This is a genomic window from Roseburia sp. MSJ-14, assembly GCF_018918225.1.
Classification (GTDB): Bacteria; Bacillota; Clostridia; order Lachnospirales; family Lachnospiraceae; genus Petralouisia.
Genome location: NZ_JAHLQD010000005.1, coordinates 115,344 through 173,014 on the forward strand (window position 1 = coordinate 115,344; position 57,671 = coordinate 173,014).

The 57,671-nt window shown below is 37.5% G+C and carries 61 protein-coding genes, 2 tRNA genes, 1 other RNA gene and 1 pseudogene (2 of these 65 cut by a window edge); 7 read left to right on the forward strand and 58 right to left on the reverse strand.

The features are described from left to right. The 6 genes from efp to glpK all read right to left on the reverse strand — a co-directional run. Window positions 1–321: the 5' portion of an elongation factor P gene (gene efp / locus KQI83_RS00880; protein ID WP_216553972.1), read on the reverse strand. The gene continues 237 nt to the left of window position 1, outside the view; 321 of the gene's 558 nt are visible here — the first part of the coding sequence; the start codon lies at window positions 319–321; the stop codon falls past the left edge of the window. A gap of 106 nt (window positions 322–427) precedes the next feature. Beyond that, a complete protein-coding gene (gene rpiB, locus KQI83_RS00885) occupies window positions 428–877 on the reverse strand; it encodes a ribose 5-phosphate isomerase B (RefSeq protein ID WP_216553973.1) in 450 nt (149 codons plus the stop codon). A 13-nt stretch (window positions 878–890) separates the two neighbouring features. Beyond that, entirely contained in the window at window positions 891–1,400 is a 510-nt protein-coding gene (locus KQI83_RS00890; protein WP_216553974.1) for a YqeG family HAD IIIA-type phosphatase, read from the reverse strand. Window positions 1,401–1,500: 100 nt separating this feature from the next. Next, a complete protein-coding gene (gene nrdR, locus KQI83_RS00895) occupies window positions 1,501–1,953 on the reverse strand; it encodes a transcriptional regulator NrdR (RefSeq protein ID WP_216553975.1) in 453 nt (150 codons plus the stop codon). Between the two features lie 71 nt (window positions 1,954–2,024). Next, on the reverse strand, window positions 2,025–2,273 hold the full coding sequence (locus KQI83_RS00900) for a YlmC/YmxH family sporulation protein (RefSeq protein ID WP_216553976.1): 249 nt from the start codon (window positions 2,271–2,273) through the stop codon (window positions 2,025–2,027). 60 nt (window positions 2,274–2,333) lie between these two features. After that, entirely contained in the window at window positions 2,334–3,830 is a 1,497-nt protein-coding gene (gene glpK / locus KQI83_RS00905; protein ID WP_216553977.1) for a glycerol kinase GlpK, read from the reverse strand. A gap of 149 nt (window positions 3,831–3,979) precedes the next feature. Here glpK and KQI83_RS00910 point away from each other — a divergent pair, with 149 nt between their 5' ends. Then, complete coding sequence (locus KQI83_RS00910) at window positions 3,980–4,240, forward strand: hypothetical protein (protein ID WP_216553978.1); 261 nt, start codon at window positions 3,980–3,982, stop codon at window positions 4,238–4,240. Window positions 4,241–4,258: 18 nt separating this feature from the next. On the opposite strand, the gene KQI83_RS00915 is transcribed toward KQI83_RS00910, so the two are convergent. The 9 genes and pseudogenes from KQI83_RS00915 to KQI83_RS00955 all read right to left on the reverse strand — a co-directional run bounded on the left by KQI83_RS00915 (window position 4,259) and on the right by KQI83_RS00955 (window position 15,394). Beyond that, window positions 4,259–5,044: a TrmH family RNA methyltransferase gene (locus KQI83_RS00915; protein ID WP_216553979.1), complete on the reverse strand. Its 786-nt coding sequence runs from the start codon at window positions 5,042–5,044 to the stop codon at window positions 4,259–4,261. Between the two features lie 17 nt (window positions 5,045–5,061). Beyond that, window positions 5,062–6,036 (reverse strand): 6-phosphofructokinase, encoded by a 975-nt coding sequence (pfkA, locus tag KQI83_RS00920; protein WP_216553980.1) that lies wholly within the window; start codon window positions 6,034–6,036, stop codon window positions 5,062–5,064. A gap of 149 nt (window positions 6,037–6,185) precedes the next feature. Continuing rightward, on the reverse strand, window positions 6,186–9,659 hold the full coding sequence (locus KQI83_RS00925; RefSeq protein ID WP_216553981.1) for a DNA polymerase III subunit alpha: 3,474 nt from the start codon (window positions 9,657–9,659) through the stop codon (window positions 6,186–6,188). 22 nt (window positions 9,660–9,681) lie between these two features. Next, window positions 9,682–10,008 (reverse strand): annotated as a pseudogene (locus tag KQI83_RS17175) (ROK family protein); the annotation flags it as partial. 263 nt (window positions 10,009–10,271) lie between these two features. Next, a complete protein-coding gene (gene cysK, locus KQI83_RS00935) occupies window positions 10,272–11,204 on the reverse strand; it encodes a cysteine synthase A (RefSeq protein ID WP_216553982.1) in 933 nt (310 codons plus the stop codon). A 15-nt stretch (window positions 11,205–11,219) separates the two neighbouring features. After that, entirely contained in the window at window positions 11,220–12,527 is a 1,308-nt protein-coding gene (locus KQI83_RS00940) for an O-acetylhomoserine aminocarboxypropyltransferase/cysteine synthase family protein (RefSeq protein WP_216553983.1), read from the reverse strand. A 282-nt stretch (window positions 12,528–12,809) separates the two neighbouring features. Continuing rightward, the gene (locus KQI83_RS00945; RefSeq protein ID WP_216553984.1) at window positions 12,810–13,109 is read right to left on the reverse strand and encodes a YerC/YecD family TrpR-related protein; all 300 of its coding nucleotides are present in this window, start codon (window positions 13,107–13,109) and stop codon (window positions 12,810–12,812) included. A 101-nt stretch (window positions 13,110–13,210) separates the two neighbouring features. Beyond that, entirely contained in the window at window positions 13,211–13,933 is a 723-nt protein-coding gene (locus tag KQI83_RS00950) for a phosphatase (protein ID WP_216553985.1), read from the reverse strand. Window positions 13,934–14,023: 90 nt separating this feature from the next. Beyond that, window positions 14,024–15,394, reverse strand: coding sequence for an aldehyde dehydrogenase (locus KQI83_RS00955; protein WP_216553986.1), 1,371 nt, complete (start codon window positions 15,392–15,394; stop codon window positions 14,024–14,026). Window positions 15,395–15,488: 94 nt separating this feature from the next. On the opposite strand from KQI83_RS00955, the gene KQI83_RS00960 reads away from it, so the two are divergent. Then, complete coding sequence (locus tag KQI83_RS00960; protein WP_216553987.1) at window positions 15,489–16,481, forward strand: ABC transporter substrate-binding protein; 993 nt, start codon at window positions 15,489–15,491, stop codon at window positions 16,479–16,481. 1 nt (window position 16,482) lies between these two features. On the opposite strand, the gene KQI83_RS00965 is transcribed toward KQI83_RS00960, so the two are convergent. The 10 genes from KQI83_RS00965 to KQI83_RS01010 all read right to left on the reverse strand — a co-directional run bounded on the left by KQI83_RS00965 (window position 16,483) and on the right by KQI83_RS01010 (window position 26,957). Next, window positions 16,483–19,128: an InlB B-repeat-containing protein gene (locus KQI83_RS00965; RefSeq protein WP_216553988.1), complete on the reverse strand. Its 2,646-nt coding sequence runs from the start codon at window positions 19,126–19,128 to the stop codon at window positions 16,483–16,485. Window positions 19,129–19,181: 53 nt separating this feature from the next. Further along, window positions 19,182–21,188, reverse strand: coding sequence for an RNA polymerase sigma factor (locus KQI83_RS00970; protein ID WP_216553989.1), 2,007 nt, complete (start codon window positions 21,186–21,188; stop codon window positions 19,182–19,184). A 212-nt stretch (window positions 21,189–21,400) separates the two neighbouring features. Continuing rightward, window positions 21,401–21,973 (reverse strand): DUF948 domain-containing protein, encoded by a 573-nt coding sequence (locus KQI83_RS00975; protein ID WP_216553990.1) that lies wholly within the window; start codon window positions 21,971–21,973, stop codon window positions 21,401–21,403. Next, window positions 21,970–22,443, reverse strand: coding sequence for a hypothetical protein (locus KQI83_RS00980; protein ID WP_216553991.1), 474 nt, complete (start codon window positions 22,441–22,443; stop codon window positions 21,970–21,972). Before KQI83_RS00980 ends, KQI83_RS00975 begins: the two co-directional genes overlap by 4 nt. A gap of 16 nt (window positions 22,444–22,459) precedes the next feature. Next, window positions 22,460–22,603: a hypothetical protein gene (locus KQI83_RS00985; protein ID WP_216553992.1), complete on the reverse strand. Its 144-nt coding sequence runs from the start codon at window positions 22,601–22,603 to the stop codon at window positions 22,460–22,462. Window positions 22,604–22,733: 130 nt separating this feature from the next. After that, window positions 22,734–23,069 (reverse strand): hypothetical protein, encoded by a 336-nt coding sequence (locus tag KQI83_RS00990; RefSeq protein WP_216553993.1) that lies wholly within the window; start codon window positions 23,067–23,069, stop codon window positions 22,734–22,736. Between the two features lie 30 nt (window positions 23,070–23,099). Further along, window positions 23,100–24,476: a hypothetical protein gene (locus KQI83_RS00995; RefSeq protein WP_216553994.1), complete on the reverse strand. Its 1,377-nt coding sequence runs from the start codon at window positions 24,474–24,476 to the stop codon at window positions 23,100–23,102. After that, window positions 24,473–25,552: an ATPase, T2SS/T4P/T4SS family gene (locus KQI83_RS01000; protein ID WP_216553995.1), complete on the reverse strand. Its 1,080-nt coding sequence runs from the start codon at window positions 25,550–25,552 to the stop codon at window positions 24,473–24,475. The genes KQI83_RS00995 and KQI83_RS01000 overlap by 4 nt, the downstream gene beginning before the upstream one ends. Before the next feature lie 70 nt (window positions 25,553–25,622). Then, a complete protein-coding gene (locus KQI83_RS01005) occupies window positions 25,623–25,784 on the reverse strand; it encodes a hypothetical protein (protein WP_216553996.1) in 162 nt (53 codons plus the stop codon). A 327-nt stretch (window positions 25,785–26,111) separates the two neighbouring features. Then, window positions 26,112–26,957 carry an Mrp/NBP35 family ATP-binding protein gene (locus KQI83_RS01010; RefSeq protein ID WP_216553997.1) on the reverse strand — a complete coding sequence of 282 codons (846 nt, stop codon included), beginning with the start codon at window positions 26,955–26,957 and terminating at the stop codon, window positions 26,112–26,114. A gap of 109 nt (window positions 26,958–27,066) precedes the next feature. Here KQI83_RS01010 and KQI83_RS01015 point away from each other — a divergent pair, with 109 nt between their 5' ends. Further along, window positions 27,067–27,471 carry a putative ABC transporter permease gene (locus KQI83_RS01015; protein WP_216553998.1) on the forward strand — a complete coding sequence of 135 codons (405 nt, stop codon included), beginning with the start codon at window positions 27,067–27,069 and terminating at the stop codon, window positions 27,469–27,471. An 82-nt stretch (window positions 27,472–27,553) separates the two neighbouring features. On the opposite strand, the gene KQI83_RS01020 is transcribed toward KQI83_RS01015, so the two are convergent. Continuing rightward, the gene (locus tag KQI83_RS01020; RefSeq protein WP_216553999.1) at window positions 27,554–27,970 is read right to left on the reverse strand and encodes a PH domain-containing protein; all 417 of its coding nucleotides are present in this window, start codon (window positions 27,968–27,970) and stop codon (window positions 27,554–27,556) included. A gap of 197 nt (window positions 27,971–28,167) precedes the next feature. Between KQI83_RS01020 and pyrB the strand changes: the two genes are divergently transcribed. Next, window positions 28,168–29,088, forward strand: coding sequence for an aspartate carbamoyltransferase (gene pyrB, locus KQI83_RS01025; protein ID WP_216554000.1), 921 nt, complete (start codon window positions 28,168–28,170; stop codon window positions 29,086–29,088). Further along, window positions 29,082–29,522, forward strand: coding sequence for an aspartate carbamoyltransferase regulatory subunit (locus KQI83_RS01030; RefSeq protein WP_216554001.1), 441 nt, complete (start codon window positions 29,082–29,084; stop codon window positions 29,520–29,522). The genes pyrB and KQI83_RS01030 overlap by 7 nt, the downstream gene beginning before the upstream one ends. 102 nt (window positions 29,523–29,624) lie before the next feature. On the opposite strand, the gene KQI83_RS01035 is transcribed toward KQI83_RS01030, so the two are convergent. The 21 genes from KQI83_RS01035 to hemB form a co-directional block, all read right to left on the reverse strand. Then, window positions 29,625–30,020 carry a hypothetical protein gene (locus tag KQI83_RS01035; RefSeq protein ID WP_216554002.1) on the reverse strand — a complete coding sequence of 132 codons (396 nt, stop codon included), beginning with the start codon at window positions 30,018–30,020 and terminating at the stop codon, window positions 29,625–29,627. Window positions 30,021–30,197: 177 nt separating this feature from the next. Next, an RNA gene (gene rnpB, locus KQI83_RS01040) (RNase P RNA component class A) lies at window positions 30,198–30,540 on the reverse strand. Window positions 30,541–30,784: 244 nt separating this feature from the next. Beyond that, entirely contained in the window at window positions 30,785–32,461 is a 1,677-nt protein-coding gene (locus KQI83_RS01045) for a nucleoside kinase (RefSeq protein ID WP_216554003.1), read from the reverse strand. Window positions 32,462–32,476: 15 nt separating this feature from the next. Beyond that, entirely contained in the window at window positions 32,477–33,259 is a 783-nt protein-coding gene (locus KQI83_RS01050; RefSeq protein WP_216554004.1) for a Nif3-like dinuclear metal center hexameric protein, read from the reverse strand. A gap of 2 nt (window positions 33,260–33,261) precedes the next feature. Further along, window positions 33,262–33,972: a tRNA (adenine(22)-N(1))-methyltransferase gene (locus tag KQI83_RS01055; protein ID WP_216554005.1), complete on the reverse strand. Its 711-nt coding sequence runs from the start codon at window positions 33,970–33,972 to the stop codon at window positions 33,262–33,264. A 1-nt stretch (window position 33,973) separates the two neighbouring features. Further along, window positions 33,974–35,077 (reverse strand): RNA polymerase sigma factor RpoD, encoded by a 1,104-nt coding sequence (gene rpoD, locus KQI83_RS01060; protein ID WP_216554006.1) that lies wholly within the window; start codon window positions 35,075–35,077, stop codon window positions 33,974–33,976. Window positions 35,078–35,102: 25 nt separating this feature from the next. Next, entirely contained in the window at window positions 35,103–36,902 is a 1,800-nt protein-coding gene (gene dnaG / locus KQI83_RS01065) for a DNA primase (protein ID WP_216554007.1), read from the reverse strand. Window positions 36,903–36,935: 33 nt separating this feature from the next. Next, window positions 36,936–37,946, reverse strand: a complete 1,011-nt coding sequence (locus tag KQI83_RS01070; protein ID WP_216554008.1) for a deoxyguanosinetriphosphate triphosphohydrolase — start codon at window positions 37,944–37,946, stop codon at window positions 36,936–36,938. Between the two features lie 88 nt (window positions 37,947–38,034). Continuing rightward, entirely contained in the window at window positions 38,035–38,592 is a 558-nt protein-coding gene (locus KQI83_RS01075) for a GNAT family N-acetyltransferase (protein ID WP_216554009.1), read from the reverse strand. A gap of 141 nt (window positions 38,593–38,733) precedes the next feature. Then, window positions 38,734–38,817 (reverse strand) — tRNA-Leu (locus KQI83_RS01080). A gap of 87 nt (window positions 38,818–38,904) precedes the next feature. Then, window positions 38,905–39,939: a nucleoid-associated protein gene (locus KQI83_RS01085; protein WP_216554010.1), complete on the reverse strand. Its 1,035-nt coding sequence runs from the start codon at window positions 39,937–39,939 to the stop codon at window positions 38,905–38,907. Window positions 39,940–40,029: 90 nt separating this feature from the next. Then, window positions 40,030–40,788, reverse strand: coding sequence for an exodeoxyribonuclease III (locus tag KQI83_RS01090; protein ID WP_216554011.1), 759 nt, complete (start codon window positions 40,786–40,788; stop codon window positions 40,030–40,032). Window positions 40,789–41,057: 269 nt separating this feature from the next. Further along, window positions 41,058–41,555 carry an N-acetyltransferase gene (locus KQI83_RS01095; RefSeq protein WP_216554012.1) on the reverse strand — a complete coding sequence of 166 codons (498 nt, stop codon included), beginning with the start codon at window positions 41,553–41,555 and terminating at the stop codon, window positions 41,058–41,060. A 48-nt stretch (window positions 41,556–41,603) separates the two neighbouring features. Next, window positions 41,604–41,813 (reverse strand): 4-oxalocrotonate tautomerase DmpI, encoded by a 210-nt coding sequence (dmpI, locus tag KQI83_RS01100; protein ID WP_216554013.1) that lies wholly within the window; start codon window positions 41,811–41,813, stop codon window positions 41,604–41,606. 108 nt (window positions 41,814–41,921) lie between these two features. Continuing rightward, window positions 41,922–42,006: transfer RNA gene (locus KQI83_RS01105), tRNA-Leu, on the reverse strand. Window positions 42,007–42,095: 89 nt separating this feature from the next. After that, window positions 42,096–43,028, reverse strand: coding sequence for a diguanylate cyclase domain-containing protein (locus KQI83_RS01110; protein ID WP_253295446.1), 933 nt, complete (start codon window positions 43,026–43,028; stop codon window positions 42,096–42,098). A gap of 53 nt (window positions 43,029–43,081) precedes the next feature. Next, a complete protein-coding gene (locus KQI83_RS16635) occupies window positions 43,082–43,255 on the reverse strand; it encodes a hypothetical protein (RefSeq protein ID WP_253295447.1) in 174 nt (57 codons plus the stop codon). Window position 43,256: 1 nt separating this feature from the next. Then, on the reverse strand, window positions 43,257–44,744 hold the full coding sequence (locus KQI83_RS01115; protein WP_216554014.1) for a methyltransferase: 1,488 nt from the start codon (window positions 44,742–44,744) through the stop codon (window positions 43,257–43,259). A 246-nt stretch (window positions 44,745–44,990) separates the two neighbouring features. Further along, complete coding sequence (locus KQI83_RS01120; protein WP_216554015.1) at window positions 44,991–45,794, reverse strand: peptidoglycan recognition protein family protein; 804 nt, start codon at window positions 45,792–45,794, stop codon at window positions 44,991–44,993. 54 nt (window positions 45,795–45,848) lie between these two features. Beyond that, entirely contained in the window at window positions 45,849–47,126 is a 1,278-nt protein-coding gene (hemL, locus tag KQI83_RS01125; protein WP_216554016.1) for a glutamate-1-semialdehyde 2,1-aminomutase, read from the reverse strand. After that, window positions 47,123–48,106, reverse strand: a complete 984-nt coding sequence (gene hemB, locus KQI83_RS01130; protein WP_216554017.1) for a porphobilinogen synthase — start codon at window positions 48,104–48,106, stop codon at window positions 47,123–47,125. The genes hemL and hemB overlap by 4 nt, the downstream gene beginning before the upstream one ends. 180 nt (window positions 48,107–48,286) lie before the next feature. Here hemB and KQI83_RS17020 point away from each other — a divergent pair, with 180 nt between their 5' ends. Beyond that, window positions 48,287–49,150, forward strand: coding sequence for an MATE family efflux transporter (locus KQI83_RS17020; protein WP_330622256.1), 864 nt, complete (start codon window positions 48,287–48,289; stop codon window positions 49,148–49,150). Window positions 49,151–49,162: 12 nt separating this feature from the next. Next, on the forward strand, window positions 49,163–49,648 hold the full coding sequence (locus KQI83_RS17025) for an MATE family efflux transporter (RefSeq protein ID WP_330622280.1): 486 nt from the start codon (window positions 49,163–49,165) through the stop codon (window positions 49,646–49,648). On the opposite strand, the gene KQI83_RS01140 is transcribed toward KQI83_RS17025, so the two are convergent. From KQI83_RS01140 to KQI83_RS01190, 11 genes are all read right to left on the reverse strand, one after another. Continuing rightward, complete coding sequence (locus KQI83_RS01140; RefSeq protein ID WP_330622281.1) at window positions 49,645–49,797, reverse strand: CorA family divalent cation transporter; 153 nt, start codon at window positions 49,795–49,797, stop codon at window positions 49,645–49,647. The two genes, KQI83_RS17025 and KQI83_RS01140, sit on opposite strands and share 4 nt — an antisense overlap. 10 nt (window positions 49,798–49,807) lie before the next feature. Further along, window positions 49,808–51,295 (reverse strand): uroporphyrinogen-III C-methyltransferase, encoded by a 1,488-nt coding sequence (cobA, locus tag KQI83_RS01145; protein WP_216554018.1) that lies wholly within the window; start codon window positions 51,293–51,295, stop codon window positions 49,808–49,810. Between the two features lie 25 nt (window positions 51,296–51,320). Beyond that, window positions 51,321–52,208: a hydroxymethylbilane synthase gene (gene hemC / locus KQI83_RS01150; RefSeq protein ID WP_216554019.1), complete on the reverse strand. Its 888-nt coding sequence runs from the start codon at window positions 52,206–52,208 to the stop codon at window positions 51,321–51,323. 201 nt (window positions 52,209–52,409) lie between these two features. Then, window positions 52,410–52,862, reverse strand: a complete 453-nt coding sequence (locus KQI83_RS01155) for a precorrin-2 dehydrogenase/sirohydrochlorin ferrochelatase family protein (protein WP_216554020.1) — start codon at window positions 52,860–52,862, stop codon at window positions 52,410–52,412. A 34-nt stretch (window positions 52,863–52,896) separates the two neighbouring features. Further along, the gene (locus KQI83_RS01160; RefSeq protein ID WP_216554021.1) at window positions 52,897–53,403 is read right to left on the reverse strand and encodes a GNAT family N-acetyltransferase; all 507 of its coding nucleotides are present in this window, start codon (window positions 53,401–53,403) and stop codon (window positions 52,897–52,899) included. An 80-nt stretch (window positions 53,404–53,483) separates the two neighbouring features. Next, window positions 53,484–53,942 (reverse strand): GNAT family N-acetyltransferase, encoded by a 459-nt coding sequence (locus KQI83_RS01165; protein ID WP_442969769.1) that lies wholly within the window; start codon window positions 53,940–53,942, stop codon window positions 53,484–53,486. Between the two features lie 17 nt (window positions 53,943–53,959). After that, window positions 53,960–54,433 (reverse strand): GNAT family N-acetyltransferase, encoded by a 474-nt coding sequence (locus KQI83_RS01170; protein ID WP_216554022.1) that lies wholly within the window; start codon window positions 54,431–54,433, stop codon window positions 53,960–53,962. 225 nt (window positions 54,434–54,658) lie between these two features. Beyond that, window positions 54,659–55,315, reverse strand: coding sequence for a hypothetical protein (locus tag KQI83_RS01175; protein WP_216554023.1), 657 nt, complete (start codon window positions 55,313–55,315; stop codon window positions 54,659–54,661). After that, window positions 55,281–55,829 (reverse strand): GNAT family N-acetyltransferase, encoded by a 549-nt coding sequence (locus tag KQI83_RS01180; RefSeq protein WP_216554024.1) that lies wholly within the window; start codon window positions 55,827–55,829, stop codon window positions 55,281–55,283. Before KQI83_RS01180 ends, KQI83_RS01175 begins: the two co-directional genes overlap by 35 nt. A 12-nt stretch (window positions 55,830–55,841) precedes the next feature. Continuing rightward, window positions 55,842–56,330, reverse strand: a complete 489-nt coding sequence (locus KQI83_RS01185; RefSeq protein WP_216554025.1) for an NAD(+) diphosphatase — start codon at window positions 56,328–56,330, stop codon at window positions 55,842–55,844. Window positions 56,331–56,524: 194 nt separating this feature from the next. Further along, window positions 56,525–57,671 carry the 3' portion of an MFS transporter gene (locus tag KQI83_RS01190; RefSeq protein ID WP_216554026.1) on the reverse strand. Its footprint extends 35 nt past the window's final position, so the window shows 1,147 of its 1,182 coding nt (coding positions 36–1,182); its start codon lies beyond the right edge, outside the window; it ends in the stop codon at window positions 56,525–56,527.

Consider the following 57,671-nt stretch of genomic DNA (forward strand, 5'->3'; position numbering starts at 1 on the left):
TTCTTTTACGAACTTCAATGCATCACCAATAGTCTCTGCATCTAAAGCAATCTGCTCATAAGTCTCTACATCCATGAAGTGATATAAATCACCATCGGAATATAAATACTGCATGTCCGCTCTGTCAATACGAGCCTGAGGACATTTTTCTGTAGGACGGAAAGTTTTTTCTACTACACCGCCACTCTTAATATTCTTTAACTTAGTTCTAACAAAGGCTGCGCCTTTACCTGGTTTTACATGCTGGAATTCAATAATCTGGTAAATGTTATTATCTAATTCTATCGTAATACCATTTCTAAAATCTCCTGCTGAAATCATTCGAATTTCCTCCTTAACCTACTTATGGGCGCATCCCGCCCAACACTTCTTCCATTTTATACTAAATGTATATATATTTCAACCTTTTTTTATCAAGTTACAATGATTACTGATATTCTTTTTCCTCAATTTCCGTAATCATATCTATTCTTTTCTGATGTCTTCCACCTAAAAATTCTGCTTCAAGATAAGACTTTACAATATCTTTTGCCAACTCATTTCCTACAATTCTTGCACCAAATGCAATGATATTGGCATTGTTATGTTCTTTTATCAAATGTGCAGTAGTAACATCTGAACATACGCCACAACGTACTCCCTTTACCTTATTTGCTGCCATTGAAATTCCAACACCTGTACCGCAAATTAAGATTCCGCAGTCCGCTTCTCCCGATACTACAGCACGTCCTACTTTTTCACCGAATTCCGGATAATTACAGCTTTCATATCCATCTGTGCCAAAATTGATTACTTCATGTCCCAATCCCTTTACATATTCCATAATCTCCATTTTTAAATCTGTAGCCGCATGATCATTTCCTATTGCAATTTTCATTTTTAATCCCTTTCTACTTCTTTTGCTTTTTCTGATTCTTCTTATAAAAGAACAACACTATTTTCTCCAGATATCGTTTTAATACAATCTGTATTTCCTCTTTTGGATGTATCGGCTGTGTAAGTATTGTTCGGATTCCCACACGATTTGCACCATACACATCTGTAAAAATCTGATCTCCTACAAACAAGGTGTTTTCTCGGTTGGTTCCCATTATTTTCATTGCCTGCTGATATCCGGAAGCCTTAGGTTTCCCAGCTTTAAAAATATAGTTTACCTGCACCGCATCATTAAACATCTTTACGCGTGGCTCTTTGTTGTTTGATAACAGACAACACTGAAAGCCCATCTTTTTTAACGACTCAAACAATGCCTTTGCACGCTCATCTGCCGGAGCACCATGTGGAACTAATGTATTATCAATATCAAAAATAATTCCACGATAACCTTCTGCATATAATTTTGCAAAATCGATTTTATAAGCAGATTCTAAATATTCGCCTGGATAAAATCTCTTTAACATATATTTCTCCTGTACCTTGGTTTTGTCCTTTGCAAGTATAACATTCCATTCCTTTTTGTGCAAGAAAAAAGAATCCTGTCATGCAGAATTCTTCTTTTTATTATTTATCCAAAATCTTTTTTAATTCATTCATAAATGTATTTACATCCTTAAATTCTCGATACACGGATGCAAATCGAACGTATGCTACCGGATCTAATTCTTCTAACTTATCCATAACGATTTCACCAATTTCAGAACTGGAGAGCTCTTTTTCTTCTCGATTAAAAATCTCTATTTCCACTTCATCTACCAGCTTATTAATCTGATTTACAGAAACCGGTCTCTTATGGCATGCCCGCAGCACTCCTGCTTCTATCTTTGCACGGTCATACTGTTCTCTGTTATTATCTTTCTTAATGACAATCAGTGGTATTGTCTCTACTTTTTCATAAGTAGTAAAACGTTTCCCACAATCATCACACAAACGTCTTCTTCGAATAGAGCTATTATCATCCGCTGGTCTGGAATCAATTACTCTCGTATTATCACTGCTACAAAACGGACACTTCATCAAGCTTTCCTCCTACGTTCTCATATTTGGTTTTAGTATATCTTTGCTTCCAATTATTGTCAACCAATTTTTTACTTTGGTGGCTTAGGTTCTGGCAATTCTACCAATATGATGTCCGGTCCGATTTTAATAATTTTGCTCCAGGGAATAATCAAATCATTTCCTTTTCCCATAAATCCGAACATTTTACCGCAACGTGGTATAATAAGTGCCCGCACACAACCGGTACACTCATCAATATCAACGTCTACCACAAATCCAAGACATTCGCAGTTACAAATATTAATGACTTCTTTTTCTCTTAATTCACAAATACGCATAATATCCCTCACCTTACTTTATTCTATGCAAATGAGAGCTATTGGTGCATAATATTTCTCCTAATCTTCCTTTGCCCATCCATAGGAATATTTTACTGCTTTGTTCCAGCCCTTAATTTTTTTCTCTCTTACTTCGTGGGAAATCTTTGGCTGGAAGGTTTTATCAATTGCCCAATTTTTAATAACATCCTCTTTACTCTTCCAATATCCTACTGCAAGTCCTGCCAGATATGCAGCTCCCATGGCGGTTGTTTCTACGCAGGAAGGTCGATTTACCGGAGCGTTAATAATATCTGCCTGTGTCTGCATTAAGAAATCATTCGCACTTGCTCCACCATCTACCTTTAAGGAATCCAGCTCTATTCCCGAATCTGCTCGCATTGCCTGAAGTACATCATTTGTCTGATATGCCAAAGACTCCAATGTAGCGCGAATAATATGATATTTATTTACTCCTCGTGTAATTCCTACAATGGTTCCTCTTGCATATTGATCCCAGTGAGGTGCTCCCAAACCGGTAAATGCCGGAACTACATAACACCCATTGGTATCTTCTACTTTTCTCGCCATAACTTCTGTATCTGCTGCATTATCAATGATTCTCAGCTCATCACGCAGCCATTGAATTGCTGCTCCTGCTACGAATATAGACCCCTCCAAAGCATAATTTACCTTTCCGTCAATGCCCCATGCAATTGTTGTTACCAAACCATTTTTAGAAAATACCGGCTTTTCTCCTGTATTCATCAGCATAAAACATCCTGTTCCATATGTATTTTTTGCTTCACCCGGCTTGAAACAAGTCTGACCAAACAAGGCTGCCTGTTGATCCCCTGCTGCTCCTCCAACCGGAATAGAACCTCCAAAGAAAGATGAATCTGCCATCCCATAAATACAACTGGAAGGCTTTGCCTCCGGCAACATACATTCCGGAATATTTAATTCTTTTAATATATCCTTGTCCCACTCTAAGGTATTGATATTAAACAACATGGTACGAGAAGCATTGGAATAATCCGTTACATGTGCTTCACCTTTGGTTAATTTCCAGATAAGCCATGTTTCAACTGTTCCGAAAAGCAATTCTCCTTTTTCTGCTCTTTGCCTTACTCCTTCTACATTGTCCAAAATCCATTTTAATTTTGTACCGGAAAAATAAGCATCTATCACAAGGCCTGTTTTCTGTCGAAATTCATCTGTAAGTCCTTTTTCCTTTAAATAATCACAATAGTCTGATGTTCGACGACACTGCCATACAATTGCATGATATACCGGTTCTCCAGTATTCTTATCCCATACGATTGTAGTTTCCCGCTGATTCGTAATTCCAATTGCCGCAATGTCTTCTGCCGAAGCCCCAATTTTCTGCATTGCCTCAACTGCAACCCCTAATTGTGTAGACCAAATTTCATTTGCATCATGTTCTACCCAACCCGGTTTCGGAAAATACTGTGTAAATTCTTTCTGTGCTATACTGCACATTTCTCCTTTTTCATTAAAAAGAATACACCTATTACTTGTTGTTCCGGCATCTAGTGCCATAACGTATTTTCCCATTGTAAAATTCTCCTCCAACATTATTTTCTTCTAATATTTATATTGCATTTGCTTTTTCCTTGTAACTTCTACTTGTAAACGTTATAATACATTCACAGAGTAATCCATATTATTATAACAGAAATAACTTACAGAAAGGAACTAAAACTATGCGCATCTGGTTTAAACTATTCAAGGACAATCACCTTTTAAAAGATACTGTTATTACCGATGACAGTGACGATACACGAACTCATAAAATTTTTCGTGCTTTAGAAGAAGTCTGCTATGAGTTTGACTTAAGTAAACCTCTTTGGTTAGATTCTACTATATCCGAATTCAAACGTCATTCCAAAGCACGTTTCTATCAGGATAACTTTGTAGATGATATCGACTTTGATTTTCTGGAAATTCATGTAATTGAAGAGTAGGTATAGCAAATACTATACCTACTTCTTGCTTCGCTGCCGATTCACTTCATACATTAAAAGCGTGGCCGCTATTGCCGCATTTAAAGATTCTACTTTCCCTTCCATAGGAATTCGTATATATTCATCTGCATATTCTGCAATTTTATCCGACAACCCATTTCCTTCATTTCCAATTAAAAATCCACAAGGCTCGGTATAATCTGGCTCTGCGTATGATTTCTTTCCTTTTAAATGGGCTGCATACAGAGAAACTCCTTGTTTTTTCAAGTCTTGCAAAGTATCTTCTAAGGATTCTGTAACATAAAATGGTACTCGGTAAAGAGAGCCCATGGTGGAACGAATGGTTTTGGGATGGAAAACATCTACGGTGGTCTTATTCATCAAAATTCCTGTAACTCCTGCTCCCTCTCCGGTACGAATCATTGTTCCAAGATTTCCCGGGTCTTGAATACTTTCTAATATTAATAAATGGGTTGGTCTTTCCTTATTTCCCATCAAATCCTCCAAGGTATATTCCGGCATTTTTACAATTGCCAAAATCCCCTGTGGAGTCTGGGTATCACTAATCATTTTAAACACAGAATCCGCTACTACTTCATAGGAATATTCTCTTAATTTTTCCTCATGCTCTGGCACTTTTAAAAAGGATTCCGAAACATACATTGCCTGTATGTCTTCCTTTTGTGCTTCCATACACATTTTTATTCCTTCTACCACAAAAACCCGCTGTTCATAGCGGGTTTTTGCCTTTTTATTTAACTGGATAACATGCTTCATCTGCTGATTTGCTGCACTTGTTATCATGGTATATTCCTCTTTGATTATATACTTAAGTTCTTGCAGATTTCGTATTCGTATTCAGAAATCTGTTTTTCCATTGCCAATGCTTCATTGATATCATCATCAACAAATTCTCCATGACGATATCCAACGACACGGTTAGACATTCCTTTGCATAATAAGTCAACTGCGTATGCTCCCATAGTAGATGCATATACACGGTCTTTACATGTAGGGCTTCCTCCACGCTGCATATGACCTAAGATCGTAGCTCTTGTTTCCATTCCTGTAGCTGCTTCGATACGCTTTGCCATGCTTGCAGAATGTCCGATTCCTTCTGCATTTACAATGATATAATGTTTCTTTCCATGCTTACGAGCTGCAATAATATCGTCTACAATCTTCTGCTCATCATAATCATATTTTTCCGGAAGAAGAACCTTCTCAGCTCCGTTTGCAAGACCACACCATAATGCAATATATCCTGCGCCACGTCCCATAACTTCAATAATAGAACATCTCTCATGAGAAGTAGAAGTATCACGCACTTTATCAATTGCTTCCATAGCTGTATTTACAGCTGTATCGAATCCGATGGTATATTCTGTACATGCAATGTCCAAGTCAATTGTTCCCGGAAGTCCGATTGTGTTAATTCCAAGGTTTGCAAGCTTCTGAGCTCCCTGGAAAGAACCGTCACCACCAATAACAACCAATCCATCTATACCATGTTTTTTACAGATTTCAGCACCCTGCTTCTGTACTTCCGGATTTACAAATTCCGGACATCTTGCTGTCTGTAAAATAGTTCCACCACGCTGGATGATATCAGATACATCCTTTGCTTCCATGTCAATAATTTCTTCTTGTAATAATCCTGCGTATCCTCTTTTGATACCTTTTACTTTTAATCCTTTTGCAAGTCCCTGTCTTACAACTGCACGGATTGCTGCGTTCATTCCAGGTGCGTCTCCACCACTGGTAAGTACACCTATTGTCTGGATCTTGTCTGCCATGACATTTCCCTCCTGTATTTCCATATTCTATATTTTACATAGCACTCGAGCAGGCATCCGTCTGTTCGTTGTGCCAGATGCATACTGTTGCTGTTTTCTTTATGCATCTGTGTGCATAAATATCAATCTATTACATTCTAATATCTTTTTTACTGTTTTTCAATGCTCTTTTCTACAACTTTTACGTTATTTTCACCCAAAAAGTTAGTTAAATTGTTCACAATCTCTGAAGAAACCCCAATATTTTGGCTTGGCGGAAGTCTTTTTATCAATTTTGCACCAGAAATATAAATTACAACACTGTCACTTCCGTCACTATTTTTCATCATTTGAAACAATTTTTCTTCCTTATCTTCATAGTCTGTTTTGGTTTCAAACTGAAGCCACAGTTCTTTTTTGGTTTCATCAAAGGAATAGATTTTTTCACAAATCAATTTTCCGTTTTTTTCTTCTTCTGTGGACACTCTCCCTCGAATAAATACCTTATCGTCCACATTTAACAGTCGGCTGTTTTTTTCATAATCTTTGGGAAAAATGATTACTTCCAAGGTTCCCACTAAATCTTCCAGTGTGATAAATGCCATTGTTTTATTATTCTTTGTATATTTTATGGTTTTATCCACAATCATTCCGCCTACAATTGCCTTTTCTCCATCGTTGACCTTGGTCTGTCCTGTTTCTTCATCTAAAAGGAAATCTGTGGTAACTCTGGAAATATTTCTTCTCCACTTCTCCTCATATTCCTCTAGCGGATGTCCACTGATATAAACTCCCAGAACTTCTTTTTCAAAGCCAAGATACATTTCCTTGGAATACTCTCCCACATCCGGCAATTTCACTTCAAACTCCGACTTTTCTTCCTCACCTGCAAAATCAAATAGCGTCATCTGTCCTGCCATATTGTTCTTTTTATCCTGAGCAATAGAATCCATAATACCGGCATAAACCATCATACTTTGCTTTCTGGTTGCACCCAGATTATCCAACGCTCCTGCCTTGATTAAGTTTTCCACCACTCGCTTATTGATTTCCCGGTCTGCCATTCGTGTTAAAAAGTCCTTAAGACTTGTAAATTTTCCACGTTCTTGTCGTTCTTCGCAAAGTTTTTCTATTACAGTCTGGCTAACACTCTTAATTGCCGCTAAGCCATAGCGAATTGCACCTCCCGAAACGGAAAATCCGCTCTCACCTTCATTTACACTGGGCGGTAACACCTGTATTCCCATCTGGCGACAAGTGAGAATGTATTCTGAGATTTTACCGGAATTATCCATAACAGAGCTCATTAACGCCGCCATATACTCTACCGGATAATAATATTTCAAGTAGGCTGTCTGGTAGGAAACCACCGCATATGCCGCCGCATGGGATTTGTTAAATGCATACTTTGCAAAGTCTATCATTTCGTCATAAATTTTATTTGCAACTTTTTCATCAATTCCATTGCTGATACAGCCCGGCACGCCTTCTTCTTTGTTTCCGTAAACAAAGTTCTGACGCTCTTTTTCCATAACTGCTGTCTTTTTCTTAGACATGGCACGTCGCACCATGTCACTTCGTCCCATGGTATATCCTGCAAGATCTCGTACAATCTGCATAACCTGTTCCTGATATACGATACAACCGTAAGTAGGTTTTAATATTGGCTCTAGCTGTGGACAGTCATATACAATGGACTGGGGGTTGTTTTTTCCGCGAATATACGCCGGTATAAAGTCCATAGGTCCCGGACGATATAAGGAAATTCCCGCTATGATGTCTTCTAAACTCTGGGGCTTTAATTCCTTCATAAAGTTTTTCATCCCGGCACTTTCCAACTGGAAAATTCCTTCTGTATGTCCTGTCCCAAGAGAATCTAACACTCCCTTGTCATCCATATCGATATGGTCAATGTCTAATTGAATTCCCTGACTCTTTTCAATTAAACGAACTGCTTTTTGAATAACCGTTAAGTTTCTAAGACCTAAAAAGTCCATTTTTAATAAGCCCAGTTCTTCTAGAGTAGTCATTACAAACTGAGTGGTAATGGAACCATCCGATGCTCTGGATAACGGCACAAATTCATCTACTGCCTTGGAACTGATTACTACACCTGCCGCATGCATAGAGGTATGTCTTGGAAGTCCTTCCAAACGCTTTGACATATCGATAAGTCTTTTCACATTCTCATCGCTTTCGTACATACTACGCAACTCTGGATTCATTTTAAGTGCCTTTTCGATTGTAATTCCAAGTTCTGTTGGAATCTGTTTGGCAATTCCATCTACATAGGCATAAGGAAGGTCCATGACTCGTCCTACATCACGGATTACACCTCTTGCCGCCATGGTACCAAAGGTAACAATCTGAACCACCTGGTCTTTCCCATATTTTCGGCTTACATAATCAATAACTTCCTGTCTTCGTTCCACGCAAAAATCGATATCAATATCCGGCATGGTAACACGTTCCGGATTTAAGAAGCGCTCAAAAATCAAACTATACCGGTTTGGATCAATATTGGTAATCTCAAGTGTATAAGACACAATACTTCCTGCTGCACTGCCTCGCCCCGGTCCTACTGCAATTCCATTTTTTCTGGCATAGTGAATAAAATCCCATACAATAAGGAAGTAGTCCACATATCCCATCTGATGAATTACACCTAATTCATATTCTAACTGTGGCTTTAACTCTTGCTGCTTTTCCGGTGTGTATCTTCGCTCTAAGCCTTCGTAGCATAATTTTTGCAAATATTCCCAAGAACTGTAACCATCCGGGACATCATATTTTGGCAATTTCAAAACACCAAATTCTATCTCTACGTTGCAACGGTCTGCAATTTTTTGTGTATTATCAATTGCCTGCTGTGCATAAGGAAATAATGCCCGCATTTGTTCTTCGGACTTAACAAAAAACTGTCCTCCCTCATAACGCATACGATTTTCATCGGATAGCTTCTTTCCTGTCTGAATACACAGCAAAATATCATGGGAATCCACGTCTGTTTCATATGTATAATGAACGTCATTCGTGGCTACCAGTTCAATTCCTGTATCCTGACTTAAACGTAATAACTGTTGATTTACATTTTTCTGTTCCGGCAGACCATGGTCTTGTAACTCCAGATAATAATTCCCTTTTCCGAAGGTTGCTTCATGCCAAAGAGCTGCCTTTTTCGCTTCCTCGTAATTGCCTCTTGCCAAAAGCTTTTGTACTTCTCCTGCAAGGCAGGCACTCAGACAGATAATTCCTTCGTGGTAAGTCTCTAATACCTCACGGTCTACGCGTGGTTTATAGTAATAACCTTCTGTGAATCCCCGAGAGACAATTTTCATCAGATTATGATATCCCTGATCATTTTCTGCCAGCAGAATCAAGTGATAATATCGTTCTTCCCCCTCTACTTTTTCTCTGTCAAATCGAGAACCCGGTGCTACATAGACTTCGCAGCCTAAAATCGGCTTAATTCCAGCCTCTTTTGCAGCACGATAAAAATCAATGACACCATACATAACACCATGGTCTGTAATGGCGGCACTGTTCATTCCCAATTCTTTTACTCTGGCAACATATTCTTTTATTTTATTTGAGCCGTCCAACAAACTGTATTCTGTATGGACGTGTAAATGTGCAAACGACATGAATAACTCTCCTTGCTCTGTTTTACTTGTCTAGTGCAAGTAACGCTAACTGTATTGCACCCATAATTCCCTGATTATCCTCCAAGGATGGCGGCACAATATAGTTATTCAAATTTTCTAACTCTTTTGTATCAATATAACCATTTAACATCTCTTTAAATTTCTCTCGTATCAAAGGAAAGAGTTGTTCCTGATGCATAACTTCTCCACCTAAAATTATCTTTTATGGTGAAAGCATCATTACATAATCCACCAGTGCCTGGGCAATATAATATGCTTCCATCTCCCATACTTCTTTGTTTTCTACCAACTCGATTCCCGGTTTTCCCCAACGTTCTTCTAACGCCGGTAGTACAAATCCGTTTACATCCGTATCAAATCCTATTGGTACTTGAAGTTTTTCAAATGCTCCTCTATGTTTTTTTCTTCAAAATATGCCTCTAATTTTGGTAATGTAATCTCTGGTGTTTCTGTAGGAAAGAACTGTCTTTCCAATTTAACTCCTTTTTCTCATTAAACATATGTTTGATAATAGCACAAAATGCTCAAACTCACAAGTAAAAAAGACCTGATTACTCTCTTTCAAGAGTCGTCAGGTCTTTCACCTAAATTCTATTCTACAAATAAGGAAGTGGAATAATATCTATCTCCACTGTCTGGCAATAATGCCACAATAGTCTTTCCTTCATTTTCCGGTTTCTTTGCTAATTCTAATGCAGCAAACAATGCAGCCCCGGATGAAATTCCTACTAATACACCTTCTGTTTTTGCAATTTCCTTTGCAGTATCAAAAGCGGCTTCATTCGCTACAGGAAATACTTGGTCATAAACCTTTGTATTTAAGGTATCCGGTACAAATCCTGCTCCGATTCCCTGAATCTTGTGTGGTCCGCCTTTTCCTTCTGATAATACTGGTGAAGATGCAGGCTCTACTGCCACGACTTTTACTTCTGGATTCTGAGATTTTAAATATTCTCCTGTTCCGGTTATAGTTCCACCGGTTCCTACACCTGCAACAAAAATATCCACTTTTCCATCAGTATCTTTCCAGATTTCCGGTCCGGTTGTTTTTCTATGCATTTCTGGATTTGCCGGGTTTTCAAACTGTCCCGGAATGAAACTGTTCGGTATTTCTTTTGCTAACTCTTCTGCCTTAGCAATTGCACCCTTCATTCCTTTTGGTCCTTCTGTCAATACAAGTTCTGCACCATAAGCTTTTAAGATATTTCTACGTTCTACGCTCATAGTTTCAGGCATAGTAAGAATAACACGATATCCTTTTGCCGCTGCAATTGCAGCCAGACCAATTCCGGTATTTCCGGAAGTCGGCTCTATAATAACAGAGCCTTCCTTTAAAATTCCTTTTTCTTCCGCATCTTCAATCATTGCCTTTGCAATACGGTCTTTTACACTTCCAGCTGGATTAAAATACTCTAATTTTACTAACAATTTTGCTTTTAATCCATATTTTTTTTCTATGTTTGTCACCTCAACTAATGGGGTATTTCCAATTAAATCTAATGTTCCTTGATATATTCCAGCCATTTTGACTGCCTCCTTCTATTTTACAGCTTTAAATGCTTCTTCTAAATCCTCAATAATGTCATCGATATGTTCTGTTCCGATTGATAAACGAATGGTATTTTTGTAAATTCCCTGTTCATTCAACTCCTGCTCATTCAACTGTGAATGTGTCGTAGAAGCCGGATGAATTGCAAGAGATTTTACATCTGCCACATTTGCTAAAAGTGAGAATACTTCCAAGTTATCAATGAAATCTTTTGCTGTACGGTCATCACCCTTAATCTCAAAGGTAAAGATAGATCCGCCTCCCTTTGGAAAATACTTCTTATATAATTCCTGTTGTTTTGGATCCTTAGATACAGATGGGTGATGTACTCTCTCTACCTGAGGATGATTATTTAAGTATTCTACTACTTTTAATGCATTTTCCACATGACGTTCTACTCTTAAGGATAAGGTTTCTAATCCCTGTAAGAAAATAAATGCATGAAATGGAGAAATGGTTGCTCCTGTATCTCTTAGCAAAATAGCACGAATCTTTGTAACAAATGCTGCTGGTCCTACGGCTTTTGTAAAGCTTACTCCGTGGTAGCTTGGGTTTGGCTCTGTTAAAGATGGGAACTTTCCGGATGCCTCCCAATCAAATTTACCGCTATCCACGATAACACCACCGATTGCTGTTCCATGGCCTCCGATAAATTTGGTTGCAGAGTGTACTACAATATCTGCTCCGTGTTCAATTGGTCTTAGTAAATATGGAGTAGCAAAGGTGCTGTCTACTACCAATGGAATTTTGTGAGCATGTGCAATTGCTGCAATTGCTTCAATATCACTTACATCAGAATTTGGATTTCCAAGTGTTTCAATGTAAAGTGCCTTTGTATTTTCATCAATTGCTTTTTCAAAGTTGTTTGGATCAGCAGGATCCACAAATGTTGTTTTGATTCCGTAATCCGGAAGTGTATGCTCTAATAAATTGTAGCTTCCACCGTAAATATTATTTGCTGCTACGATGTTATCTCCATTGTGCGCAAGATTCTGAATTGTATAGGTAACTGCTGCTGCACCGGAAGCAACTGCAAGTGCTGCTACACCGCCCTCTAATGCTGCGATTCTCTGTTCAAAAATATCCTGTGTTGGATTGGTAAGTCTTCCGTAGATATTTCCCGGATCCTGTAATCCAAATCTTGCTGCTGCATGGTCTGAATTATGGAATACATAAGAAGATGTAGCATAAATTGGTACTGCTCTTGCATCGGTAACTGGATCTGGATTTTCCTGTCCTACATGTAACTGTAATGTTTCAAATTTTAAATTTCTATCTGCGTATGCTTTTTTACTCATATTTTTTCTCCTTGTTTATCTGTTTTCTGATTTTTAATTATTTTTACTTTTTATTGTTATTCTTAACAGCAGAAACAGCCACACATTCGGTCGTCTTTCGTTATGTACAAGGCTTTTTCTCTTACTTTTTTCATAGCTGATTCTCCTTTTCCTATATTTCCTACTTGTTTAAGTGGTTTTTAGTATAGTGATACTATATCCTACTTTTCCTACTATGTCAATAGGTTTTTTTATTTTTTTAAAAAATGTTGCTACATTTCTGCAGCAACATCTTTTCTATTCTTATTCTTTTTTGTTTAATCCAGTTCTCTCAAATACCATATCATAGCCATCATTTCCATAATTTAAAGAACGATTTACCCTGCTGATTGTAGCAGTGGAAGCACCTGTCTTTTCTGCTATATCCAAATATGTCTTCTGAGCGCGTAACATTCTGGCAACCTCAAATCGCTGTGATAAAGACAGTAGCTCATTTACCGTACACACATCCTCAAAAAACGTATAACACTCTTCTTTGTTTTCCAGACTTAAAATCGCTTCAAATAAATGGTCTACGGCTTCCGTTCTTAATTTTTTGCTCATATGCCATTTCTCCTTTTCATTGTCTCTCTTTTTGTACGCTTTGGTACGTTATCATATAGTAATTTTAACATATTAAAGTTTTGAAGTAAATAGAATAATCTTTACTTTTTCTGATAAAAATTTATGTAATGTTCTAGCATTTCCGGATGGGTATTTACTAAAAGTTTTTCTGGAAACTCTGCTTTTTCTAATACTTTCTGGGCATACTCATGATTTCCTACCGCTGTATCAATATGTGCATCTGAGTCCATCACTACCGGAACTTGATATTTTACGCACAAGCTCAGCATTTCTGCATAGACCTCTCGTGGATCACCTCGAAAGCTTCCCGGCGACAAAGACGCATTATTCACCTCTAAAATAACCCGGTATTCTTTTGCTGCCTTTACTAATTCCTCATAGTTGATTGGAAATCTTGCATCATCCGGATGGGCAATAATATTAACATAGGGATTCTTCATTACATTGATGTATGCGCGAGTATTTTCTTCTCTATTTCCCGCTGTAAAGCATGGTGTATGAATGCTTGCCAGATTCAAATCCATCTCTTTTAGAATGGATTCCGGCAAATCCACATGTCCTTCAAAATCTAAAATATTCAACTCTGCCCCATAAAGCACAGTCATATTTTCCTGTTTTCGTGGCAATGCCCGATAATTCATAAAATACATACTATGACAACTTCCCGGCATAGCAGGTGCATGCTCTGTAATGGCATACACCTCTAATCCCTTGTTTGCCGCCGCTGCTATCATTTCGCTTCGGGTACTATAAGCATGTCCGCTTGCAATGGTATGGGTATGCAAATCTATTTTATCTACCATATGGTTCCTCTTTTCTATTCTTCAAAACTTATTCTACATTTTCTCACAAGCGTATATTATACCCCATTAGTTAAAAAAGCAAGATTATTTTTATTTTAAAAACATTCGCAAAATTCTTTCTTTTGTTTTCTTATACGGTACATATCGCACAGGATTATCAAACCAATTGTATTTTTTTATCATACTTTTCCTATGGCTGAATGTTTCAAAGCTTTCTTTACCATGATAATTTCCCATCCCGCTTTCGCCTACACCGCCAAATCCCATATAGGATGTAGCAAGATGTATAATTGTATCATTTACACAACCGCCTCCATAGGAAAGCCCTTCTGTGATTTTTTTTTCAATGCTTTTATCCTGTGTAAACAAATACAATGCCAATGGCTTTGGTCGTTCTTTTACAAATTGTTCTGCCTCTTCTATCTTTGTAAATTCCAGCACAGGCAGTACTGGTCCAAATATTTCTTCCTGCATAACCGGTGCATCCCATTTTACATGATTTAGTACGGTTGGCGCAATTTGTAATGTATCTGGATTTGCCTTTCCTCCAACCAGAACTTCTTCCCCTTCAATCAAATGACATATACGTTCAAAATGCTTTTCATTAATGATTTTCGGATAATCCTGTCCATATTCTCCATCATTTCCATACATCTTCTTTATCCAATACAATACATATTGTAAAAATTCTTTTTTTACCTCTTTTTGTACCAAAAGATAGTCCGGAGCAACACAGGTTTGTCCTGCATTTAAGAATTTTCCAAATACCAATCGTTTCGCTGCAAGTTTAAGGTTTGCTGTTTTTTCTACAATACATGGGCTTTTTCCACCTAACTCTAATGTAACAGGTGTTAAGTGCTCCGCTGCCTTTGCCATAACTAATTTTCCAACTTTTATCCCACCTGTAAAAAAGATATAATCAAATTTTTGTTCCAGCAAATTTTGATTTTCTTTCCTTCCACCTTCTACAACCGCAACATACTTTTGCGGAAATACTTCTTCTATCATCGCTTTTATAACCTTTGACACATTTGGCGAATAGTTGGATGGCTTTAATACACAACAATTTCCTGCTGCCAATGCTCCTATCAATGGTTCCATACATAACATAAAAGGATAATTCCAAGGTGACATAATCAACACCACACCATATGGTTCTGATTTTACATAACTTTTTGCCGGGAACTGTGCCAATGGTGTTTTTACTCGTTTATCCCTCATCCACTGTTTTAAATTCTTTTTGGTATATCGCAGCTCTGCCAATGTCATTCCTACTTCTGTCATATATGCTTCAAATACTGACTTGTTCAAATCCCTTTTCAAGGCTTCTTCTATTCGTTTTTCCCATTTTAAAATTGCCTGTTCTAAACGGTTTAGTGCATTCATCCGATAGTTTAAGCTCTTTGTCTTCTGACTTTCATAATATGCTCTTTGCATTGTAACAATTTTTTCAATTTCCATAATTTTGCCCCTTCTATGATAATTTAATCTTTTCTAATTATATCACATTTTCTTTTCTATCCCATACTTTAATAAAAACGAATGGAATATATTTATGAAAAAGTTTGTTTGTCTTATTACAACTATATGCACTTTTTTTACTTGTTCCTGCTCTTATTCAAATCAATCACATCTTATAAAAGTTAATTTAAATGAAGTTGCACATTCCGTATTTTATACACCATTATATGTAGCTATAGAACAAGGTTATTTTAAAGAAGAAGGCATAGACCTTTCCCTCGTTACAGGTTTCGGTTCTGATAAAACTATGACTGCGCTACTTTCTGATGACGCTGATATTGCATTTATGGGACCCGAAACAACTATCTATGCCTACAATTCTGGCGCAAATGACCAAATTATCAACTTTGCTCAGCTTACGCAACGAGCTGGCAATTTTTTAATTTCCCGCTCTAATATTAATGACTTTTCCTGGGCTGATTTAAAAGGAAAAACCGTCATCGGTGGTCGTAAAGGTGGCATGCCGGAAATGGTTTTTGAATATATCTTAAAACAAAATGGTTTAGATCCTTCTACAGACCTTACAATCCTTCAAAATATTGATTTTGGTTCCACTGCTGCTGCTTTTTCTGGTGGGCAGGGTGACTTTTCTGTAGAATTTGAACCAAGTGCTACTATCTTAGAAACGCAGAACGCAGGTTACGTTGTTGCATCCTTAGGTGTTGACTCCGGCTTTATTCCTTATACTGCTTTTAGTGCAAAATCCAGTTATCTCGAAAAACATCCTGAAATAATTCAAAGTCTTACCAATGCGCTCCAAAAAGGTATGACTTATGTTAATACTCATACCGCAGAAGAAACAGCCAAACTAATTGCTCCGCAATTTAAGGAGATTGACCTTGAAACACTTACGAAAATTATCACTCGTTACTCTGAGCAAAATACCTGGAATACAGATCTTGTTTTTGAAAAGGAAAGCTATGACTTACTTTTAGACGTTTTACAAGAATCTGGTGAGCTTTCCCAACGTCCACCTTATGACACACTTATAAATACAACTTTTGCAGAAAAAGCAATGGAAGAATAATCTATTTCTTTTTTATATAGTAGGTTTCCTCCGGTGTCTCATTCTTCATATTTGACAATGCATTTTGCAATGTACTCTGGTATGTGGCATCATTTCTCCAGACAGACCTTGGATGCAGTCCTCCATTTTCATAAGATGCCTTATAATATTTTTCATTGATGAATCTGGTATATACAAAGTCTGTCTGAGCCACCGGCTGGGTATTGGTAATATACACTGTCACTGTCTTGTATACAGTATTCCCTATACTATCTACTGCCTTATAGGTCATGCTTACACTTGCACTGTCTGTCAGCTCTGTAAAGTCCGTAGCAGCATATCCGTATAGGCTCAGACTTCCATTGATACCTACCTCATCTATCTGCGCACTTGTACGATTTTCCAAGTCTCCGTCTTCACGGTCTGTTGCTGATGCGGTACTTAGAAGCTCCTCTTGTGTGATTTTTCCCTGTTGTGCAAAGCTTAAGCTGAAATAACGGTCTTGCGCCTCTATCTTTGGACAGTCATCCCAGATGGCATAAAGTGTTACTACCACCCCAGCCTCTGCTGTCAGATTTCTTACAGTTTCCTGGTCTGCAAACTCCGCATCATAAATTCCATTTTCTAAATTCCATCCGGTAAAGACACTTCCTCCTTCTTCTGTGGTTCGCACAAACTGATTTGGAGGTAATATAATATCCTGGTCATATACTGCCGAAATATCCTCCATTGCTCCGTCTGTAGCTCCGTTTCCATCAAAATGAATGGTATACGAGTTCGCTTTCCACTGGGCATAAAGTGTTACCGTTCCGTTTTGTTCCGTTGTAAGATTCTTTACCTGCTGTTGATCTTCTAGCGTTGTTCCTGTTCCGTCAGGAGCAGTGTTCCATCCAGTAAAAGTATATCCGGTGCGTTCAAACTGATTTTTCTGTAATGTCACTACTTCATCATACTTGGCTTTCTGATTTTCCATGGTTCCGGATGTAGCCCCGTTTCCGTCAAAAGCAATTTCATAATCATTAGCTACCCAGTGTGCATACAGCGTATTTCCATTGACTGTTGGCGTATAAGCTGCTCCTGCTTTTCCGATAAAGGTTCCACCTTCCGCACTGGTATACCAGCCTGCGAACTGATAGCCTGCTCTTTCTGCCTTTGGCAAAACAACACTTCCCGGTGTCCAGTCTGCGGTGAGTACCACCGTTTCATTTTGTCTGGTTGCCAGATTTGCCACCCATGCTCTGTCCGGATAAAGGTCGGAAGTTGCAGTATCAATGTTTGCCGCACCTGTTCTTCCTTCATATATTCCCACATTCATCCAGTGTGTCACATACGCCAGTCTGTTATTTCCTAATGCTGCTTTTAAATCTCCGCCGCCATACTTCATGTAATCTCCGATTTTAAAATTCTGTGCTGACTGCCTGTCCTCTACTCCCTGAGCAATGATATAGGTATACCAGTGGTGAAGTGCAGCATACTTGTTATATCCGCACCAGTTTTTCACATCCTGATATTTATTTACATAATATGGTGCATCGAATCCAAAATAATTAAAATACATGCCACGGTAATAATATATATTGTTGTCCTGCCATCCGTTAAACTTTGCATCTGCAATATCCTGATTCTTTTCACTTGTTCCACCGTTTCCGTTGTAATTGATACTGTACTGCTTTTTGAATCCGTTTGCATTCAAATATCCGCCCCGGTCAAAAGCATAACTCATATCCGGTGTGTTACCGGAAGTGGCTCCGTTTCCGTCAAAATGTACCTTGTAGTTAATCGGTTTCCACTGGGCATAGAGTGTCACTACGCCACCATCTGCTGCTGTCAGATTTGCCACAGACTGTCCCTCTGAAAAGCTCTGTCCTTTTCCATCCGGTGAAGTATTCCATCCGCAAAAAACAGCTCCGTCTTTCTTATATCCATTATTTGAAAGATTAAATGTCTGGTCATACGTTGCGGACTGGTTTGCCACATAGCCTTCTGTAGCCCCGTTTCCGTTATAGGTTACGGTATAGTTGTTTGGTACAAAGCGGTAGCGGGTTACGATATGGCTGTATCCCTTTGGATAATACTCATTATTTCCTACCGTCCCTGCGGAATCTCCCAGCCAGGAATGTCCATATGCTACAAAATACTCTTTCCCGGTATACGGGCAGTGTGAAAACTCCCCTCTGTAATAAGCATATCCCGCATATCCGTTTACCGCAGTATAAGGTCCTGCTAATACTGCATCTATCACTCCGTTGATTGCATTGTCTACGTTGTATACATGGTACGCAACCACAGTGTTTCCGATTCGTTCTGCCCCCTCTCCCACTGGTTGCGCTGTATATGATGTCAATGCATAATTAAGCCCACCACTATTTACAACGCCATTCATGACCTGTTCTGGTGTAGGAGCAAGACCTGTCATTGTGGTGTAGATAGCTCGCCCATCCCGATTAGCTTTATGGTCACATTGAAATTGACTTAATATCTCTAAGTGATACCCTGTCTTCTGTTCACTCGGATTATATGTTACCTGCGTGCTTTCCTTTGTTACAGTCGCTATTTCTTCATCTACCACATCCCCTGCAGCCTCTATTTTCACTGAACCAAAAGCGGTGCTAAGCAAACATGCTAGCACCGCAGTAACAATTCCTCTTACTATTCTATTTTTTTTCATTTTTTCACTATTTTCTCCTTTTATCTCATATTAAATTACCTAATACATTTCTATTATTTTCCATAAATAAAATATGTTCCATATATCGGATCAACCACTTTTCCTGTGACACAATATACATTCTCATCAAGACTTCTCCATAATGCTTCTGCTTCTGCACTTTGTTCTGGCGGATAATGTACTAACGTACAGGTTCTTCCGGGTAATCTAGATGTTAATTGTGCCCGTGCCTCTTCATCGGTATACACAAAATTAAACCAATCCGCACATACTTGGCTCAGTATATCTCCTTCATCCTGGCTCCATCCGTTTCCGGTTGGCTGTTCTACTGGTGTCTCCGGTGTACTTGTTCCACCATTTCCTGTGTTTCCATTTCCACCATTATTATTTCCACTTCCAGTATTTCCGTTTCCACTGTTTCCTGAACCACTGTTTCCTGAACTACTGTTCCCATTACCGTTTCCATTATTTCCGGAACCGTTTCCTGTCGTAGCACTTCCGTTTCCATTGTGTCCGTTTCCTGCACCATTTCCGCTATTGCTACTATTTCCAGCATTTCCGTTGTTGTTATTGTTTCCATTTTCTGCTGATGCATCACTGGTATCATTACTTGCTACCTCTGTTGCATTCTGTGTAAAAAATGCCATAATAGCGGTATTTACTTCTGCAAGTTTGGCATTTGCATCTTTATATTTTACTGCATCAAACAATTCCTGATACTCGGAAAGAAGTTTGTCCCATGCATCCTGGCTTTCCTGCGGAACCATTTCATTATGATAATCCATAATAGCCATTCTCTGCTCTGTCAGATACTGCTCATTCTGCTGTCTATATCCTTCCAGATTCTTTTCTAATGTTTTCATAGTCTTTTCTGTATCACTGTCTGCTGTCTTATCATCCAAAGCAGTCTTTATGGTGTTAAAATCACGATTTAAAATATTGATTACAGAATCTTCTAAAATCAAATTATCCCTTAACTCTGTTGCTTTTTCATAACGCTTGGTAAGGTCTGCAAGCAACGCTTCTTTTTCTTTCTGCTCTGCCTTTGCCTGCTCCTCTTTCCGCTGTTTTTCTTCTGCCTGTGCCTCTTTTACCACTGACTGGTGGTGAAGATACACACCTGTTGCAGTTCCTGCTCCTGCTACTGCAACTACTCCTGTTGCAATCGCTGCTATCTTTACTTTTCCTAATGCTGCTAATTTATTAACTAACTTGTTCATACCTGTTCCTTGCCCTTTCATCTGTTCTGTTAATCCGGTTTTTATTCCTTTTCCAAGTCCTGTTGTGGTATCTGCTCCCGCCATTGTAGTGGCTCCTGCCTGTGCACTTTGAAATGCCAATGCAGATGCCTTTATCCCTACCTCGGAACAAACCTGATTGTAGATTCCCTGTGCAGATACTGTGGAAAGTGTGTTTTCTTCCAGTAACATCTTTACTGCTAAAATGAGTACCGGTGCTCCAAAGCCTCTTAACTTTACACCTTCTTTTCTTTCCAGCTCTGTGATGTACTCCTGTAGATGCTTTCTTGCCAGATACAGTCGTTTTTTTATTGTTCCGGCACTGGTCTTTGTAACATCTGCTATCTGCTCTACTTTCAAACCATCGTAATAAAAAGATACTACGGCACTTTTCTGCTCTGCCGGAAGTCTTTCCAACAATCCTCTGATAATGGTTGCATCTTCTTTTCTGATTGCATCACTCTCTAACTTTACGGATTCATCCGGTAGTTCTTCGAACATTCCTTCATGCTCCTCTGTGAGCAATACATAATTTTTCTTCTTGTTTGCCATTTTGGCTCCCTGGCGCATGATAATGGTAGCAAGCCATGCATACAGACTCTCCACGTTCTTAAGGCTTTCGATATTACGATAAGCTGCAACATAAACCTCCTGTATCAGGTCCTGCACTTCCTGTTCATCGTTAATTGCAAGTTTTGCACGGGAGTATACGAAATTGTATGTCTCTCCATATATGTAATTAAACCCTTTTTCTTCTCCCTGCTTCATTTGCTCTACAGCCTGTCTTATCTGTTCTGTCTGCACGTTTCTTCCTCCATCCACTGCCATTTTCTCCTTTCCGATGGTCCTTTTATTTTTAACCCTCATATATAAGTTCCATCGGATTTCATTTTGGTTCCCTATTTTTGCAATTTTTTTAATTCTATTTTTCTGCAAGGCACATGTATGTTCCGATATTATCAGCTCACTTACCAAAAGGCAAGTATTTTTCCATTTTTTTCCATATATTCTTTTTTCAATGTACAACTTTCTTTTCATTCTAACTTTCCATAAAAAATTCTATCCGTTTCCAATTGAATTTCTTCTGGGTACACAACCTGTCCATTTTCATCCATCCAACCTTCAAAGTTACCATCAGGATTAACGGGCGTCGGTATTTTACTTCCTTCTGTTAATTTATATACTTTATAAATCTCCCCTGCAATTTTATACACTGCTGTATACTGCTTTTTCTTTTCCAACTGATATTTTTCTAATATTACAGTTTTATTTGCTTCTACTTTTTCCTTTTTTCCAAGACAATTTTGAAAATTTCCTTCTGCATGTACTGATAAAATTCCCTTTTCTGTATCCGCCTCTATAATAGAAACTAGTATTTCAGAATCACTTTCAATTCCCATTTCCAGATTATTTTTGAAATATTGCACAAACTCCTGCCTGTCAATTTGGGGATTTTTCTTCAAATATTCAACTGTCTGCTTTGTTGCATGTTCTAAAGTATTTTCTAACTCATTTTTCCGGACACTGCGACCACTAATTATCATAGCAGCTACAATTACCATAAATGCAATTGCAGCCATTATGCCACCTTTTATCACATATTTCATTTTTTCTCCCTCTTATCCACAGGAATTTCTATTTCTTCCACTGTGTATCTTTTTTCTTTATCTTGCACCCTTAACTTAAAAACATAAATCCCTGCCTCTGGGAAAATTACTTTCTGTGTCTCTTGTTGATACATTTTCATTTGATTGTTTCCTGATTTATCTACGATTCCCTGCACTTCTACAGCTAGTTTTTCCCCTTCTGCATCCTCCCCCGAAAATATTTCTTCTATTGAAATTATATCCCCTGCATACCACTGCTTTTGTTCGTTATAAAAAATTTTGGGTGCTGTTCTTTGACACACTTTTGAAAAGTTTTGAAAATCCTGATAGTTACTATAGTCTTTTTTCTGTAACTGTGTTCTTTTTCCAACTACGGATAGTAACCCTGCTGAAAAAATCAGTGCCAAAATCATAACGGCAACTACTCCCCCTACCAACATTTCACCATATTCTTCCAGTCCGTTTTTCATTTTTATCACCTTTCCTTTAACAAATACTTTGGAAAAACGCTAGAATTACTTTGTAAATCTCCCCCGCCGGAAGTAACAATCGCATTACAATTCCTGTAATCGCCACAATTCCTGTAACTCCCAAAACTACTCCTCCATATTCATTCCATACATTTTTCATTCTTTCTTCCTACTGACTACTCACTCTTTCTAATAATTGCCAAAACACACCGGTTAACATTAGTCCTGCTATTACATAAACTATCATCCCTGCATATTCCTCCATAAGTTTTTTCATACTTTCTTCCTTCCTATCCTGCCATTCCTCGAATCTCGTGCTCCGAAAACAGATTCAGTACCGGAATAGCATAGTCATAATATAAAATTACTGATGCCAACTGCATATTAGATGTTTCATCATATACTGCTGATTCTATTTCTACGCGATATCCTTCTTTCGCAGCTTGTTCTATACAAGCCTCTATCACACCTTCATTAAAATTACTACATGCGATTTCTTCCATAATATCAGAATGATAATTTCTGGCTGCGGAAGTTTGCACTCCGGCAGCAACAATCCCCATTCCAAGCAATGCTTCAAGTAATAAGAAAAATAATCCCATATAAGCTTTGATTACCTGTCCCATCTTTGTTCCTTTCTATATTAAATATTTATTTTAAATACTCATTTTTGTAAGAAATACCATCATAAATACTGCCATATTTATCATCATTTCAAATGAAATTGTAATTTGTGGTAAGTAACCGACGGTGGTAATTCCTGCTAGTTTTCTTTCATTTAATATTTTTTCTGCCTGATCTAATAATTTTTCATTTCGTTGCACCATTACCTGTATCTGCTCCTGGCTATCACCGTTTCCTGATTCAGATATGGCATATAACATTTTCATTGCTGACTGCACATAAGATAATTGGAACATATTTAAAAACTCCATATATGGTTCCATGGATTCTGGCTGTTCTTTCAATTTTTCTATCATTTTCTCCAATTCCGGTCTTAGTACAGTTGGCGCTTCTGTAACTGTCTTACTAATGGCAACCTGAACATTATTTCCTTGTAATAGCAATGCTAGTTCCATCAACCACTGTGGAAAACGAAGATTTATCTCTTTTACCAACCAGTTATAACAAATACGATAAGACAACCTATATGGGCTTTTCTTTTGTGTAACTATTTTCCAATACTCCCTCACTTTTTTCTCATCGTCTTCTATTTCTCTTTCCAGCCAGCTTTTTGCAAGTTCCTGATTTGCCTTTCTAAAAATCAACATATTTAATAGAAAATAGCAGGTTGTCGCTATCTGTGTAACAGAATTGTTTATAATGGAGTATTGTTCCGGCATTGTTCGATACACTCCATGAAATACTGCTGCCAAAAGAATCGTAATTAACAACGCAACAATTACCCTGGTTCGTCCCCGCTTCTTTTCTTCTTGCAGTAACAATACATTTTCAACCCATAAAGCCTTATCTGCAAGAAGCAAACGTATGCCATTTCTATAATCTCCACCATTTTTTTCAATTACTCGCAAAAAACTGTGAATTGCAATCATCCTTCTTCCCGGATACTGTTCTTCTATTTTTTGAAATGCCTCCTGATATAAATCATGTTCATATGTCCCCTGTTCAATATACGCTATGGTTTCACCGATTGTAGTACGCATTCTTCCTTCCGGAAACAAACTTTCTGTATCACGCAAGGCTGACAATATTTTTCCTTCTTGTTGAAACGAATATAAAATTTGCTCCATATAATCTGATGCTTCTAAAAACTTTTTATGCTCGTACATATTTTTATATCCATTCAATAACATTCCCGGCAACATGATTATCCACGCCACCGCCAAAATCATCACCATATACCATGACAATGAAAACAGCCTTCCGCAAACAAATATACCACCAAAAGAAATCAACAATGAAATCACATAGTTGCCCCAAGAAAAATAATATCCGTATCCATCAATTTGTTTTTGTAAATACTTTGGATTTAACAGCCACCATGCATGCTCTTTTTTTCTTTTCTTTTTCATTTTTCCTCCTGTAAAAAACTCATATCCAATGGTTCAAATGCCGTTGTTTCCGCACATTGGAAAAAATTCTCTATATTCACACGCTCAAACTTTCTTTTTACATCTTCCGGTATCTCTTTAGACAAGATTTTTCCGTCTTCCATCAACATATAAACACTATTTTTCCCTTGGTACCTATCATAAAAGCACACCTGATCGATGTAACGTTTCTGTTTTCCCTTTTCATCTACACGTTGGCGAATTAGGACACCTACACTTACAAACTCATATATATAATTTTCTAAACGTTCTGCGTCCTTGGTCCTTCCAATCATGTTCATAATTCGATCCGGCAAATTTCTTAAATCATCTAAATGTAAAGTGGTAAACCCGCAAACTCCGGTAGACCACTGTTCTAACAAGTATTGTACTTCCGTAGAACGTGCCTCTGATAAAATAATCCATTTGGGGTTCTGACGAAGACATAACTTAATCGCATCTGTATAACTTAATTCACGACTTACCTGCAATTCCACACAATCATTTTCCGGATTAATTTCCCGAAAATGCATTTCTAAGTTATCTTCGATGGTAATTACCCGTTGATTTTCCGGTATGAATCCGGAAAAAAATTTCGCACATTCTGTTTTTCCAACTCCCGGTTCTCCGCAAAAAACAAAATTCATTTTTGCACGCACACAATTAATTAATAAATTTAAAATCGGCAATGGACAGTATTCTGTATCCAGTATACTTTCTATAGTATGCCTTACCTCCGGCAATGACTTACGAATACAAATGGATCGCCCGGTTACCGCAGCGGATTCATGTACGATACTGATTCTAAGTGTCTTTGTCTCTGCTTCTAACACATTGTGAATTCGATTAAACGGTTTATTCACTCTGTTGGCTATTCTATGGGTGAACTCCTCGATAAATTCTTCTGTTATCGCTGTTTCTGCACGATATCTCCCTCTTTCTAAATCCGTTATCCACAACTCATGACCGTTATAATCAATATCTGTTACTTCTTTTTTCTGTATATAGGGTAAAAATGCCCCAAAATCTTCTTCTTGAAGTTCCCAATTTGTTTCCACGCATTTTTCCTTTCTTTTTAACACTTCCTAGTAAGCTCCCTGCCTAAAACCCGGCAGGGCAGCTTCTTTTTTATACTGTTCCAGCCTTGGCAAATAACGAATTTACCATATTTACAAATGCATTATGCACCGGACCGCCATCTACCAATAGCAGACCCACTAATGCAATCAGTGCAACAATTACAACACCGATAATAATAATTCCGCTATATTCTTCAAAAATGACCTTCATATACTTCCTCCCTTCTGTTTATTTCACATTATTCTTCCATGTTGTCTCTTCTCTTTTGTTATTGTTGATTTTGGCGAAGCTTACGCCTTTGATATTATTTTGATTAAAATTCTGATTCAGAACTAAAAGATGCCGTTTTCAGATTCGGCAATATTAGATTTATGATAGAACGTCGTTCTGTATTTGGTATTGTAATTGGTTCTTTTCAAAAAATCAATTATGCATTTTTTACAATTTTTTTCACAAAAAAATATGCCTTGCAGGAGCAAATCCGCTTACTGCAAGGCTTTCAGATGTCAAAAAAGATTTTTAGACACTGCTTATTTTTTATATATTTTCTACTTTTTTTATTGCTTCTTCCAGATATGGATTCTCAATCTGGTCAAACTTTCCTTCATCCACCATTTGAGCAAATTCAGGGTTCAATGGCATCTTTCCAAGTACCGGAATGTTCATTTCGGCTGCTGCTTCATCAATATGACTCTCACCAAACAACTTAATTTCTTTTCCGCAATCTGGACATTTCAGGTAACTATAATTTTCTACTAATCCTAATACCGGAATCTTCATCATTTCTGCCATATTAATTGCTTTTTTCACAATCAACTGCACTAACTCCTGTGGAGAAGTTACAATTACAATTCCATCTACCGGAAGAGATTGAAATACCGTAAGTGGTACATCACCTGTTCCCGGTGGCATATCTACAAACAGATAATCAATATCGCCCCAGTATACATCATGCCAGAATTGTTTCACCGTAGAGGCAATTACAGGTCCTCTCCATACAACCGGTGCTTCTTCATCTTCCATCAATAAATTCAAAGACATAATCTTGGTTCCATCTGCCGCTGCAACGGGAAAAAGTCCCATATCACTGCCTTCTGCCGGTCCATGAACTCCGAACATTTTAGGAATAGAAGGTCCTGTAATATCAGCATCTAAAATTCCCACTTCATATCCTTGCTTTCTCATTGCTGTTGCCAGTGAAGCTGTTACAAAAGACTTTCCAACGCCACCTTTTCCGCTGACTATTCCTATTACTTTTTTCACACTGGAATATGGATTTAAATCCTCTATCAAACTCTTTGGCGCACTATTATGGCCCGGACATCCTTCACAACTTTCCTTAGAACAGGTGGATGCTCCGCTGCACTCACTCTTATCTGCCATAATCATTCCTCCTGACTTTTATTATTTATCTTCACACACGTTGAAAATAAGTATACTCTATTTTTTGTTTCTTTTCAATAAATTACAATATTTTGTACATACTATCTCTATGAAAAAAAATTTTATACTATGCGGTCTGATCGGATGGTGTTTGGAAATTCTTTTTACTGCGTTTGATTCCTTTCGCAGACGTGAACTTACCTTAGTTGGTAAAACTTCTCTTTGGATGTTCCCCATCTACGGACTTGCTGTTATTATCAAACCACTTTATCAAAAACTGAAAAATGTTCCTACACTTATACGCGCCTTTGCTTATTCTATGCTTATTTTTACTGCTGAATACATTTTTGGAAGTATTTTAAAAAAATATAGAGTATGTCCTTGGGATTACAGCAAAGCACGAACAAATATAAAAGGAGTGATACGTTTAGACTACGCCCCTTACTGGATGCTTACCGGGCTTTTATATGAAAAAATATTATGTAGGAAAAAGTATGAGAAACACACTTTATAAGTTTCTTCACTACTTGTGCAAATAAAAAGTACCGCTTCGTCTTTGGAGACAAAGCGGCATTTTTATTTTTTAATCTTTCATTTTAATCAGGAATTCCATCTCCATTAAGATCCAAATCACTTGCTCCGATATCCTGCGTATTGATTGTTCTTCTCTTCATTCTTGCTGCCTCTGAAGCCTTTAACAGATAGTTCTTAATTTCCTTTGCATGTTTGATATGTACCATAGTTAATTGAGGAGTTGTCACATCTCCTGTATAACAAATAATGGTTCCTAATCCGAAGATTCTTTCCAACAATGTGGTCGTCAGCTTTACATCCTGCACTTTATACATATAGCAATCATCTTCTTCGGTTCTTAATAAGCCTCTATCCTCTGTAATCATATCCGCTGTAATGCTATATTTTGTAAAAGTCCAAGGCAAACCAAAGAATAATATTCTTTTGCGCTCCTTGTATACTACTTCATCTTCTTCTAATATTACTTTTTCATTTGCCATAAAAAACACCTCATTAATTCATTTTCTTTTTATTGTACTATACTTCTTTTTTTCTGGCAAACCTTTTTCACAAAATACCTCTTGAAATTTATTCTTTTCTGTTATATGATAGTGAAAATGCCTGCGAGTTATTAATTATTTGCAGGCAATCATACTGTCAACCGTAATTTATACAAATTACAAATAGGAGGAGTCATATGCGACATTTAATGAGCCCGCTTGATTTATCCGTTGAGGAACTGGATAAACTACTTACGCTGGCAACTGATATTGAAAAAAATCCTCAGAAATACGCACATGCCTGTGAGGGAAAAAAACTTGCTACTTGCTTCTATGAACCAAGTACCAGAACAAGATTAAGTTTTGAAGCTGCCATGTTAAACCTTGGTGGACGTGTTCTCGGTTTTGCAAGTGCTGACAGCAGTTCTGCTTCTAAAGGTGAGAGTGTTTCTGATACCATCCGTGTTATTTCTTGTTACGCTGATATATGCGCTATGAGACATCCAAAAGAAGGTGCCCCGCTAGTTGCTTCTCAGAAGTCACGAATTCCAGTTATCAATGCTGGTGACGGTGGACATCAGCACCCTACTCAAACTCTTACAGATTTACTTACTATCCGTTCTTTAAAAGGACGTCTTGATAATCTTACTATTGGTCTTTGCGGTGATTTAAAATTCGGACGTACTGTTCATTCTTTGATTCAGGCACTCATTCGTTATCCCGGTATTCGTTTTGTTTTAATCTCACCGGAAGAACTGCGCATTCCAAGCTATATTCGTGAAGATGTCCTAAAGAAAAACAACATTCCATTCCAGGAAGTAGAACGTTTAGAAGATGCTATCGGTGACTTGGATATCTTATATATGACTCGTGTACAAAGAGAGCGTTTCTTCAATGAGGAAGATTACATTCGTATGAAAGATTTTTATATCTTAAACAAGGCAAAAATGGATCTTGCCAAGGATGATATGATTGTTATGCATCCACTTCCAAGAGTAAATGAAATCTCTGTGGAAGTAGACGATGACCCAAGAGCTGCTTATTTTAAACAGGTACAATATGGTGTCTATGTTCGTATGGCACTGATTCTTACATTACTGGAGGTAGAAGTATGTTAAACGTAGGTGCAATTACAGAAGGTTTTGTATTAGATCATATTCAGGCAGGAACCAGTCTTTCTCTTTACCATGACTTAAAATTAGACGAGCTGGACTGTTGTGTTGCCATTATTAAAAATGCCCGTAGTAATAAAATGGGAAAGAAAGATATTTTAAAGGTGGAATGCAATATTGACGCTGTTGATTTGGATGTACTTGGTTTTATTGACCACAATATTACTGTCAATATTATTAAAGGGGAAAAAATCGTTGAAAAACGTGAACTTCACCTGCCAAAGGAAATCAAAAATGTAATTACCTGTCAGAATCCACGTTGTATCACTTCTATTGAGCAGGAATTAGACCAGATTTTCCTTTTAACAGACCCTGAAAACGAAACCTATCGTTGTAAATATTGTGAGGAAAAGTACAACCCACACAAGAAAATACGATAGCGGAGCGTTTTTTATACAATAGGACGCAATTTCCCATTGATAAAAAGAGAGTAGTAACTTGCCATTTATGTTACCACTCTCTTTTCTTATCTCTAATTTTAATTAACTTTTCTTAATAAACTCTGTTCTACACTTCGGACAGGTAATACAAATTTTTCCTTTTCCTCTTGGTACTCGCACCTTTTGCTTACAGGAAGGACATTTATAAAAATGATATACTTTACGCTGTTTCCAGTGCTCTTTTCTCTTATTACGTTCTACCACTCGTTTATACTTCCAAGTAGCAAACTTCTGATTCTCTGCATATCGTTTATCAATCTGTCTGGACATCATTCGGTAATACTCATAAATCATCAGCCCAAATCCAAGTAGATAAAAGATTCCCCATCTGGTAAACATGGATATTACTAACAACACCAGGGATACTACCATATATACCTGTCCCAGTTGGTCTGCACCATATCTTCCCATCATAAAACGCTGTAACTTCTGTTTCATTTTCCTCACTCCTGACTTAAGTATGAATTTATGGTAGCGCAGAAAAATTTTAAAGTCAATGGAGTTATTTTCTTTTAAGAAACATTTTATACTTTGGTAATAATCATAAACATGTTGTTTTTAATTCTTTCCTATAACGCACAAAACTCTTGTTTCTAAAAACAAGAGTCTCTTTCTTAAATAAGCAAGGCTGTAAGCCGGGTTATGTCGTGGATAATCATCTATCTAGTATAACTGTTACCAGTTATCTCAAGCGACCTACCTAAAGCTAGCGGGCCACGTCAACGCTTTTATTCGGTCTTGCTTCGGATGGGGTTTACATGTGCCCCGTCTGTTACCAGACAGGCGGTAGTCTCTTACACTGCCCTTCCACCCTTACTATTGCTAGCGGTATATTTCTGTTGCACTGTCCTTGGAGTCACCTCCACCGGCCGTTAACCGGCATCCTGCCCTATGAAGCCCGGACTTTCCTCACCTGCGGTCTTTCGACACTTGCAGCCGCGATTATCTGCCCTACTTATTTACTATATGCTATTACACACTTTCGTCATCCTAACACATTTTTTTTAGAAAATCAAGTGGTAACTATATATATTAGTACCGTTAAAGTTCAGCTCGCACCATTCGCAAAGACACCTTCGGTGTTTTCACGCTGCTTCACAGCTAACTTTGCTCATAAACAGGCGCTCCGCTCATAGTCAGCACCACGTCCTCATTCATGCAAGCATGATTCAGCCCTAGTGCAGACTATGGCTGAACTATAACTATACGTTAAAACAACTTCCACCGATAAATTCTCTTAAGATAGAGTTTCTTCCGATTTCCTCACTGGGTACCGGAAGGAAATAGTCTAAGAACTTTAACAGTCTCTTTGCCTCAATATATTCCGGGCAATCCTTTTCTATCTCAAATAACAATGGTTCTGCATATTGCTTTAATACTGCCAGTTCATAGATCAATGCAGAGTTAAACATAATATCCGCTTCTTCCTGAAATGGGAAAATATACTGTTCTTCACCACGTCTTACGGAATCCCACATTGCGATTGTTTGTTTTGCCGTAATGTTTCTTGTTCGGGCATCTCTTACAATTCTACGAATAATTCTTCCATCTGTAGTTGGCAAATTATTATGTTCATCAATATTCAACTGGGTCAATGCACTAATGTATATCTTCAATTTACTGGATTTTGGTAATGTATAGGAAAGTTTATCATTCAATCCATGAATCCCTTCAATTACTAAAATATCATTTTTTCCCAGTCTCTTATAATCTCCCTTGTATTCCCGCAATCCTGTACGGAAATTATAGGTTGGAATTTCCACCTGTTCTCCTGCTAAAAGTGCCGACATATCTCGGTTAAATGTCTCAATATCTAACGCTTCTAAACATTCAAAATTAAATTTTCCATCCTCATCCCTTGGAGTATCTTCTCGGTTTACATAATAGTCATCCAAAGAAATTGGATGCGGATGTAATCCCTGCGCCATTAATTGAATGGACAACCGATGGGAAAAAGTCGTTTTTCCGGAGGAAGACGGACCTGCTATCATTACAAACTTCTTGTCGGGCTGAGCTGCAATCTCTTCTGCTAACTTTCCGATTTTTCGCTCCATTAATGCCTCAGAAACCAAAATTACATCTTGTATTCTTCCTTCTGCCACTGCATCATTCAGTGCGCCGATAGTTCCAATATCCAGCTTATCGCCCCACTCACTTGACTCTTTTAATACCTGGAACAATTTATGAGACGGTTTAAATTCTGCAATTATTTTTGTGTTTTTATCAGGGAATAATACCACAAACCCTTCATCATATAATTCTAAATCAAAATATTTCAGATAGCCTGTATCCGGCACCATATAGCCGTAATAATAATCCATATAGTTTCCGATACTGTAAACGTTCACCATAGAGCTTCTGCGATAACGAAACAGACGCTCTTTATCATACATTCCCAGTTCCCGGAATAATGCCACTGCCTCATCTGTAGTCATACTGCGTTTTTCAATGGGACGCTTTTCATCCACCAAACGCATCATTTCCATTTTTAATTGTAAAAGGTATGACATATCCGGAATTATCTTACCATCTTTTCCAAACAACTCACAATAATATCCCTGACTAATGGAATGCTCTACTCTTACGGATACTTGTTCTTTACTCTTTTTCGCTAATTCATAAACACCTCGCTGCATCAGTAAAGTAACGCTACGACGATATGCTTTTCGGCCGGATTTTTCTGCTGTAGTAACAAATGACAGCTCGCCATCCCGCTCTAATGTTCTATTTAATTCATATAGATGATTGTTCAAAAGCACCAATACAATATCATCCTTGTATTCCGGCTGATATTCTGCCGCAATTATAGAAAAAGCTGTTCCCTTTTCATATTCCTTTTCTACACCTTTTATGGTGACTTTACACCTTACTTCTCCCATATTCTGCCTTCTTTCTTATACATATACAAATGGATGTTTTTCAGGCTGTTCTATAATTTCCAAACCTTTGGTATTCTTCTCTAGAAACTCTTTCATATATGGAATAAAAATCTTTTCTATGCCATAATGTCCTGCATCGATAATTGCCATTCCCTGTGCTGCTGCATCAATTCCTTCATGATGGTCAATATCACCGGTAATCAAAACTTCCACACCATTTTTAAGCGATTCGCCGATAACACTTTTTCCTGACCCCGGACAAATTGCCACTTTAGATATTTGCTGTTCTAAATCGCCAAATACCTTTACCTGTTCTACATGAAATGCTTTTTTCACCAGTCGCGCACATTCCTGTACAGTTACTACCTGTGACAGTTTTCCTATCTTACCGATTCCCTGCGGTCCTTCTGCATCCTCACAGGTGACTTCCAATACCTGACATTCTTTCATTTCCATGCGTTTCGCTGCTAAGTCTGCCATACCTTTTACATCAAAATTTGTATGCATAGCATAATATGCAATATCCGCCTGAATTAATCTCATTACACGTTTTCCGATAAAATCTTGGGTATTTACCCTTTTTAATCCTTTAAAAATCATAGGATGGTGGGTTAGAAGCATATCTGCCTCAACTGCCTTTGCCTCTTTTATTGTCTCATCTGTTGCATCTAATGCTATATATATCTTATGCACTTCTTTTTCAGAATCTCCCACCAAAAGTCCCACATTATCCCAATCACAGGCATAATGTTCCGGTGCCTGTGATTGCAAAACAGTTATAATTTCCTGACACTTCATTTCTACTTTGCTCCATCTATCTTTTCCAGCGCATGTGCAATATAACTAAGTTCTTCTTCTATTTCTTCTTTTCTGCTGCTTACATCCTTCTTGGCATTTTTTTGCAAATTTCCTAAAATCTTCTCTTTTTGCATTTTCTGCCAAAGCAAATATTGCTTTAATACAGGATGTTTTTGTTCCAATAATTTTTCGCCATACTTAAGTGCTAATACATCCGGTATTTCTTTTTGCGCATTTTCATACACAACACGCATCATAGGATAATACTTTCCGTCTTCCAACACCATATCTTCCGCCACAATGGTATATCCGCTTTCCCAAAGGAATTTCCGAAACTCCATAACTTCTGACTGGGGCTGTAAAATCAATTCCTTGGCTGTATGTGCCACTTGTTCCCCTTGCATCAGTATCCGCTTCATTAAATTGCCACCCATACCTGCGATTACGATTCCTTCCACTTCCTTTGGCTTTAATGCTTGCAATCCATCAGATAGTCTTGTCTCTATGCGATTTTCCAATCCATATTGACGAATGTGCTCCTGTGCCCTTTCCAATGGTCCCTGATTCACATCCATGGCAATTGCTTTTTTTATTTGTTCCTTTCCGGTAAGATATACCGGTATGTAGCCGTGATCTGTTCCAACATCAGCAAGGATTCCTGTAATGGTTACCAACTGTGCTACTGCTGATAAACGTTTTGATAACTGTACCATATTAATCCAGGTAATCCTTTAACTTACGGCTTCTGCTTGGATGACGAAGTTTTCTTAATGCCTTTGCCTCAATCTGACGAATACGCTCACGGGTAACGTTAAATTCTTTTCCTACTTCTTCTAGGGTTCTTGCACGACCATCATCTAATCCAAAACGCAGACGTAATACTTTCTGTTCTCTTTCTGTCAAGGTTCCAAGCACTTCTACTAACTGCTCTTTTAATAAAGTAAATGCTGCTGCATCTGCCGGTACCGGAACGTTATCATCCTGAATAAAGTCTCCCAAATGGCTATCCTCTTCCTCTCCAATAGGAGTTTCTAAGGACACTGGCTCCTGAGAAATCTTTAAAATCTCACGCACACGTTCTACCGGCATATTCATTTCTGCTGCAATTTCTTCCGGGGATGGCTCTCTTCCTAATTCCTGTAATAACTGTCTGGAAACACGAATCAACTTATTGATTGTCTCAACCATATGAACCGGAATACGAATTGTTCTTGCCTGGTCTGCAATTGCTCTGGTAATTGCCTGACGAATCCACCAGGTTGCATAAGTAGAAAACTTATATCCCTTACGATAATCAAACTTTTCTACTGCTTTAATCAGACCAAGATTTCCTTCCTGAATCAAATCCAGGAATAACATACCACGTCCCACATAACGCTTTGCAATAGAAACTACCAAACGTAAGTTAGCTTCTGCCAAACGCTTCTTTGCTTCCTGATCTCCTAATTCCATACGTTTTGCCAGTTCAATTTCTTCTTCTGCACTCAACAGTGGTACTTTACCAATTTCCTTTAAATACATACGAACAGGATCTTCAATGGAAACTCCATCCGGCACGGAAAGGTCAATATTTTCTACCTCTACTTCATCCTCATCATTTAAGAGAATATCTTCTTCGTCTTCATCATCGGAAATTCGCAAAACGTCAATATTGTTGGACTCTAAAAAGTCCAAAATTTTCTCAAACTGTTCTGCGTTTAGTTCCAAATCTTTGAAGAAGTCACTGATTTCCTGATATTCTAATACATTCTTTTTCTTTTTTGCCAGAGCCAATAACTCCTGTAGTTTTTCGCTAAATTTCGCTGTCTTATCTTCCATTTCGTTTCATCCTTCCATTCGTTGTTTATATTTTGTCCTTATTTGGTGGAAATATGCAAATTTCAAGTTTTTGAAGTTTTTCCATATTTTTTTTATCTGCAACCAGCTTCTGCAATCCCGCCATATCGGTAGGTGCAAGATGCTTCGAGCGATAGTCCATACTGTTCTTTTTCACACGAATAATCGTTTCTTTCAATGCTTTTTCTTTATCTGACTGAGTGGTTACTTCCTTTAGTCTTGCATTAAAAAGTCCTGCAATCTCTTTTTGTTGTTCCTCTTCTGTAAACATACTGATGATTTTGGCAGGATTTAAACTTCCCTCTTCATACTGCATAAATACCAGCTTTGCAGCCTCCCGATACAGTTCTTCGGTAAAATCTTCCGGTCCGATATATGGCTTAATAATCTCAAATAGCCTTGGTTCCTCTATCAGCCAGGTCAACATCAATTTCTGTGACTGCTTCATGCCGTCTTCTTTTTTATTTTTTTCATTAATACCCGACTTCAGCGTTTTGGGCTCCTTGGTAATTCCTCCTCTGGTTCCCCGATGCGCTACCAACTTACGGAAGTTTTCAAATCCCATCTGATACTTTTCCGCTACTGCCTGCATATAATTTTCCCGTTCCAGCTCTTCCTCGAACTCCAACACTTTATCTGCAATGGCATTGTAAAACGCAGTCTTACTTTCCGGGTCTTTCAGATTATAATTTTGCTCCATAATCTGAATTTCAAACATAAAACTATTCTGAGCCTGATCAATACGCTTTTGATATTCCTCTGCCCCCAATGCTTTCATAAACTCATCCGGGTCTTTATAAGGCTTCATGTTGATGATTTTTGCGGTAAGTCCTGCTTCTTTTAAAATTGGGATTGCCCTTAGAGCTGCCTTAATTCCCGCTCCATCACTATCAAAGGTACAATAAACTTCCTTGGTATACCGTTTAAGTAAATTAGCATGTCCCGGTGTAAATGCAGTTCCAAGTGATGCAACTGCATTATCAAACCCTGCCTGATGAAGCGCAATTACATCCATATACCCTTCACACAGCAACATATACGGCTTTCTTGTAGTTCTTGCTATATTTAACCCATAAAGGTTACGGCTTTTATCAAAAATCATTGTTTCCGGAGAGTTCAAATACTTGGGTTCTCCCTCGCCCATAACTCTTCCACCGAATCCAATGACACGATTGTTGGCATCCATAATCGGAAACATGACACGGTTCCAGAACTTGTCATGCCCTCCTCGCCGTTCATCAATGGTCACCAGACCGGAATCTTTTAAGATATCATCCTCATATCCCTGCTTATGCAGATATTGATATAAATCATTACTAAACTTATTGGAATATCCTAGCCCAAACTTTGTCATCGTCTCCGGTGTCAGTTCTCGCTTCTTAAAATATTCCATTCCTATCTGCCCTTGCTCCATACGAAGTTGGGCATAAAAATATTTTGCTGCAATCTTATTGATTTCCAAAATTCGTGCACGCTTGTCCGCTTCCTGTCTTGCCTTTTGAGACATTTCCTGCTTAGGAAGTTCTATTCCTGCTCGGTCTGCTAATGCCTCCATGGCCTCCGGAAACGTAAAATTCTCATACTGCATTAGAAATGTATAAACATTTCCGCCTGCCCCACATCCAAAACAGTAATACATCTGTTTTCCCGGTGATACGGAAAATGACGGGGTTTTCTCATTATGAAAGGGACATAATCCAAAATAGGTACTGCCCTTTTTCTGAAGTCGGACATACCCTGAAATTACATCTACTATATCATTGGCAGAACGCACTTCTTCTACCAATTCATCGGAATAAAAAGGCATTCCTTGTCTCCTTTCTGTATTTTACTTCTATCTCTATTTATTTACCTGCCATGCCTTCGGTACAAAAATTTCTTCAAACTTGGCAATAGCATACTGGTCTGTCATACCGGCAATATAATCGCATACCACCCGTTCCTTTTTCTCTCCCTCACCTAGCATTTTGTAATAGTGTTCCGGCAATTTTTCTATATGTTCCATATAGTAATAGAACAGTCGCTCTACCAACTCCATAGCTCTTTTTTCCTCTCCCTTTGCTACCGGATTGGTATATACACTTTTAAACATAAATCCTCGTAATCCTTGCATTGCATGGGCTACTTCCTGAGACATACAGATGTCATTTTTCCCCTGACTATTGGTAATAATATTATGTATAAAAGTATTTAAACGATTTCTTGTGGTATTGCCTAAAACTTCCCGATACTCCATTGGAATATCTTCTTCACGCAACACTTGTGCGCGTATAGCATCATCTATATCATGATTGATATAGGCTATCTTATCGGATAACCGAACAATCTTTCCCTCAAGAGTTGCCGGCATTAAGCTGGTCTGGTGATTCAAAATCCCATCCCGAACTTCCCATGTGAGATTTAATCCTGCACCATCCTTTTCTAATTTTTCCACTACTCGGACACTTTGTTCATTATGCTTAAACCCATCTTCACAAATCTCATTTAATACATGTTCCCCTGCATGTCCAAAAGGTGTATGCCCTAAGTCATGTCCTAATGCAATTGCCTCAACTAAGTCCTCATTCAGCCTTAGTGCCTTTGCAATAGTTCTGGCATTTTGTGAAACCTCCAGGGTATGTGTCAATCTGGTACGATAATGATCTCCTTTGGGAGCCAAAAATACTTGTGTTTTGTGCATCAGTCGGCGAAATGACTTACAGTGTAAAATACGGTCACGATCTCGCTGAAACACCGGACGAATGTCACACTGCGCTTCTTCCCGATCTCTTCCTCTTGAATTTTCACTCAAGGTTGCATAGGGACTTAAATTAGTCCGTTCCAGTAACTCCATAGTTTCTCTTATCGTCACTATTCATCACCTCTTCGCTGCTTTGTCAAATGAATATTTTTGTCTCTATCTTTTATATTCTGTGTTTCTTCAATATTTCCTTTATTTTTTACAAAAATTTCTCCCATTCGTTTTTGCTTAATGTATACATCTTGGAATGATGAATTCTTCCCTGAATCTCTTTTAAAAAACGAAATCCGCATTTTTCTATCACTCGTTGCGACTGCAAATTGGATACAAAGTGCTCACAAGCTAAAAAATCATACTCCTGTTCTTCAAAGCAATACCGAATCACTCGCTTTGTTGCCTCCGCTGCCAAGCCTTGTCCCCAGTATTCTTTGCTGATAACATAACCGATTTCTCTTCCTTTGTTTTCTTCATAAAACTTTTCGTCCAACTGTGGATTATATTTTTCTAAGCCAAGAGAACCAATTACTTTATGATTTTTCTTTAACTCCAGAGCAAATTCATTTTTTCCATTCTGAAACATCTGAAGGATATTTTTTGATTCTTCTAATGACTTATGTGGCTCCCACCCTGCCATCTGACCGACACCATCTACAGATGCATAAGCATAAAGTTCTGCTGCATCGCTATCTTTCCAAGGACGCAATATAAGTCGTTCTGTTTCCAATGTAACATTACTAATATCTACTTTTGCATTCATCCTATATCCTCCTTATTCTTATGATTCAAAATGAATATCATAGGAAAATCGTGTACTTTCACGTTTTAATGTAGTGTGGTATTTCCTATGGTATAGAAAAAAGGTCGCTGCAAATGCAACAACCTATCTCTTTCATATGAATGCAGGAGATGGGACTTGAACCCACACGATATTGCTACCACAGGCACCTGAAGCCTGCGCGTCTGCCAATTCCGCCACTCCTGCTTGAACTCGCAAGTTGTATTCTATCTGTTTTCCGTTTAAAAGTCAATACCAAACAGAGAATTTTTTAAGTTTTTTGAAAAATTATGACTATTTGGATGTAATGTGACCTACATTCTTAATCAAAATAGAAATACTTCCATCCGGATTGGTAATGAACTCAATATGTTCTCCATCCTGATACTGTTCCATTGGAATCTTGATTTCTACTCCGGTATCCGTAGCCAAATACTGTTTTGCAAACTTTCTTGTTGTACTTTCCGCCTGTGGTTCAATCTGTGTATCTGCTACAATATGATACTTTTCTAACTTTTCGTTTACTTCCTGCTTGAATTCCTCTTTTTCTTTAAATACCTTATCCAGAACAAATGGAACATCCACAATTCCGGTCTCTTCTAACTGATTATGTATTACCTGCTTTGTTTCCATCTGAACCTCGAACTGCTCCGAATCGTTGTAGTATTTTTTCTGCACATTTTCAATGGCTCTGGTAACAATGGCAAGCTGTGTTTTCGGTGACAGTGCTCCACTACAATTCAAAAAAAGTTTCGAAAAGTAATTTGTTTTCACTCCATTTACGTCATATTTTTTCTCTATCAATGAAATGGAAAAATCATAAAGATTTACAATAGCTGCTTCTGACAGCTTTTGGCTTTCAGTCGGCAAAATCGCACGAAACTTGATAATCTCGTTAGTATTTCCAAACGCATCCGACTGTGTCTGATGGGTATAGGATGTCTTATAGTCCATCTTCAACATAGCAAGATACTTCATGGTATCTGTTTCAAACAATGCCACTACAAAATCCGCAGATGGAATATCAATATTTTTATTCATAATTCCATATAAATGACTGGCAATTTGTTGACTTGCCTCTACAAAAGTCTCGTCTGTCACCTCTGCCTCTGTTAACGGAAGTAGCTGTTGATACACCACCGACTCCTCTTTTTGAAATTCACAGCTCTTTTTATCATCCGTACTCATTACTTTATAGATATGTTCCCGCAGGAAATCTCCAAAATCAGAACCAAAGTCTAATAACGTATCGGAAAGTACCGGTATTCCAACAGTAGAGTCCATAATATGCACAATTACTTTCCGAAACCGAATATCTCCCTTTTCCATAATGTATTCTCCTTTTCGCCTGTTTGTAAGTGATACCGCTCAGGCATATATTTAACGGCACACTTTTTATATCCTAGGAAATGTTTTAGCTTACAGATTAATATCCAATTCCACCGGACAATGATCAGAGCCCATAACTTCTGTATGAATCTTTGCATCTACAAGCTTGTCCTTTAAATCCTCTGATACGATAAAATAGTCAATTCTCCATCCTGCATTCTTTTCTCGTGCTTTAAAACGATAGGACCACCAGGAGTAAATCTGCTCCTGTTCCGGATAAAAATAACGGAAAGTATCAATATATCCGTGACTTAAAATCACAGAAAACTTTTCTCTTTCTTCATCCGTAAATCCTGCGTTTTTGCGATTGGTTTTCGGATTTTTCAAATCAATCTCTTTATGAGCCACATTCAAATCCCCGCAGAAAATAACCGGTTTCTTTTCTTTTAAACCATCTACATATGCTAAAAATGCATCTTCCCATTCCATACGGTAGGATAACCTTGCCAATTCTGTTTGTGAATTTGGTGTATAGCAGGTTATCAGATAGAAATTATCATACTCTAAAGTAATAACTCTGCCTTCCTTATCATGTTCCTCGATTCCAATTCCATAAGTCACCTGTAATGGCTTATGTTTAGTAAAAATGGCTGTACCGGAATATCCTTTTTTCTCTGCATAGTTCCAATATGCTTCATAGCCCTCCGGCAATTCTAACTCAATCTGTCCTGCCTGAAGCTTTGACTCCTGAATACAGAAAAAGTCTGCTTCTGTCTCTTTAAAATATTCTAAAAACCCTTTTTGTACACAGGCGCGTAACCCATTTACATTCCAGGAAATAAATTTCATACGTTTGGCTCCCTTCCTATCTAAAACTTTTATAACTATATACGCATCGCATATCTTCTATAGTATATCCGAATTAACAGAAAAGCACCAGTAAAATTTTTCTTTCTTGCGCAATCCATATAGGAACTATATCACTAAAAATATTGGATAATTTACTGAATAAGTGGCTTATCGAATGATAATCCTTAATGATAAATTGATAAATCCAAAATTGTTTTTTCGTTCCAATAATAAAACCATCTCTGCATTATTTTTAATCCGTCAGTAAACTAGGAGTTGTCAGCTGTCCAATGGTAGGCGATTCTTGGAGATCCGTCTCTGACATAGATAATCCCACATTTTGTAAATCCGTTCTTTTCAATTAGCTTTTGCATTGTTAAATTATCAGCATGTGTATCCACTCTGAGGTTTTTGGAAATGTTTTTACAATAATTTACGGTACACTGAAACAATCCGTGCACCTGTCCATCACCAGCAAGCCTGTGAATAGTAATATATGGTTTATCATTCAGCCAATAACCATTTTCAATATGTTCATAAGTGGGCTCCTTTCCTTCAAACAAAGCAAATACTCCATGTATACCATTTTTGTCGTATATTACTCTGCAAGTGTTTTGCGTAATATCAGATTTAATCAAATCTGTATCTGGATAGGAATGTCCCCATTGTTTTGGATTTCCAGACCGAATCATGTAATCCTGCGCATATTTGTAGATTCCCATAATCTGCTCAAAATCTGTAATATCAGCATTTCTCACATTCAGCATATAGTTTCCTCCATAAACTAGAATTTCTCTAGTTCTAAAAATTGGGGGTTATTTGTGTGTCTGCATATATTCAGCTTTAACTTTATCAATCGTTTTACCACCAATACCAAAATTTTTATCAGGTAATTCTTTTATTGTGGTTGCAAAAAATTCTTGTGGTACATTCATAATTTCAGAGGATACTTCTGTTAATCTTTTGATTAACTGTTCCTTTTGTGCATCTGTTAATACTCCACTTTCAATTGTTATGTATGGCATTTTACTTCTCCTTTCAAATTCCGATTTGTAGAACTGATTATATCACATTAAGATATGAAAAAGAAGAAAAAAGCCTTGAAAATTCAAGGCTTTTTCTCAAAAATCAAATGCGGAAGATGGGACTTGAACCCACACGATTGCAATAATCACAAGATCCTTAGTCTTGCTCGTCTGCCAGTTCCGACACTTCCGCAAACATCATAATAAAAATGATGTCGCTGTCATGACGACTTAAAAATAATATCAAATGTTCCTTCAATTGTCAATGATAATTTGCAATTTTTATAAATATTTTTTTGCAAATTCTTCTTTTTTCATTGGTTTTCCAAAATAAAAGCCTTGTATCATTTGAATCTGTATGCTTTTTAAAATTTCAAACTGCTTTTCACTCTCTACTCCTTCTACACACACATGCATTCCTATAATCGTAGCAAGCTCACAAACAATTTTTATAAAGGCATCCGCAAATGGTTCCTTTCCTAAATCATCTACAATCGGCTGATAATATACTTCAAATTCTTGGCAAGCATTCATGGTTGCATTTCGCATATTTTTTTCCAAGTCCAATCGTTTAAAGGAACTACTGTCCAAATCTTCGCCGTAAAATGCATATCGATTTTTTCCTGACCTTTTTGCCTCAAATAATGCTATATCTGCCTTTTTAATCAGCTCATGTACATTATCTCCATCTGCCGGGAAACGTACAATCCCCATACTGGCAGTACAATAATAATCTGCTCCCTTTAAAAACCATGGTTTGGAAAAGATTTCTAATATCTGCTCTAATATACTTCCAAGCATCCAATACTTTGTATGGGTTACCACTATGATAAACTCATCCCCACCCATACGGTAACAGCTACTTTCTATTCCTACAATTCGTTGCAGGCTATGTGATATTGCCTTTAGCAGCACATCTCCATACTGATGTCCCAAACCATCATTAATATGCTTAAAATCATCCAGATCCATATAGAGCAAAGCTCCTTCTCCACCCTCATGCTTGGTCTGTTCAATATACTTTGCCATATCTTCTTCGCAACGCATACGATTATATAAGCCTGTTAAGAAGTCATTATTTACCTGTCTTTCAATTTTTTGTTGGTACTTTTTATTCTCCGTTATATCATAAACGGTATAAAGCACCACATTTCTACCGTCAACCCACTTAAGTTCCTTGTTGTGAATTTCGAACCATTGCTGTTCTTCTTTCATATATATTTCACAGGTATTTTCTTTTTTCTTTGATACATCACATATTTTTTCTTTTAACATGCCAGATGAAAAAAGTTTCGCATCTTTTCATTGGTAAAAAGGATTTCTTCGCCTTCCATGGCAATTACACAAATGCCGCACCCTACATTATCCAATATTTCTTCCAGTGATGCATATGTATTTATATTATTTGAATTCTGATTTACTACGATTTCTTCTGTTTCCATCCTATTCATTGTTCCTTTTTTCTACAATAAACAGATAATATCTGTCTTTTTCATCCATGTTATACTCCTGTAACATTGTGAAGTTTTTCTGAATTCGCAACTGTTTTTTTACAAAATTCTTTTCGTTGGAATACATTATAATTCTTCCTTTTTCTCTTAAAATCTCAGTGGCTTTTTCAAAAAACTTCCCGTAAAATGCATCTTGTTCTTCTTTACTTTTCTGCCCACGTTCCGGCATATTTGTAATAATTTCATCAAACAAATATTCATGCGTAAATTCAAAAAAGTTTCGATTAATATAATATGCTGTTTGTCCGGCAATCTCCGTATTTTCTCGTGCTCCTAAAATCGCCTTACCGAAGATATCAACACCATACATTACCCTTGCCGGGCAAACTCGATTTCGTTCTAGCAACATGGTTCCCACACCACAAAACGGATCGATAATCTGTGCATCCTGTTCCATATATGGCTTGGCTAATGCTGCAATCAAAGCTGCCTGCTCCGGACGGATAGAGGATGCAATGGTATTTTTGCGATATTGAAAACGCTTATCCGGCAATGTAAAAAACTTTATCAACGGAAGAAAGGTACCGTCACTTTTTTCCATTAATCTTATTTCTATTTCATAGTCTGAAGTAGAATTTTCTAATTGATAAGAAGTTGCTTTTTCTAATGCAAATGCCAGCTTTTTGGCAAATTCGCCTCGTTTTTCTAAGGACATTCTGCTATGGATTCCTAATCGAAATCGACACTTTTCTTCTGTCTTATGTGCTCGTCTTAACAACTCTAATAAGTTTGACTGTGCTAACGCCTCTGCCGCCTGTTCCGGTTTTGGCTGCAATGTGCGTATACTTAAAAGAAATAACATTTCCCGATAAGTTGGTATCTCCAATAATTCTCGAATATCATTGGTTTTTACTCGCACTCCACTTTTCATACAGAGGATTTTTCCGTTTCTAATCTGGCGACTTGTTACTTCTTGATGTACTTTTCCTGTAGTCAAAATTACTTCATATTCTTCCTGGTATCCTTGAAATACAAGATGTTTTCGGCTTTTCTTAACAGAAACCATCTTTCGTAAGGCAGTCATTTCTTCTCTTACATGTTTTTCTTCATTTTCCGCCGGCTGGTACGCTTCTAAATCTGCCAATCTTTTCTCTAATTCCGGAATAAACTCCTTATAATCTAACTGAGCCAATGCCGTAAGATAATCGCTTTTTACAAAACGTTGTGTTTCCTTCTGATATGCCTCATACAAGGGCAACGCTGCCTCCTGCGCCTGTAATTTTCCAAGAATTAATGCTGCATTTTTCCGTACTTTTGCATCTTCATGCTCTAAAAATTTCAAAAAAATATCATAGTTTCCCTGCAACATTTTCTGCCATTCTAAAACAACTACCTCATCCTTCAATTCCTGTTTTATTGCGATTAATTCCTTTCTGGGACTATCTGTTGTTTTCAGATTTTCATACTGTTGCACTATCATATTTTTCTCCTTTTTTTCATAATCTGACTTTTATTTTACTTTATACTTTCTTATTTGACAAGATACAGATATGTCAATTTTCTGCTAAATCTATCACATTTTTACAAAACTTATGAGAAACACACATTGCGAGTTTCTCAAGTTATCGCGGTGCTCTTCAAATACCTGTGCAAGCACAGCATCTTCATCACTACTGGCGCAAAATAAAAGGAGTCTGATTTTAACTTCTTCAGACTCCCTTTATTTTTATGAAATATTTTGTTCTGCTTCTACTCCATAAGTATCTAAGTAATTTTGTACATCTTTTTTGAACTGTTCCCAAGCATCCTCATGCTCTACAAAATACAACGGACACTCTTTGCCTGTTACATCATAATGACGGATTACATTTTCTACCGACACATCAAATTTTCCACAAAGCCATGCTGTAAGATGTACCAAAGAATCATATGTTTCCTGTGTAAATTTGCCGTCTTTATCTAAATGACAACATTCAATAGAAATTGTATCATTATTTCGATCATTTGATGCATATGAAATCTCTGAACTTGGAATACACTGCACGATTTCTCCATCAATTCCTACCACAAAATGACTGCTTGCCTTTGTCTCATGACTATCCTTTAAACTTTCAAAATAACTGCGATTCTGCTCAGCGGTTGTTCCGGGATTGGCTGTATAATGTATGACAATTCCTCTGACCTCATCCATAGCTATCTGTGGTCTGGAATATTCATTCGGTGTCAAGAGCTCTACCTTATAATCCGGAGCTTCTGTAATCACTTTCTGTCTGGAACTGTCGGTGGATGCTACAACCTTCTTGGCTCCTTTTGTTTTATTTTCTGTTGCTTCTACCTTTTGTGAAATATGTATAATCACTAACAATATTGCTAATATAGCACCGCATGTAATTACTACTTTTCGCACCATTTGCAATATTCTTTTTCGTTTTCTTTTTCTACGTCTGGCTAAATATGCCTCTCGTCGTCTTCGTTCTTCACTCGTCACATTACCCTCTCCGTTCTTTCGTATTCCTTCCTTTCTTATCATACTCCTTGTCCATACAAAAAGTATTTAAGTTTTTTTAAATTTTTTGTAAAAATTTTATAGAAAATACTGTTTCATCGTCTGAAGGGTCTCTTCTAATATTTCTTTGCTGTGAGCCATAGAAAGAAACATTGCTTCAAATTGCGCAGGTGCTAAGTAAATACCATGATTGAGCATATAATTACAATACTCTGCAAATGCCTTTGTATCTGATGTTTTGGCACTGTCGTAATCTCTTACCTTTTCTCCGGTAAAGAACAACGAACCAATAGAACCTACATGGTTTACCTGATATGGCAGTCCTGCTTCTGCTACTGTTTTTTCAATTTCCCCGAAAAACCATTCTGCATTTTCATTTAATGCTTTATAATACTCCGGATGTTCCTTTAAAATAGTAAGCTGTGTCAATCCTGCTGCCATGGCAATTGGATTTCCACTCAATGTACCTGCCTGATATACACCTCCTACCGGTGATACCACTTCCATGATTTCTCTTCTTCCACCATAAGCTCCTACCGGCATTCCTCCACCAATAATTTTTCCAAAAGTAGTTAAATCCGGTTTGATACCATAATATCCCTGTGCACCATCGATTTCTAAACGAAATCCGGTAATTACTTCATCAAAAATAAGTAATGCACCATACTCGTCACAAATACTGCGCAATCCTTCCAAAAATCCCGGTTCTGGTGGAACGACTCCCATATTTGCTGCTACCGGTTCCACAATAATTGCTGCTATTTCTTCTCCACAACGTTTAAAATGTTCTTTCACACTTTCTAAATCATTGTATACAGCTGATAACGTGTCCTGGGTGCATCCTGCCGGAACTCCGAGACTATCCGGTACACCTGCTGTCATTACTCCGGAACCTGCTTTTACCAGCAATCCATCGGAATGTCCATGATAACATCCGGTAAACTTAATAATTTTATTTCTTTCGGTATACCCTCTGGCTACACGGATAGCACTCATAACGGCTTCTGTTCCTGAATTTACCATGCGCACCATTTCTATGGATGGTACTAATTCACATACCAGCTTCGCCATTTCTACTTCTACAGCTGTTGCTGCACCGTAACTTAATCCCATTTTACATGCTTCTGTTACCGCTTCTAAAACTGCTTTCTGATTATGTCCTAATATCATTGGTCCCCACGACCCTACATAATCAACATATTTATTATCGTCTTCATCGTAAATATATGCTCCATTTGCGCATTTAATAAATCTTGGTGTTGAACCGATAGAACCAAATGCACGCACCGGTGAATTAACTCCGCCCGGAATCACTTTTACTGCTTCTTGAAATAGTCTTTCTGAATTTGTTGTCATCCAATTCTTCCTTCTTTCATATATCCTGCTAATTCTTCTGCAAAATAAGTAATATAAATATCTGTTCCTGCACGATAAGCACTTACTGCCATCTCACATAAAATACTTGCTTCATCAATGAAACCTGCCTGTGCTGCCGCTTTTACCATAGCATATTCACCACTAACCGAATAGGATGCCACCGGTATATCCGTTCTGTCTTTCACTTCGCGAATCAAATCTCCATATGCCATAGCCGGCTTTACCATAATAATGTCTGCTCCTTCTTCCACATCCAGCATTGCTTCCTTCAATGCCTCTCTGCGGTTATGATAATCCATCTGATAAGATTTACGGTCTCCAAAAGAAGGTGCTGAACCTGCTGCATCACGAAATGGTCCGTAAAAAGAGGATGCAAACTTTACTGCATAAGACATAATCGGTGTATTTATATACCCATTCTCATCCAGTTTTTGGCGGATTGCCGCTACTCTTCCATCCATCATATCAGAAGGTGCTACCATATCTGCGCCAGCCTGAACCTGCGACAATGCGGTTTTTGCCAAAAGTTCTAATGTCTTATCATTATCTACGTCATGCCCGCATAATACCCCACAATGTCCATGGGATGTATATTCACACATGCACACATCTCCTATCATGTATAACTGTGGACACACTTCTTTTGCTTTGCGAAATGCCTTTTGCACAATCCCATCTTCCGCATAAGCACCACTTCCGATTTCATCTTTATGCCCCGGAATCCCAAATAACATTACACTGCTAACACCTGCATCTGCTAACTGTGTAAGTTTTTCTTCCATTCGATCCACACTATAACGATATTGTCCCGGCATGGTTGGAATCTCTTCTTTTATATTATTTCCTTCTATTACAAACATTGGATATACCAGACTGGATGCGTCCATTCTGGTTTCCCGTACCATCTTTCTTAGTAAAACATTTCCACGCAAACGCCGTGGTCTTGTAATCAGTTCCATATTTCTTCCTCTTTTCTGTTGTAAGTATAATTTATGTTATGATTTGCTTTTAAATATAGCACAGTGTGCTTTTTCTGTAAACGATAGATTTGTTCTATTTTTACACGAATCTATTATATTACTTTTTTCAAAAAGTTGCTATATTGTTATCACATTGATGAACTTAAGGAGGCAAGTAGCATGAACGAAAGATATGTATGCGATATGACAAAAGGAAATGAAGTCGGATTGCTGTTAAGATTTGCTCTTCCGATGCTGGTTGGAAATATCTTTCAACAACTTTATAATATGGTTGATTCCATTATTGTCGGAAAATTCGTAGGCTCCAATGCGCTGGGTGCAGTTGGCGCAGTAGGAAATCTGAACTTTTTATTCTTTTCCTTGTGCCTTGGTCTTGCTTCCGGTATTGGTATTTTGATTTCACAGTTTTTCGGTGCCGGAAAAGATGATTATGTAAAAAAAATTATTGCAAATTCTGTATACATTATTACCATATCCGGAGCTGTTATGAGTATTATCAGTTTTGTATTTGCAAGACCTATTTTATATCTTATGAATACTCCGGCTGAAAACATGGAAGATGCCGTTATTTATATGCAAATTGTATGTGGTGCTACTGTTATTGTAGCTATCTATAATGGAATTTCTTCTATTTTGCGTGCTCTTGGTGATTCCAAGACCCCACTGATTTTTTTAATTGTATCCAGTTTTATAAATGTGGGACTAGACCTTTTATTTGTTTTAGTTTTCCACTGGGGTGTTGCAGGTGCTGCCTGGGCAACCGTGATTGCACAGCTTATTTCTGCCATTGGTTCTATTTTATTTGCCCTTAGCAGGAACCCATACTTAAGATTAGAAAAACGTCATTTTACTGTTGATAATGACATTATTAAAAAGAGTTTTCAAATTGGACTTCCGGTTGCCGGTCAAAATGCAATGATTGCATTTTCCTGTGTTGCTTTACAAAGTGTTGTAAATAACTATGGTGCAACTGTAATGGCTGCCTACACTGCAACCAGCCGTGTAGAACAATTAGTACAGTAGCCTTTTGGTTCTCTGGGAACTGCTGTATCTACCTTTGCAGGTCAGAATGTAGGTGCAGGAAAGTATGATCGCGTTAGTACCAGTTGTAAAAAAAGCACTCTCGTTGTCCTTGTCTTTAGCCTTATGATGATTGCTGTTATGTTCCTGTTTGGTGACCCAATTGTAAGACTCTTTGTAAATGAGCCTGATGTTATTGAAATCGGGGCAAGAGGACTTCGTATTACCAGTTTTATGTACTTTGCACTGGGTATGATTTATATTACACGAGGTATGTTAAATGGTGTTGGTGACGCTGCTTACGCCATGATAAACGGACTTACCGAAGTAGTTGGAAGAATCGGCTTTGCTTACCTTTTGATGGCAATTCCTGCTGTTGGTATGTGGGGTGTATGGTATACAAACGGTCTTACCTGGATACTTGCCGGAGCCGCCGGAATTATTCGTTTCTTCCAAGGCAAATGGAAAACAAAGTCTGTTGTGAAAGACGTTGCTTTCTAAAGCATCTTTTTCTTCTTAAAATAAATAGTTTCAATTATAATTATGAGAATACTTACCACTATCACTACCGGATATGCATACTTCCATGCATATTCCGGCATATAGCGGAAGTTCATTCCATACCATCCGGCAATTGTTAAGAAAGAAATATATACTTCATTATCCTCTTCCTTTTCCTGCTTCTACACAACATTCCACCAAACTATCAATCGTTGCTTCTTTTGCAGTTATGGTATTCATCCCTAGTTTTTCTGCCTCTGCCTGTGTCTGTTTGCCGATACAAACTGCTAAAATGTTTTTTACTTCCAGTTTGTTAATTGCTCTTGCAAATCCCTTTACGGTAGATGCACTGGTAAATACCGCCATATCTACATGTTCCGGTTCAAATCTTGCTGATTCATACACAGTCTTATAAATTGGCAAGTCAGTAATCTCTGCCTTAGTTCTTTTTTCTATTTCCTCTATAAGCTGTAGATTTCCCTCTGCTGCCCTTGGAATCAGAATGCGTTCTCCATCTTTTGCCGTTTCTCCTAATAACACACCAAGATGTTCTCCATCATAGATTTCCGGCATAAAATCACACATAATTCCGCGTTCTTCTAATTCTCTTTTGGTTCCTTTTCCAATAGCTGCAATCTTCGCTGAACCAATGGAACGAATATCTGTGTGATATATTTTTAACATATCAAAAAATACTTTCACTCCTGCCGGAGACGTAAATGCCAGATACTGATACTCTTTTAATCTTTGTATTTCTTTTTCTAATGCCTTATTTTCCAAAATCGGAACCGTTTTTATCGTAGGCATTTCCACAACTTCTGCCCCTGCTTGTCTTAGTTTTCCACACAATGTTCCACTTCGTTCCTTTGGTCTGGTTACAATCACCCTTTTTCCAAACAGTGGATTTTTTTCATACCATGCGAAACGATTTCCAAGTTCACACACCTTTCCCACTACAATAATTGCCGGTGTTTCGATTCCTTGCTTTTCTACTTCTTGCTCTAAAGTAGCTACTGTGGCAATAATTTTCTTCTGTCCGGCAGTGGTTCCCTGTTGTAATATAGCCGCAGGCATATTTGGTTCCATTCCTGCCTGAAGTAATCCATTACAAATATCGGAAAGTGCAGATACACCCATTAGAAATACCAATGTGCCTTTTAAGTGCACAAGGGCTTCAAAATCCAGATCTAATTTTTCATCTCTCTTTTTATGCCCCGTAATAATATGTACGGATGACGTATAATCTCTATGAGTTACCGGTATTCCATTGTAAGCCGGTACGGAAATTGCAGAAGTGATTCCCGGTACGATTTCAAATGGAATATCACGTTCTGTTAATAATTCTAATTCTTCTCCTCCACGTCCAAATAAGAATGGATCTCCTCCTTTTAAACGTACTACTTCTTTTCCTTCTTGTGCCTTTTGTAGCAGTAACCGGTTTATTTCTTCCTGCGGCATGGTATGATTTCCGGCACGTTTTCCCACATCGATGGTTTCTGCCTCTTGGGGAATTAATGCTAAAATCCCTGCTCCCACCAAACGATCATATACTACCACTTGAGCTCTTTCTAATACTTCTTTTCCTTTCACCGTAAGTAATCCTACATCGGAAGGTCCTGCCCCTACCAGCCATACTTTTCCATTCATTGTACTTTCTTTCTATCCTTTCTGTCTATTCACCACTCTTTATATCCTTAAGCTGCTCTGCCAATTTTTTTCCCAATTCTTTTGCTTTTCCCGGGCTTCCTGTAATTTTTCCTGTTACATAATCCATACTTCCTTCTGTCGCATAAAGTCCTGTTAGTTGTAACTCACCTTCTTTTATTACTGCATAAGCTGCAATAGGAGAACTACAACCTCCATTCAGGGTATGCACAAAACTACGCTCTGCCAGGGCACAGTAAGTACTTTCTTCATCAAAAAATTCTGTCAGCCAGGAATAATCTTCTCCTTGTCTTCCCTGTACTGCTAAGATTCCCTGCCCTGCTGCCGGAATCATTTCTTCTGTAGTAAAATATCTGTTAATACGCTCTTCCAATCCTAAACGCTTTAATCCTGCTGCTGCCAATATCAATGCACTATATTCCCCACGATCTAATTTTTCCAATCGTGTAAGTACATTGCCCCGTACACTTTTTACTTCCATATCCGGGAAAAGTTTTCTCAATTGTATGATTCTTCTGGCACTAGAACAACCTAACGGCAAGGTCTTATCTATACTTTCTACTCCTTTGGGAAGTACTAATACATCTCTTGGATCTTCTCTCTTAGAAAAACCAAGCAACGGCAATTCCTGTGCAACTTCCATCGGCACATCCTTTAAGCTGTGAACAGAAATGTCACTGCGTTTTTCTAACAAGGCAGTATCTAATTCTTTTACAAAAAGTCCCTTTCCTCCAACTTTATCCAATGTTTTATTTAATATTTTATCACCGGTCGTTTTCATTTTTACTAACTCCGGTGTTATTTCCTTACAGTTTTTTCGAATATAATCTGCTGTCATTTCTGCTTGAATTACAGCTAGGCGACTTTCTCTGGTTCCTATTTTTATTACTTTCACAAATAGTTTCCTCCATTGATTTTTTATAAAAAGCTTGCAATTTTATTTAAATCATTTTACAATAATTTAAAAGGAAATGGGTTTTTTACCGTATGGATTTGCCTAAGCGGGGTGCTCGTTTCCTTTTTTATATTAATAGTGTCATATAAATACAATTTTCTATCTTGATCATGCCGAATAAGCATATCCTTCTCCAATCTGTTACCCTAATAACTTTCGAATCTGTTCTGTTACTTCTGCTGCCTTTTTGTGATTCTTTCCATTGGCTGTAATTCCCACTGTAATATCCCCCTGCTGCACAACTCCCGGAAAATAAAAATCACACAGTTCACGATTTGAGGCTACATTTACCAAGATTCCTTTGTGACGACATTCTCTGAAAATCGTTTGATTTACCTTTTCATCATTCGTTGCTGCCAATACAAAATCAGGCTTTTGTAACTCACTTAATTTATACTTGCGATAATCTAATATCAGATTTCCATTCTGTTCTGCAAGTTGCTGCAATTCTTCTGAAATTTCCGGCGCAATTATCCGAATACATGCTCCATAGGGAAGCATTGCCTTTATTCGTCTGGTGGCAATGTTTCCTCCACCAAACACCAAAATATCTTTTTCTTTTATATTAATAAATAATGGAAAATATGTATTCATGTGTTCTCCTTACCTCTGTAAACTGGAATTTGCGTTACTGTCTATCTTCTGAAAGGAGTCCATAAAAGTATACATCCACCCAGTTTCCAGAGCTGTCTTTCGTTTGGCTTCTTTGAATTCCTTCCGTTTTCATTCCCAGCTTTTTCATAAGGTTAACGGATTTCATTCCGTCGATTGTTTCGGCAAATACTTTATGTGCATTCATCTTATCAAAAGCATAGTCAATGACTGCTTTGCAGGATTCATAAGCGAATCCCTGTCTCCAGAAAGCCCTGTTGAAAAACCATCCGATTTCATACACGCCGTCATCGAACTCGTTGAAGAGAATATATCCAATCGCTTTGGCGGTGTCTTTATGTATCGCAGCAACAGCCCCTTTTTTTTCTATGCAGAATTTTTGCAAAAAATCAGCCGTTTTCTCAATCGTATATGCGGGCTCGCAGTTTTTCATTGTTTCAGCATCGCCCAAAATATCCTGCAAATCGTTTATATCATTCATAGTAAAATCACGAATGATCATTCTGTCTGTTTTAATATTCATTATATGTGCCTCGCTAACTTCCGATTTTTCATTTTCTGCCACTTCCCGCTAAGCTGGAAGTTGACTAATTCTTCATAGAATTATGTATCAATTCTATTTAATACATGAATATTTTTATTTCTATATACCAAATCATCTCTACCTACAAATCCAATATTCTCCCAAAAACCATTTCCTATAACATTCTTTTTAAAAGCAACCAAAGCTACTTTATTTATGCCTTCTTTATCTAAAGCAGATATAGCACAATCAACAAGTCCTTTTGCTATTCCTTGATTTCTATAAGCTGGTAAAACAGCAGTATGATGTATATATCCTCGTCTTCCGTCATGACCAGCCATAATCACTCCAATTATCGTGCCATCACATTCTGCTACAAAACTTGATGTAGGGTTACGTCTTAAATACTTTTCAATACCCTCTCTGCTATCATCTGTTGAATTTAATCCCATTCCTGGAGTATTAACCCATAAATTATATACTTCATCATAATCTGCTATTGACATTATTCTAATATCTATCATCGTAGTTACCTCCATAAATTCCGATTTATAAATTACAATCTGCACACCATAATATATTCTTCGAGATTTTCATCTACGATTTCAAACCCTATTTTTTTATACATATGAACAGCGTAATTCGTTTTTTGAACAGATAACGATGCCTGTTTATATCCTTGCTCTTTTAATTTTCCAATCATCGTCTTCATTAACTGTGTTCCAATTCCATAATTTCTAAATTCTTTAAGAAGTGAAATAGCAAACGATGGAGTTTCATCGTTAATGTGTCCATAATCATTCATAATCCTAACCCATACAGCTCCCACTATTTGATTGCAAAATTCAGCGACATAACAAATATCACCTTTTCTCTTTCCAAAATTTTTCACATAAACCTGTAATTCTGGTTGATAAATTATATCCCTTGGTGGTGCCATAACACCTTTGGGAATAAAAATTGCCTCATACAAAAATATATCTAATACTTCTACTTCACTTTCCTTTAACTCTCTTATTATATATTCCATTTCAACCTCCGATTTATTTTTTATAAATCAGTTGTTAATCCACACATATCATACCTCCAAGTTAATAAAATTGTATAACACATTATAACATAAAACAAATATGATATGGTGAACTGTTTAAAATGGTTCGCGCCTTTTTTGTACATACTTATGTATGATATACAACAAAAATATAGGTTGCCATTATTATAAATTTATACATACATTAGCAATCCATACAAATTTCTATTTTACCAGCTTCTTCCATAACAAATGTAATTTACAATATGCATCTTCAAATATCACTTTTTCATCTATATATCCATTTCTTTTAAAGAAATCTAAATCACCATTTGGGAATACACCTTTTTCATCTGATATAACAATAACTTTCGTGTATTTTTTTGACAAATATTTTTCTAACTCTTCTAAAGGTTTTGTTTTATAATCAAAATATTCATCTGATGAATAAACACAAGTTATAAACGCAATGTCTTTCGCTTTTGGAATATTATATGGAACCTTTATAGACGGGAAAAACTCCGCTCCACCTACTACTTCATTATCTTTTATATTTACAAATCCAAATATATCTTCCAAATTATCCTGGTACATTTTTATCTTTGAATTACATCCTTTACATTTCGTTCTACCAGTACATAATGAAGCCAATTCATAATTTTCTTTATTTATTGGCTCTATTTTACCATAATAAATATTTTCACCCAATTGGGGTAAATATGGCTTTTCAATCGGAATTTTTCCTGACATCAACTCTTGTATAAAATTGTCAGAAATTGGACTATAAAATCTTCTCGTATCATCTATAATCCTCGCTTTTATATTCAAGTTTTTATACAATAGAATCTTACAGTCTTTTCGCCATCCAATAAGTATCTGCATAGGTTCCATCCTTATATTTCATATTATTTGGAAATGTCCCATAAATCTGAAATTCTAAACTCAAATACAACGATATTGCCTTTATATTTGTGGTAACCACCTCTAACTCTGCTTGTTCGAAACCACAGGATTTTGCAACATCTAAAATAGTTTGCAACATTAACCTGCCAATTCCTTTTCCACAATACTCTTGATACAAGGCAATGGCAACTCCACACCGATGCCGATATCTTTGATTGTTTCCCATACACATAAGAGAACAGTTTCCTACATGTCTGCCAGCAGCGGTTGCAATTAGCATTAATTCCCGTTCTTCCTCTATCTTACTTTGAATAAACTTCCTTTCCTGCTCCAGTGTAATTTTAATTTCTTCCGGTTCTCTCACCAAATATGGGGTTTCTTGTGCTGTTGTCTTTAGATATTGTATTAAATCCTCTGCATCTTCTATTCTGGCATTTCTCAAAATGCACTTTTCATTGTTCTTTAAAGTAACACTTTTTTCTTCAAAAATCATATATCCTCCTTCCTATTCTCCAATTACTCTCTTCACCAGTTGCCAGGCAATGCTTCCTTCTCTTAACTTTTCCAATGCATTTTCAAAAGGTACCCACTCCGCTGAATCTACTTCTTGTGAAAGTTGCAATTCTGCCTTTTTCACCTTTGCACGAAATCCCAACATCAACATTTCTTTTTTCTCATAGGCATAGCTATGAATATATTTTAAATCAAGTACCTCTAGTCCTAATTCTTCCTTTATCTCTCTTTTGGCGGTTTCTTCTGCGTTTTCACCCATCTGCATAATTCCTGCAACACATACATATTTTGTGGTAGATACATAGTTTTGCTGCAACAATGCAACCTCATTATATTCGTTTACAACTGCACATATAATAGATGTAGTAAACATATCCCACAAGGGAATCTGACATCCATTACAATATGGAATCCAGCCTTCATCTCCGATTTCCTTCTTCACCGATTTTTCTCCACAATATGGACAATATGTAAAATGCATAATTTTCTCCTCCTGCAACTCAAAAACTAATTGTTACCATTTTATCCTTTTTCTCTTTGTATTTCAAGTTGCCAAAACAAAGAGTGGTATCATCTATGACTAATTTCATCTCCGCAAGTACGCATCCTGATATTTCCTATGATATAAAAAGCGCCCGCTATCAGTCCTGCAACCAATATCAGACACCTCTTTTTCTACTTATTTTTTTGCAACTTAACTAACATAATTCCCAATACCATCAATATTGGAAAAACAATAGCTGCTAAAATTCCACACTTTAGATTTTCTTCTGCCATGCTTGAAACATATCCTACCAATGTTGGACCACCTGAGCAACCTAAATCTCCCGCAAGTGCCAATAATGCAAACATGGCTGTTCCACCATTTCGAATTGAAGCTGATGCTTTACTAAATGTTCCCGGCCACATAATTCCTACGGATAAACCGCAAATCGCACATCCCGCTAAAGCTAAAACCGGTGAATGTGTCAATGATATACAAAGATAAGATAGGATACACAGCGCGCCACTTCCCATCATAAACTTATCCAAGTCAATCTTATGCCCGAATTTTCCATAAAATGCTCTGGCACTTCCCATTAAAATAGCAAATGCCATTGGTCCGGCAAGATCACCCAGCGTCTTACTTACTCCTAATCCTTTTTCAGCAAATGTGGATGCCCACTGGCTCACCGACTGCTCACTTGCTCCTGCACACAACATCATAAGCATCAATACCCAAAATATTTTATTTTTAAATAATTGAATCATGGATAAACCGGACTCTCCCTCTTCTACCAATGGTGCTATCGGTACACTTGCAAAAATAGCTGCATTGATTATGGGGATTGCAACCCAGATACAAGTTAGTATTTTCCAATGTTCAATTCCAAAGACTCTAAAAAATATGGTAGAAAACAATACTACCCCAACATGTCCCCAGCAATAAAAAGAATGGAGCAAACTCATTGCCTTTTCCTTATTTTCTGTGGGACAGCTTTCCATAATTGGGCTGATTAATACTTCAATCAATCCGCCACCCAATGCATATATAATAACCGCTGTTAAAAGTCCTGCAAATGCACTTGGAAACACTTCCGGCAAGATCACTAAGCCTAATAATCCCAATGCAGATGCTCCATGTGCAATCAAAATGGATGCCTTATATCCGATTTTATCTACAAATCCCGTGGACAGCAAATCTACCAATAATTGCACTCCAAAGTTAATGGTAATTAGCATGGTAATCTGACTCAATGGAATATGATATGTATTCTCAAATGTGAGAAAAAGCAACGGTACAAAATTATTTACAATTGCCTGCACAATATACCCGATGAAA

What these genes read in the sequence shown, in the direction of transcription:
- rpiB (WP_216553973.1), bottom strand. Translation starts at nt 877, where the DNA reads ATGAAAATTGCAATAGGAAATGATCATGCGGCTACAGATTTAAAAATG.
- KQI83_RS00890 (WP_216553974.1), bottom strand. Translation starts at nt 1,400, where the DNA reads ATGTTAAAGAGATTTTATCCAGGCGAATATTTAGAATCTGCTTATAAA.
- nrdR (WP_216553975.1), bottom strand. Translation starts at nt 1,953, where the DNA reads ATGAAGTGTCCGTTTTGTAGCAGTGATAATACGAGAGTAATTGATTCC.
- KQI83_RS00900 (WP_216553976.1), bottom strand. Translation starts at nt 2,273, where the DNA reads ATGCGTATTTGTGAATTAAGAGAAAAAGAAGTCATTAATATTTGTAAC.
- glpK (WP_216553977.1), bottom strand. Translation starts at nt 3,830, where the DNA reads ATGGGAAAATACGTTATGGCACTAGATGCCGGAACAACAAGTAATAGG.
- KQI83_RS00910 (WP_216553978.1), top strand. Translation starts at nt 3,980, where the DNA reads ATGCGCATCTGGTTTAAACTATTCAAGGACAATCACCTTTTAAAAGAT.
- KQI83_RS00915 (WP_216553979.1), bottom strand. Translation starts at nt 5,044, where the DNA reads ATGATAACAAGTGCAGCAAATCAGCAGATGAAGCATGTTATCCAGTTA.
- pfkA (WP_216553980.1), bottom strand. Translation starts at nt 6,036, where the DNA reads ATGGCAGACAAGATCCAGACAATAGGTGTACTTACCAGTGGTGGAGAC.
- KQI83_RS00925 (WP_216553981.1), bottom strand. Translation starts at nt 9,659, where the DNA reads ATGTCGTTTGCACATTTACACGTCCATACAGAATACAGTTTGTTGGAC.
- cysK (WP_216553982.1), bottom strand. Translation starts at nt 11,204, where the DNA reads ATGGCTGGAATATATCAAGGAACATTAGATTTAATTGGAAATACCCCA.
- KQI83_RS00940 (WP_216553983.1), bottom strand. Translation starts at nt 12,527, where the DNA reads ATGAGTAAAAAAGCATACGCAGATAGAAATTTAAAATTTGAAACATTA.
- KQI83_RS00945 (WP_216553984.1), bottom strand. Translation starts at nt 13,109, where the DNA reads ATGAGCAAAAAATTAAGAACGGAAGCCGTAGACCATTTATTTGAAGCG.
- KQI83_RS00950 (WP_216553985.1), bottom strand. Translation starts at nt 13,933, where the DNA reads ATGGTAGATAAAATAGATTTGCATACCCATACCATTGCAAGCGGACAT.
- KQI83_RS00955 (WP_216553986.1), bottom strand. Translation starts at nt 15,394, where the DNA reads ATGGAAATTGAAAAAATTGTTACAATGCAAAGAGCATATTATGAAAGT.
- KQI83_RS00960 (WP_216553987.1), top strand. Translation starts at nt 15,489, where the DNA reads ATGAAAAAGTTTGTTTGTCTTATTACAACTATATGCACTTTTTTTACT.
- KQI83_RS00965 (WP_216553988.1), bottom strand. Translation starts at nt 19,128, where the DNA reads ATGAAAAAAAATAGAATAGTAAGAGGAATTGTTACTGCGGTGCTAGCA.
- KQI83_RS00975 (WP_216553990.1), bottom strand. Translation starts at nt 21,973, where the DNA reads ATGAAATATGTGATAAAAGGTGGCATAATGGCTGCAATTGCATTTATG.
- KQI83_RS00980 (WP_216553991.1), bottom strand. Translation starts at nt 22,443, where the DNA reads ATGAAAAACGGACTGGAAGAATATGGTGAAATGTTGGTAGGGGGAGTA.
- KQI83_RS00985 (WP_216553992.1), bottom strand. Translation starts at nt 22,603, where the DNA reads ATGAAAAATGTATGGAATGAATATGGAGGAGTAGTTTTGGGAGTTACA.
- KQI83_RS00990 (WP_216553993.1), bottom strand. Translation starts at nt 23,069, where the DNA reads ATGGGACAGGTAATCAAAGCTTATATGGGATTATTTTTCTTATTACTT.
- KQI83_RS00995 (WP_216553994.1), bottom strand. Translation starts at nt 24,476, where the DNA reads ATGAAAAAGAAAAGAAAAAAAGAGCATGCATGGTGGCTGTTAAATCCA.
- KQI83_RS01005 (WP_216553996.1), bottom strand. Translation starts at nt 25,784, where the DNA reads ATGAAGGTCATTTTTGAAGAATATAGCGGAATTATTATTATCGGTGTT.
- KQI83_RS01010 (WP_216553997.1), bottom strand. Translation starts at nt 26,957, where the DNA reads ATGGCAGATAAGAGTGAGTGCAGCGGAGCATCCACCTGTTCTAAGGAA.
- KQI83_RS01015 (WP_216553998.1), top strand. Translation starts at nt 27,067, where the DNA reads ATGAAAAAAAATTTTATACTATGCGGTCTGATCGGATGGTGTTTGGAA.
- KQI83_RS01020 (WP_216553999.1), bottom strand. Translation starts at nt 27,970, where the DNA reads ATGGCAAATGAAAAAGTAATATTAGAAGAAGATGAAGTAGTATACAAG.
- pyrB (WP_216554000.1), top strand. Translation starts at nt 28,168, where the DNA reads ATGCGACATTTAATGAGCCCGCTTGATTTATCCGTTGAGGAACTGGAT.
- KQI83_RS01030 (WP_216554001.1), top strand. Translation starts at nt 29,082, where the DNA reads ATGTTAAACGTAGGTGCAATTACAGAAGGTTTTGTATTAGATCATATT.
- KQI83_RS01035 (WP_216554002.1), bottom strand. Translation starts at nt 30,020, where the DNA reads ATGAAACAGAAGTTACAGCGTTTTATGATGGGAAGATATGGTGCAGAC.
- KQI83_RS01045 (WP_216554003.1), bottom strand. Translation starts at nt 32,461, where the DNA reads ATGGGAGAAGTAAGGTGTAAAGTCACCATAAAAGGTGTAGAAAAGGAA.
- KQI83_RS01050 (WP_216554004.1), bottom strand. Translation starts at nt 33,259, where the DNA reads ATGAAGTGTCAGGAAATTATAACTGTTTTGCAATCACAGGCACCGGAA.
- KQI83_RS01055 (WP_216554005.1), bottom strand. Translation starts at nt 33,972, where the DNA reads ATGGTACAGTTATCAAAACGTTTATCAGCAGTAGCACAGTTGGTAACC.
- rpoD (WP_216554006.1), bottom strand. Translation starts at nt 35,077, where the DNA reads ATGGAAGATAAGACAGCGAAATTTAGCGAAAAACTACAGGAGTTATTG.
- dnaG (WP_216554007.1), bottom strand. Translation starts at nt 36,902, where the DNA reads ATGCCTTTTTATTCCGATGAATTGGTAGAAGAAGTGCGTTCTGCCAAT.
- KQI83_RS01075 (WP_216554009.1), bottom strand. Translation starts at nt 38,592, where the DNA reads ATGAATGCAAAAGTAGATATTAGTAATGTTACATTGGAAACAGAACGA.
- KQI83_RS01085 (WP_216554010.1), bottom strand. Translation starts at nt 39,939, where the DNA reads ATGGAAAAGGGAGATATTCGGTTTCGGAAAGTAATTGTGCATATTATG.
- KQI83_RS01090 (WP_216554011.1), bottom strand. Translation starts at nt 40,788, where the DNA reads ATGAAATTTATTTCCTGGAATGTAAATGGGTTACGCGCCTGTGTACAA.
- KQI83_RS01095 (WP_216554012.1), bottom strand. Translation starts at nt 41,555, where the DNA reads ATGCTGAATGTGAGAAATGCTGATATTACAGATTTTGAGCAGATTATG.
- dmpI (WP_216554013.1), bottom strand. Translation starts at nt 41,813, where the DNA reads ATGCCATACATAACAATTGAAAGTGGAGTATTAACAGATGCACAAAAG.
- KQI83_RS01110 (WP_253295446.1), bottom strand. Translation starts at nt 43,028, where the DNA reads ATGAAAGAAGAACAGCAATGGTTCGAAATTCACAACAAGGAACTTAAG.
- KQI83_RS16635 (WP_253295447.1), bottom strand. Translation starts at nt 43,255, where the DNA reads ATGGAAACAGAAGAAATCGTAGTAAATCAGAATTCAAATAATATAAAT.
- KQI83_RS01115 (WP_216554014.1), bottom strand. Translation starts at nt 44,744, where the DNA reads ATGATAGTGCAACAGTATGAAAATCTGAAAACAACAGATAGTCCCAGA.
- KQI83_RS01120 (WP_216554015.1), bottom strand. Translation starts at nt 45,794, where the DNA reads ATGATAAGAAAGGAAGGAATACGAAAGAACGGAGAGGGTAATGTGACG.
- hemL (WP_216554016.1), bottom strand. Translation starts at nt 47,126, where the DNA reads ATGACAACAAATTCAGAAAGACTATTTCAAGAAGCAGTAAAAGTGATT.
- hemB (WP_216554017.1), bottom strand. Translation starts at nt 48,106, where the DNA reads ATGGAACTGATTACAAGACCACGGCGTTTGCGTGGAAATGTTTTACTA.
- KQI83_RS17020 (WP_330622256.1), top strand. Translation starts at nt 48,287, where the DNA reads ATGAACGAAAGATATGTATGCGATATGACAAAAGGAAATGAAGTCGGA.
- cobA (WP_216554018.1), bottom strand. Translation starts at nt 51,295, where the DNA reads ATGAATGGAAAAGTATGGCTGGTAGGGGCAGGACCTTCCGATGTAGGA.
- KQI83_RS01155 (WP_216554020.1), bottom strand. Translation starts at nt 52,862, where the DNA reads ATGAATACATATTTTCCATTATTTATTAATATAAAAGAAAAAGATATT.
- KQI83_RS01160 (WP_216554021.1), bottom strand. Translation starts at nt 53,403, where the DNA reads ATGAATATTAAAACAGACAGAATGATCATTCGTGATTTTACTATGAAT.
- KQI83_RS01165 (WP_442969769.1), bottom strand. Translation starts at nt 53,942, where the DNA reads ATGGAGGTAACTACGATGATAGATATTAGAATAATGTCAATAGCAGAT.
- KQI83_RS01170 (WP_216554022.1), bottom strand. Translation starts at nt 54,433, where the DNA reads ATGGAATATATAATAAGAGAGTTAAAGGAAAGTGAAGTAGAAGTATTA.
- KQI83_RS01175 (WP_216554023.1), bottom strand. Translation starts at nt 55,315, where the DNA reads ATGCAGATACTTATTGGATGGCGAAAAGACTGTAAGATTCTATTGTAT.
- KQI83_RS01180 (WP_216554024.1), bottom strand. Translation starts at nt 55,829, where the DNA reads ATGATTTTTGAAGAAAAAAGTGTTACTTTAAAGAACAATGAAAAGTGC.
- KQI83_RS01185 (WP_216554025.1), bottom strand. Translation starts at nt 56,330, where the DNA reads ATGCATTTTACATATTGTCCATATTGTGGAGAAAAATCGGTGAAGAAG.